Annotated in this window: 42 protein-coding genes and 1 tRNA gene (1 of these 43 only partly in view); 18 read left to right on the top strand and 25 right to left on the bottom strand. The window is 68.2% G+C overall.

Annotated features, from left to right (window positions below; translation table 11 throughout):
• The 6 genes in view from ASG95_RS03880 to ASG95_RS03855 are tightly spaced (at most 44 nt apart) and all read right to left on the bottom strand, a layout consistent with a single transcriptional unit that may run on beyond the window.
• A protein-coding gene (locus tag ASG95_RS03880; protein ID WP_057376632.1) for a hypothetical protein crosses the window boundary here: on the bottom strand, positions 1 to 529 show its 5' portion. Its footprint begins 440 nt before the window's first position; 529 of the gene's 969 nt are visible here — the first part of the coding sequence; it begins with the start codon at positions 527 to 529; its stop codon lies beyond the left edge, outside the window.
• 10 nt (positions 530 to 539) lie between these two features.
• Positions 540 to 1,202: a GNAT family N-acetyltransferase gene (locus tag ASG95_RS03875; protein WP_056922286.1), complete on the bottom strand. Its 663-nt coding sequence runs from the start codon at positions 1,200 to 1,202 to the stop codon at positions 540 to 542.
• Entirely contained in the window at positions 1,202 to 1,702 is a 501-nt protein-coding gene (locus ASG95_RS03870; RefSeq protein WP_057376631.1) for a molybdenum cofactor biosynthesis protein B, read from the bottom strand. Before ASG95_RS03870 ends, ASG95_RS03875 begins: the two co-directional genes overlap by 1 nt.
• A complete protein-coding gene (gene moaC, locus ASG95_RS03865; RefSeq protein WP_057378701.1) occupies positions 1,699 to 2,220 on the bottom strand; it encodes a cyclic pyranopterin monophosphate synthase MoaC in 522 nt (173 codons plus the stop codon). Before moaC ends, ASG95_RS03870 begins: the two co-directional genes overlap by 4 nt.
• Positions 2,221 to 2,264: 44 nt before the next feature.
• Positions 2,265 to 3,485: a gephyrin-like molybdotransferase Glp gene (gene glp, locus ASG95_RS03860; RefSeq protein WP_056922284.1), complete on the bottom strand. Its 1,221-nt coding sequence runs from the start codon at positions 3,483 to 3,485 to the stop codon at positions 2,265 to 2,267.
• Positions 3,482 to 4,879 (bottom strand): UTP--glucose-1-phosphate uridylyltransferase, encoded by a 1,398-nt coding sequence (locus ASG95_RS03855; RefSeq protein WP_057376630.1) that lies wholly within the window; start codon positions 4,877 to 4,879, stop codon positions 3,482 to 3,484. The genes glp and ASG95_RS03855 overlap by 4 nt, the downstream gene beginning before the upstream one ends.
• 29 nt (positions 4,880 to 4,908) lie before the next feature.
• Between ASG95_RS03855 and ASG95_RS03850 the strand changes: the two genes are divergently transcribed.
• Positions 4,909 to 5,466 carry a 5-formyltetrahydrofolate cyclo-ligase gene (locus ASG95_RS03850; RefSeq protein ID WP_057376629.1) on the top strand — a complete coding sequence of 186 codons (558 nt, stop codon included), beginning with the start codon at positions 4,909 to 4,911 and terminating at the stop codon, positions 5,464 to 5,466.
• Between the two features lie 89 nt (positions 5,467 to 5,555).
• Here ASG95_RS03850 and ASG95_RS03845 read toward each other — a convergent pair whose 3' ends face one another.
• On the bottom strand, positions 5,556 to 8,234 hold the full coding sequence (locus ASG95_RS03845; protein WP_057376628.1) for a penicillin acylase family protein: 2,679 nt from the start codon (positions 8,232 to 8,234) through the stop codon (positions 5,556 to 5,558).
• 47 nt (positions 8,235 to 8,281) lie between these two features.
• On the opposite strand from ASG95_RS03845, the gene ASG95_RS03840 reads away from it, so the two are divergent.
• The 5 genes from ASG95_RS03840 to mscL all read left to right on the top strand — a co-directional run bounded on the left by ASG95_RS03840 (position 8,282) and on the right by mscL (position 12,548).
• Positions 8,282 to 9,955 (top strand): potassium/proton antiporter, encoded by a 1,674-nt coding sequence (locus ASG95_RS03840; RefSeq protein ID WP_235543333.1) that lies wholly within the window; start codon positions 8,282 to 8,284, stop codon positions 9,953 to 9,955.
• Between the two features lie 93 nt (positions 9,956 to 10,048).
• Positions 10,049 to 10,357, top strand: a complete 309-nt coding sequence (locus ASG95_RS03835) for an FmdB family zinc ribbon protein (RefSeq protein WP_057376627.1) — start codon at positions 10,049 to 10,051, stop codon at positions 10,355 to 10,357.
• Between the two features lie 154 nt (positions 10,358 to 10,511).
• Entirely contained in the window at positions 10,512 to 11,345 is an 834-nt protein-coding gene (locus tag ASG95_RS03830; protein ID WP_057376626.1) for an S-methyl-5'-thioadenosine phosphorylase, read from the top strand.
• 9 nt (positions 11,346 to 11,354) lie between these two features.
• Positions 11,355 to 12,101 carry an SAF domain-containing protein gene (locus ASG95_RS03825; protein WP_057376625.1) on the top strand — a complete coding sequence of 249 codons (747 nt, stop codon included), beginning with the start codon at positions 11,355 to 11,357 and terminating at the stop codon, positions 12,099 to 12,101.
• Positions 12,102 to 12,188: 87 nt separating this feature from the next.
• The gene (gene mscL / locus ASG95_RS03820; RefSeq protein WP_057376624.1) at positions 12,189 to 12,548 is read left to right on the top strand and encodes a large conductance mechanosensitive channel protein MscL; all 360 of its coding nucleotides are present in this window, start codon (positions 12,189 to 12,191) and stop codon (positions 12,546 to 12,548) included.
• 142 nt (positions 12,549 to 12,690) lie between these two features.
• On the opposite strand, the gene ASG95_RS03815 is transcribed toward mscL, so the two are convergent.
• The 9 genes from ASG95_RS03815 to ASG95_RS03775 all read right to left on the bottom strand — a co-directional run bounded on the left by ASG95_RS03815 (position 12,691) and on the right by ASG95_RS03775 (position 27,786).
• Positions 12,691 to 17,004, bottom strand: a complete 4,314-nt coding sequence (locus ASG95_RS03815) for an AAA domain-containing protein (RefSeq protein ID WP_235543331.1) — start codon at positions 17,002 to 17,004, stop codon at positions 12,691 to 12,693.
• Between the two features lie 9 nt (positions 17,005 to 17,013).
• Positions 17,014 to 18,366, bottom strand: coding sequence for an MFS transporter (locus tag ASG95_RS03810; protein ID WP_082592311.1), 1,353 nt, complete (start codon positions 18,364 to 18,366; stop codon positions 17,014 to 17,016).
• A 150-nt stretch (positions 18,367 to 18,516) separates the two neighbouring features.
• Positions 18,517 to 19,053, bottom strand: coding sequence for a hypothetical protein (locus tag ASG95_RS03805; RefSeq protein WP_057376623.1), 537 nt, complete (start codon positions 19,051 to 19,053; stop codon positions 18,517 to 18,519).
• Positions 19,054 to 19,480: 427 nt separating this feature from the next.
• A complete protein-coding gene (locus tag ASG95_RS03800) occupies positions 19,481 to 20,239 on the bottom strand; it encodes a matrixin family metalloprotease (protein ID WP_057376622.1) in 759 nt (252 codons plus the stop codon).
• A 290-nt stretch (positions 20,240 to 20,529) separates the two neighbouring features.
• Entirely contained in the window at positions 20,530 to 21,147 is a 618-nt protein-coding gene (locus ASG95_RS21710; RefSeq protein WP_057376621.1) for a collagen-like protein, read from the bottom strand.
• A 270-nt stretch (positions 21,148 to 21,417) separates the two neighbouring features.
• Positions 21,418 to 24,582, bottom strand: coding sequence for an AAA family ATPase (locus ASG95_RS03790; protein WP_057376620.1), 3,165 nt, complete (start codon positions 24,580 to 24,582; stop codon positions 21,418 to 21,420).
• A 59-nt stretch (positions 24,583 to 24,641) separates the two neighbouring features.
• Positions 24,642 to 25,865 carry an NAD(P)/FAD-dependent oxidoreductase gene (locus tag ASG95_RS03785; protein WP_057376619.1) on the bottom strand — a complete coding sequence of 408 codons (1,224 nt, stop codon included), beginning with the start codon at positions 25,863 to 25,865 and terminating at the stop codon, positions 24,642 to 24,644.
• Positions 25,862 to 27,145, bottom strand: a complete 1,284-nt coding sequence (locus ASG95_RS03780; RefSeq protein WP_082592310.1) for an NAD(P)-binding domain-containing protein — start codon at positions 27,143 to 27,145, stop codon at positions 25,862 to 25,864. The genes ASG95_RS03785 and ASG95_RS03780 overlap by 4 nt, the downstream gene beginning before the upstream one ends.
• 62 nt (positions 27,146 to 27,207) lie before the next feature.
• Positions 27,208 to 27,786 carry an OsmC family protein gene (locus ASG95_RS03775; protein ID WP_057376618.1) on the bottom strand — a complete coding sequence of 193 codons (579 nt, stop codon included), beginning with the start codon at positions 27,784 to 27,786 and terminating at the stop codon, positions 27,208 to 27,210.
• Positions 27,787 to 28,010: 224 nt separating this feature from the next.
• On the opposite strand from ASG95_RS03775, the gene ASG95_RS03770 reads away from it, so the two are divergent.
• The gene (locus ASG95_RS03770; protein WP_157581718.1) at positions 28,011 to 28,202 is read left to right on the top strand and encodes a hypothetical protein; all 192 of its coding nucleotides are present in this window, start codon (positions 28,011 to 28,013) and stop codon (positions 28,200 to 28,202) included.
• Positions 28,203 to 28,299: 97 nt separating this feature from the next.
• Here the strand turns inward: ASG95_RS03770 and ASG95_RS03765 are convergent, their stop codons facing one another.
• On the bottom strand, positions 28,300 to 28,758 hold the full coding sequence (locus ASG95_RS03765; protein WP_057376616.1) for a cupin domain-containing protein: 459 nt from the start codon (positions 28,756 to 28,758) through the stop codon (positions 28,300 to 28,302).
• Between the two features lie 261 nt (positions 28,759 to 29,019).
• Complete coding sequence (locus ASG95_RS03760; protein ID WP_057376615.1) at positions 29,020 to 29,925, bottom strand: SDR family oxidoreductase; 906 nt, start codon at positions 29,923 to 29,925, stop codon at positions 29,020 to 29,022.
• A gap of 202 nt (positions 29,926 to 30,127) precedes the next feature.
• On the opposite strand from ASG95_RS03760, the gene ASG95_RS03755 reads away from it, so the two are divergent.
• Positions 30,128 to 30,203: transfer RNA gene (locus ASG95_RS03755), tRNA-Arg, on the top strand.
• A gap of 28 nt (positions 30,204 to 30,231) precedes the next feature.
• Here the strand turns inward: ASG95_RS03755 and ASG95_RS03750 are convergent.
• Both ASG95_RS03750 and ASG95_RS03745 read right to left on the bottom strand, forming a co-directional pair.
• Complete coding sequence (locus ASG95_RS03750) at positions 30,232 to 31,308, bottom strand: site-specific integrase (protein WP_162259359.1); 1,077 nt, start codon at positions 31,306 to 31,308, stop codon at positions 30,232 to 30,234.
• 56 nt (positions 31,309 to 31,364) lie between these two features.
• The gene (locus ASG95_RS03745; RefSeq protein WP_057376613.1) at positions 31,365 to 31,565 is read right to left on the bottom strand and encodes an AlpA family transcriptional regulator; all 201 of its coding nucleotides are present in this window, start codon (positions 31,563 to 31,565) and stop codon (positions 31,365 to 31,367) included.
• Between the two features lie 400 nt (positions 31,566 to 31,965).
• Here ASG95_RS03745 and mobF point away from each other — a divergent pair, with 400 nt between their 5' ends.
• Together mobF and ASG95_RS03735 are read left to right on the top strand one after the other, a co-directional pair.
• Positions 31,966 to 34,905 carry a MobF family relaxase gene (mobF, locus tag ASG95_RS03740; protein WP_235543323.1) on the top strand — a complete coding sequence of 980 codons (2,940 nt, stop codon included), beginning with the start codon at positions 31,966 to 31,968 and terminating at the stop codon, positions 34,903 to 34,905.
• 94 nt (positions 34,906 to 34,999) lie between these two features.
• Complete coding sequence (locus ASG95_RS03735) at positions 35,000 to 35,869, top strand: DNA adenine methylase (RefSeq protein WP_057376611.1); 870 nt, start codon at positions 35,000 to 35,002, stop codon at positions 35,867 to 35,869.
• On the opposite strand, the gene ASG95_RS03730 is transcribed toward ASG95_RS03735, so the two are convergent.
• From ASG95_RS03730 to ASG95_RS03720, 3 genes are all read right to left on the bottom strand, one after another.
• Entirely contained in the window at positions 35,866 to 37,236 is a 1,371-nt protein-coding gene (locus ASG95_RS03730; RefSeq protein WP_057376610.1) for a hypothetical protein, read from the bottom strand. The two genes, ASG95_RS03735 and ASG95_RS03730, sit on opposite strands and share 4 nt — an antisense overlap.
• On the bottom strand, positions 37,236 to 39,275 hold the full coding sequence (locus ASG95_RS03725; protein WP_057376609.1) for a helicase HerA domain-containing protein: 2,040 nt from the start codon (positions 39,273 to 39,275) through the stop codon (positions 37,236 to 37,238). The genes ASG95_RS03730 and ASG95_RS03725 overlap by 1 nt, the downstream gene beginning before the upstream one ends.
• 106 nt (positions 39,276 to 39,381) lie before the next feature.
• On the bottom strand, positions 39,382 to 42,162 hold the full coding sequence (locus tag ASG95_RS03720; RefSeq protein ID WP_057376608.1) for an ATP-dependent DNA helicase: 2,781 nt from the start codon (positions 42,160 to 42,162) through the stop codon (positions 39,382 to 39,384).
• Between the two features lie 546 nt (positions 42,163 to 42,708).
• On the opposite strand from ASG95_RS03720, the gene ASG95_RS03715 reads away from it, so the two are divergent.
• From ASG95_RS03715 to ASG95_RS03690, 7 genes are all read left to right on the top strand, one after another.
• The gene (locus tag ASG95_RS03715; protein ID WP_057376607.1) at positions 42,709 to 44,859 is read left to right on the top strand and encodes a site-specific DNA-methyltransferase; all 2,151 of its coding nucleotides are present in this window, start codon (positions 42,709 to 42,711) and stop codon (positions 44,857 to 44,859) included.
• On the top strand, positions 44,856 to 47,480 hold the full coding sequence (locus ASG95_RS03710) for a DEAD/DEAH box helicase (protein ID WP_057376606.1): 2,625 nt from the start codon (positions 44,856 to 44,858) through the stop codon (positions 47,478 to 47,480). Before ASG95_RS03715 ends, ASG95_RS03710 begins: the two co-directional genes overlap by 4 nt.
• A gap of 51 nt (positions 47,481 to 47,531) precedes the next feature.
• The gene (locus ASG95_RS22310; protein WP_157581715.1) at positions 47,532 to 48,128 is read left to right on the top strand and encodes a DUF1643 domain-containing protein; all 597 of its coding nucleotides are present in this window, start codon (positions 47,532 to 47,534) and stop codon (positions 48,126 to 48,128) included.
• 758 nt (positions 48,129 to 48,886) lie between these two features.
• The gene (locus ASG95_RS03705; protein ID WP_157581714.1) at positions 48,887 to 50,221 is read left to right on the top strand and encodes a hypothetical protein; all 1,335 of its coding nucleotides are present in this window, start codon (positions 48,887 to 48,889) and stop codon (positions 50,219 to 50,221) included.
• Positions 50,218 to 50,814, top strand: coding sequence for a hypothetical protein (locus ASG95_RS03700; RefSeq protein ID WP_157581713.1), 597 nt, complete (start codon positions 50,218 to 50,220; stop codon positions 50,812 to 50,814). The genes ASG95_RS03705 and ASG95_RS03700 overlap by 4 nt, the downstream gene beginning before the upstream one ends.
• Before the next feature lie 11 nt (positions 50,815 to 50,825).
• Complete coding sequence (locus tag ASG95_RS03695; protein WP_162259357.1) at positions 50,826 to 52,937, top strand: AAA family ATPase; 2,112 nt, start codon at positions 50,826 to 50,828, stop codon at positions 52,935 to 52,937.
• Between the two features lie 197 nt (positions 52,938 to 53,134).
• Entirely contained in the window at positions 53,135 to 53,641 is a 507-nt protein-coding gene (locus ASG95_RS03690; protein ID WP_057376602.1) for an SLATT domain-containing protein, read from the top strand.
• Between the two features lie 504 nt (positions 53,642 to 54,145).
• On the opposite strand, the gene ASG95_RS03685 is transcribed toward ASG95_RS03690, so the two are convergent.
• Positions 54,146 to 55,630: a hypothetical protein gene (locus ASG95_RS03685; protein WP_235543303.1), complete on the bottom strand. Its 1,485-nt coding sequence runs from the start codon at positions 55,628 to 55,630 to the stop codon at positions 54,146 to 54,148.
• Between the two features lie 147 nt (positions 55,631 to 55,777).
• Here ASG95_RS03685 and ASG95_RS03680 point away from each other — a divergent pair, with 147 nt between their 5' ends.
• Complete coding sequence (locus tag ASG95_RS03680; RefSeq protein ID WP_162259355.1) at positions 55,778 to 56,977, top strand: tyrosine-type recombinase/integrase; 1,200 nt, start codon at positions 55,778 to 55,780, stop codon at positions 56,975 to 56,977.
• A 447-nt stretch (positions 56,978 to 57,424) separates the two neighbouring features.
• On the opposite strand, the gene ASG95_RS21960 is transcribed toward ASG95_RS03680, so the two are convergent.
• Positions 57,425 to 57,671 (bottom strand): hypothetical protein (locus ASG95_RS21960; RefSeq protein WP_369820355.1); only part of this gene is annotated, 247 nt, incomplete at its 5' end.

Below are 57,671 nucleotides of genomic sequence, written 5' to 3'. Positions count from 1 at the left end.
TGGCCTGGCGGGCTGCCAGCCGGGCACGACGCTGGGCCTGCGCGTCGGCGCGCGACCACGCGAGGGCAGCACCGACGGCGACGACCGGGACGGCCACGGCGTACAGCGGCACGAGCGAGACGGCGACGAGGGTGCCCACCACGACGACCGTGGCGAGGGCGCCGAGCATGATGACGGCCCGGGTGCGCCGGGCCGACGGCAGGGCACGAGGCGTGGGTGCCTCGTCCTCGGCGGGTGGCGCGGTCGGGGCGGGAGACGGGGTCGGCGTGCTGGGCGTCGTCTCGGCCCGCTTCACGAGCACCTGGGGGCGCGCGGCGCGAGCCGGCGTCACGGCATACGAACGAGGCTGGGGCGTCGAGAGGTTCGACGCGGGCAGCGGGCTGCGGCGCTCGAGGACGCGCATCGACTCGGAGAACTGGTCGACCGAGCGCGCGGTGGCGAGGTGCTCGCGGCGACGGACCCAGTACTGCACGAAATAGGCAGCCCAGACCGCAATGATGACGAGGAAGACGAGACTGCTGGGCTGCACGGATACGACGTTAGGTGTCTCGAGTCGGTGCGCCGGGGACGTGGGGCGGTGTGTCGCCAATGTGACTGGTGTGATTGGTGTGCATTCGCTCGAGCAGGGATCGGCCCCGGAGGTCCTCGGTCGTCAGCGCGAACGTCCGGTGGTCGCGCCAGGCCCCGTCAATGTGCAGGTATGCCGCCCGCACCCCTTCGTCGCGGAAGCGCAGCTTCTGCACGACGCGCAGGCTGTTGACGTTCTCGGGGCGGATGTTGACCTCGATCCGGTGCAGCCCCATCGGCCCCAGGGCGTGGTCGCCGGCCAGGGCCAGCGCGGTGGGCGCGATGCCCCGACCCGCGACCGACTCGTCGACCCAGTACCCCGCCGCCACGGACAGCAGGGAGCCGTAGGAGATGCCGAAGAGCACCATCTGCCCGACGATCCGGTCGTCCAGCCGGACGACGAGCGGGAGCATCCGACCCGCCTTGGCCTCGGCGCGGTAGTGCCGGACGAGGGTGGGGAAGGAGACGTAGGTCGGCTCACGCTCGGGCGACGTCGCATCCCAGGGGCCCAGCCAGTGCCGGTTGCGGCTGCGGACCTCGACCCACTCCCCCCGGTCCCGCCGGCGCAGCGGGTCGAGCACCAGCTGCTCTCCGCCCGGGGTCTCGCCCCGGAGCACGACGGGCCAGGTGGCCATCAGTGGTCGCCGCCGCGAATCTGCGAGAGTGCGTGCGGCAAGACCGCCTCGAGCACCCCCAGCCCGTCACGGACGCCACCGGTCGACCCGGGCAGGTTGACCACCAGCGTGCTGCCGGCGATCCCGACCAACCCCCGAGACAGGGCGGCGGTCGGCACTCCGGCAGCCAGCCCGGCGCCGCGGATCGCCTCGGCCAGGCCCGGCACCTCGCGGTCGAGCACCGCGTGGGTCGCCTCGGGGGTGCGGTCGGTGGGCGAGAGCCCGGTGCCCCCGGTGGTCACCACCACGTCGGGGGTCGCAGCCAGGGCCGCCTCGAGCGCCTCGGCCACCTCCGGACCGTCGGGCACGACCAACGGGTCACCGACCTCGAAACCCCACTGCCGCAGGGTGTCCACGATCAGCGGGCCGCCACGGTCGGGGTAGACGCCCCGGGCCGCCCGCGAGGAGCAGGTGATGACGATCGCCCGGCCAGCCGAGCCGGAGGTGGCTGGCTCGCTCACGGCTCCTCCACCCAGTCACCCGACCGACCGCCGGACTTGGCGGTCACCCGCACGTCGGTGATCCGCGCGTGCTTGTCGACCGCCTTGACCATGTCGATGAGGGCGAGCGCCGCGACCGACACCGCCGTCAGGGCCTCCATCTCGATGCCGGTGCGGTCGGCGGTGCGCACCGTCGCGCGGATGTCGACACCGTCGTCGACGACCACCAGGTCGACCTCGACCGCGTGGACGGCGACCGGGTGCGCCAGCGGGATGAGCTCCGGGGTCCGCTTCACCGCCTGGATCCCGGCGATGCGGGCGACCGCGAGCGCGTCACCCTTGGGCACGGTGCCGTCGCGAAGGGCGGCGACCGCTGCGGTCGAGAGCAGCACCCGTCCCGCGGCTGAGGCCTGCCTGGCGGTGACGGCCTTGGCCGAGACGTCGACCATGTGGGCGGTGCCGTCGGGGCGCACGTGGGTGAGGCCCGGGCCCCGCTCGGCCGCGTCAGCGGCCCCTACGGGGTCGGAGGTGACTGGCAGTTCGGAGGTCACGGGCTGTTCGGGTGTCACTGGGTGTTCGGTTGTCACTGGCCCTCCCTCCCGAGCAGCGGCAGGCACATCAGCTCGTCGCCCGCGGCGACCTCGGAGACGTCGGCCGGGATCACCGCCAGCGCATCGGCCGCGGCGAGGGCGCCGAGCATGTGCGACCCCTGCCCGCCGGCCAGCCGGGCCCGGTCGTCGTCGAGCACCACGCGCACGAACTCCATCTTCCCCGGCACCGACCGGAACGGCTCGGCGGCGACGGCGGGCACGTAACCCGGCGGGTACGACGGCTCGGGGCGACCAGCCATCGCCCGCAGGGCGGGTGCGACAAAGACGTGGAACGAGACGAGGGCGCTGACCGGGTTGCCGGGGAGGGTGAACACCGGCACCTGGTCCTCGCCGAGCACGCCGAAACCCTGCGGCATACCGGGTCGCATCGCGACCTTGTCGAACTGCACCGTCCCGACGCGGGACAGCACCTCCTTGACCGTGTCGAAGGCGCCCATCGACACCCCGCCGGTCGTGATGATCACGTCGGCGCGGACGAGCTGGCCCTCGAGGGTGTCGAGCAGGGTGCGGGCGTCGTCGGGCACGCCGCCGACCCGGAACGGCGTGGCCCCCACTGCCGTCACCGCGGCGGTCAGCATCACCGAGTTGGAGTCGACGATCTGGCCGAAGCCGGGGGTGCGGCCGACCTCGACGAGCTCGTCGCCGGTCGAGACCACGACCACGCGCGGCCGGGGCACGACCCGCACCCGCGAGATGCCGGCCGCCGCGAGGAGGGCGATCTGCCCCGGGCCGAGCAGCGTGCCGCGGCGCAGCACGACGTTGCCGGCCTCGACGTCCTCCCCGACCTCGCGGACGTGCGCACCGACGCCGCGCGTCTCGCGGATCTGGACCTTCACGACGCCACCGTCAGTCGCCTCGACGGGCACGACCGCATCGGCTCCGTGCGGCATCGGCGCACCGGTCATGATCCGCATCGTCTGGCCCGTCGCCAGCGAGAGCGCCTTGGTGTTGCCGGCCGCGATGTCGTTGACGACCGGGAGCACGACAGGCGAGTCGGGGGTGGCCGTCGCCACATCAGCGGCGTGCACGGCATACCCGTCCATGGCGGAGTTGGTGAAGCCGGGCAGCGAGCCGCGCGCCTCCACGTCGACGGCAAGGACGCAGCCCTGGGCATCGAGGACGCCGAAGTCGAAGGGCCGGATCACCTTGACGGTGGCCAGGATCCGCTCGAGGTGCTGCTCGACGCTGATCACGGGACAGCCATTTCTTCGGCGCTGAGGGTGGTGCCGTCGGGGATGCTCCACGGCTCGTCGGTCTCGACCACGACGTCGCCGACGCACCGGATGCCGGCTCCGAAGGTGACGTCCCCGCGGACCGCCAACGACGTGCACTCGACGAGCGAGGGCGCCTCCTCCGGGAAGCGCGCGTCGAAGTCGTCGATCAGCGTGTAGTGCCCATCGAGGTCGACGCGGGGGTCAGGCCGATCGGTCTGCGCGACGACCTCGTGGCCGTCGCCGAAGCCGTAGAGGTCGGAGCGCAGCAGCAGGAGCTCGTTCGTGGTCTTGACCGGCCGGAACCGCCGACGCGGCACGTGCACGGCGCGCGACCCGTCGAACACCTCGATCGCCGTGCCCATGGCCGACTCGACCTGGATCACCGGAGTCGAGTCGGAGCGGCTGGGGTCGACTGACTTGCGGTTGATGATGATCGGCAGCCCCAGGACGCCGTCGCGGGCCTCGAGCTGCTCGTGCAGGGCGTCGAGGTCGACCCACAGGTTGTTGGCGTGGAAGAGCGCGTGCCGGTCGGTGTCCTCGAAGTACTGCTCGTCCTCCGGCGCCACCATCGCGCGCTCGCGCAGCACGACCCGGCCGTCGCTGCGGCGGACCGCGAGGTGACCGCCCTTGCGGTCGTTGACCGTGCGCTCGCAGACCTCCGACACGTAGGTGATCGACTCGCGGGCCATCCAGGCCGGGATCGCCGGGTCGCAGGTCGCTCCGAGGTTGTCGGAGTTCGACAGGAACGCGTAGCGGAAACCCTTGTCACGCAACGCCTGGAGCACTCCGCTCGCGGCGAGGGCGACGTAGACGTCGCCGTGACCGGGCGGACACCACTCGAGGTCGGGGTCGTCCGGCCACGAGACCGGAGTGAGGTCGTCGGCGCGGAGCTTGGGCTCGGCGTTCTGGAGGAAGTCGAGCGGCAGCCCGTCGACCGGGAGGTCGGCATAGGCGGCGAGCACTTCGAGCGACTGCTCCCGCGTGCGGAACGAGTTCATCAGGACCAGCGGCACCGGCACGCCGTGTCGCTCCCTGAGCGCGAGCACCTGCCGGGCCACGACGTCGAGGAAGGTCAGGCCGTCGCGCACCTCCAGCACCGACTTCGGCCCCGAGAGGCCCATGCTCGTGCCCAGCCCGCCGTTCAGCTTCACGACCGCGGTGTGCGCCAGCGCCTGCGCCTGCTCGTCCGCGTCGCTGGTGAGGTCCTCGAGCCGTGGCACGTCGGTCAGCGGCTCGATGTCGGACTCCGGGATGAGACCGGTGTTGCCCGCCTCGAGCTGGGCGTAGGCATCTTGGAAGACGTGTACCGCGAGGGGGTCCACCCCGCGCTGCGTCATGCGCTCGACTGCCTGCGCCAGCCCGTCCTTGCTCATGGGCGGCAGCCTAGTGGGACGATCTGGGCGTGCATCCGAACACCAAGACGGCAGTGCGACAACGTCTGCGCGAGCTGCGCCGCGAGCGCGTCCCCGGGCGCGACCGGGCCAGGGACGCGGCCGAGCTCGAGCTCGCCGCCCTCGAGGTGGTGTATGCCGCGGGGCTGGCTCCCGGCGACTGGGTCGCGGCCTACGAGGCCACTCCTCTCGAACCACCCACCGAAGCCCTGGTCGCGGCGTTCGTGGCACGCGGCATACGGGTCATGGTGCCGGTCACGCTCGAGGACTGGGACCTGGACTGGCGTGAGGTGCACTCCGTCGGGGAGGCGCCCGGCGAGCTGCTCGGGGTGGAGGCGGTCGCCCGCGCCAAGGTGGCGTTCGTGCCGGCCCACGGGGTGGACCGCGCCGGCACGCGGATCGGCCAGGGCAAGGGCTGCTACGACCGCGTGCTCCCCCGCACCGCTGCCATGGTGGTCGCCGTCGTCCACCCGTGGGAGGTGCTCGACGAGGAGCTGCCACGGGAGCCGCACGACCGGCCGGTGCACTCCGCGATCACGGCTGACAGCGGAGTAACACCCTTCGGCTGACCTTCAGGATTCGGCCAATTGCCCGCTTCCAAAGCCAGGTGTGTCGGCGACACCCGCAGGATTCGGCCAATTGCCCGGTTCCGCGGGGCTCAGCTGGTGGTGCCGCCGGGGATGAGGGTGAGCTCGTCGCCACCGGCGTCGCGGACCGCCTTCTCGGTGAACGGCCAGTCGTAGAGCTGGTTCTTCACCCAGGCATCGGTCTGGTCGCTGTAGTGCGGGCTGTACGTGTGGCCGCTGTTGCCGGTCTGGTTGACCCAGCGCGACTTGTCGAGGTTCGAGAGGTCCACGACCATCCGCATGGACGGCGCCCAGTCGACGTCGAACGCCTTGTCGGAGTCCTCGTCGTCGAGGCCGACGCTGGCGTCCCAGCCGTTGGCGTTCACGATCGCCGACCCGCCGGGCATGTTGATCGGCCCACGGTTGAACAGCTTGGTGACGATGTGCGGGGAGATGTCGTCACCGCCGAGCACCTGGTGGGTCAGGGTGAGCTGGTGCAGCTGCCCCCACTGCCAGTCGGACGGCTCCTTGCCGAGCTCCTTGGTCAGCTGGAGCCGCGCGGCCACCAGGGCCTTGCGGAGGATCTCGGACTGGCCCTCGGCCACGCCGGGCGTGCGCTTGTCGTCCCACCAGGGCGAACCCTGCTTGGTCAGCAGCACGGTCATCGCGCGCATCCACTGGTCGCCGCCGTCGGCGCGCAGGTCCTTGGGCAGCTCGTCGTTGAACGTCAGGTTGAGCAGGTTGGCCCAGACCGCGTTGTAGTAGGCGGCCGCAGCGCCGGACTCGCTGGCGCCGACCGGGTTGGTGAAGTCCCAGCTGCGCAGCAGGTCCTGGGCCTGCTTGGTGAAGTCGTCGTGGCCGAGGTCGACCTTGAGCAGCGCCTTCACCAGGGTGGGGGCGAACTGGCTGCGGGTGTCACCCTGGATCTGCGACATCATCGCGGGCGTGATCTTGGCGTCCTTCTCGACCAGCGACCGGATCCGCTGGGCCCGGTAGCCGTAGTCCCACTCGGTCGTGAGGAACGGCGTCCCACTCTCGGTCACGGCCTGGTTGGCCGCGACGATGAAGCCCTCGGGCGGGTTGTAGCTGTGCGGCATCTCGTCGAACGGCACGTAACCCTTCCAGTCCCACGACGAGACCCAGCCCGGGCGGATCCAGAAGCCCGGCGCGGCCTCCATGTAGCGGCTGCGGACCGGGATCCGGCCGGGCGCCTGGTAGCCGATGTTGCCGGCCGTGTCGGCATAGAGCAGGTTCTGTGACGGCACCGCGAAATCCTTTGCGGCCGTGCGGAACTGCTCGAAGTTCTGGGCGGTGTTGAGACCGAAGATCGCATCAGCGGTCTGGGTCACCTCGATGCCGGTCCACTGGAGGGCGACCTCGTAGGAGCCGGCACTGGGACGACCGTTGACCGGTGGTCGGTCACCGGCGCTGGCGACGTCCTCGATGGCGTCGGACAGGATCGGGCCGTGCACCGTGCTGCGGACCGTGATGGTCTGCTCGCCCCCACCGCCGATCTTGATCGTCTCCGTGCGCATCGTCAGCGGGACCTGCTTGCCGTCCCGCAGGTAGGTGTTGCCCCGCACCTGCTCGAGGAAGAAGTCACTGACGTCGGGGCCGAGGTTGGTGAAGCCCCAGGCGATCGACTGGTTGTGGCCGATGACGACGCCCGGCAGCCCGGAGAACGAGTAGCCGGCGACGTCGAACGGGCAGGAGCTGCCGACCGACCGGCAGTGCAGGCCGACCTGGTACCAGATGCCCGGGATCGAGACCCCGAGGTGCGGGTCGTTGGCCAGCAGCGGCTTGCCGGTGCTGGTGCGGTTGCCGCCCACGACCCACGAGTTTGAGCCGATGCCGTCGCCCCGACCCATCGTGACGGGGACGGCGTTCAGCGCACGCTGCACCACGGCATACGCACGCTCGGCACCGGGAGCGGTCTCGGCGGCGAGCTCGCCCCGGACCTTGGCCCCCGCCTTCGTGCCGGCGGCGCCAGCGCCGACCTTGGCCGCGGTGGCCGGGACGGCCGAGTTCGCGGAGGTGGAGGAGGACGAGGCGAGCGGCGACCAGTCCTGGCCGGAGAGGATCGGCTTGTTCGCGTTGTAGTCGTAGGCCGGGTAGAGCTCGTTGATCTGGTTGATCGACATCGAGCCGGCGAGGCGGGCCCGCATCAGCTCGGCGGTGTAGTCGCCACGCAGGTCCCAGGCCATCGCCTTGAGCCAGGCGAGGGAGTCGGCGGGGGTCCACTCCTCGACGCGGTAGTTCTTCACCTTCTGCCCCAGCACGACGTACTCGAGCGACATCTTCGCCGGGTCGCCCTGCTGCTTGATGTAGGCGTTGACGCCGTCGGCGTAGGCCTGCAGGTAGCGGCGGGTCTCGGGCTTGAGGGTCGGCAGCTCGGCCTCGGCGACCCGGCGCCAGCCGAGCGTGCGGATCACGCGGTCGGTCTCGAGGCCGCCCTCGCCGACCAGCTCGGACAGCCGGCCGGCCGTGATGTGGCGGCGCAGGTCCATCTCGAAGAACCGGTCCTGGGCGTGCACGAAGCCCTCGGCCCGGAACAGGTCGTCGCTGCTGTCGGCGTAGATCTGCGGGATCCCCCGGTCGTCGCGCAGGACGCTGACCTTGCCGGACAGGCCCGGCACCTGGATCTGGCCCTCCGTCGTCGGGAACGGACGTCGCACCCACGTGACCGCGAGAACCGCGACAATTCCGAGGACGACGACGAGCAGAGCAGCCACGGCCACAGCGATGCGGCGGGCAAGAATGGCGCGAGACACCCTGCGAGACTATCCGCACCACACCAAGGGAAAGGACGTGACCGGCCGTGCGCGCTGCGATCCTCCCGGGTGTGGCTCCCGACCTCGTGAACGGGCTCCCGTGGGCCGGGTCGTCCGACGCGTTCACGCTCCACGAGCTCACGCCGGCGCTGCTGATCGGCTCGCTGGTGCTGCTGGTCTCGGTGGCCGCCGTGCGCCTGTCCCTGAAGTCCGGGCTGCCCTCCCTGCTCATCTACCTGGGCATCGGACTGGCCATCGGCGAGGCCGGACCGTTCCTCCAGATCCGGTTCGACTCCAACGAGCTCACCCAGGTGCTCGGCTACGCCGCGCTCATCCTGATCCTCAGCGAGGGCGGTCTCAGCACGAGGTGGGACGGCATCCGCCGCTCGGTCGGCCCGGCCGCCGTCCTGTCGACCGTCGGGGTCATCGTGTCGGTGGCCGTCGTCGCACTGGCTGCGCGGTTCGTGCTGCACCTCGACTGGAACTCCGCCCTGCTGGTCGGCGCGATCCTCTCGTCGACCGACGCCGCCGCGGTGTTCTCGGTGCTACGCCGGGTCCCCCTCCCCCGCCGGATCACCGGCATGCTCGAGGCCGAGTCCGGCTTCAACGACGCCCCGGTGGTCATCCTCGTGACCGCCCTCGCCGCGCGGTCGGCCAACCCCGCGGACGCCGAGGGCTGGTTCACCCTGGCGCTGAAGGCGGTCGCCGAGCTCGGCGCCGGCGCCGCCATCGGCCTCGCCGTGGGCTGGGCGGGGGGCCAGTTCATGCGACGCGCCGCCTCCGGTTCGTCGGGTCTGTTCAGCATCGGCGTGGTGGCCCTCACGGTCCTCGCGTATGCCGCGGCGGCCAGCGTGCACGCCAGCGGCTTCATCGCCTGCTACCTCGCGGCGCTGGTACTGGGCAACCTCAAGCTGCCGCACGGACCGGCCGTCCTCGGCCTCTCCACCGCGCTCGGGTGGTTGGCCCAGATCGGGCTGTTCGTGCTGCTCGGGCTGCTGGCCTCGCCGAGCAAGATGGGCAGCCAGATCCTGCCGGCCATCGTGATCGGGTTGGTGCTGCTGCTGTTCGCCCGACCCCTGTCGGTGCTGGTGTCGGTCTCGCCCTTTCGGCTCGGCTGGCGCGACCAGGTCTTCCTGTCCTGGGCCGGCCTGCGGGGTGCCGTGCCGGTCGTGCTCGCCACGGTGCCGCTCACGGTGGGTGCCCGCAACGTCAGCTGGATCTTCGAGCTGGTCTTCGTCCTCGTCGTGATCTTCACGCTCGTGCAGGCGCCCACCCTGCCCTGGGTGGCCGGGCGCCTGGGCATCGTCGAGGACTACCGCAGCCTCGACCTCGCGGTGGAGGCCACGCCCCTGGAGGAGCTCCAGGCCGAGCTGATGCAGGTCACCGTGGGTCCGGCGTCGAAGCTGCACGGCGTGGAGGTGTTCGAGCTCCGCCTGCCCGAGGGGGCGAACGTCACCCTGGTCGTGCGTGGCGGCAAGGGCTTCGTGCCCGGCAACAACACCGTGCTCCGGCGCGGCGACCAGCTGCTCATCGTCTCCACGGCCGAGGTGAGGACCCTCGCGGAGAAGCGGGTCAGGTCGGTCAGCCAGCAGGGTCGACTGGCGGGCTGGCGCGACCAGGCCCCCCGGGTCAGGGTCCGCGGCGGTCGGCTGCGCGACGCCGGCGCCCGGCTGCGGGAGGTCGGCAGCAGTCGCCGCGAGGGCGGCAGCGGGAAGAAGTAGCCCTCGCGCGGCCTTATAGTTGGCAGTCGAACCCTTACAGTGCCAGCCCGCACAGACCGTGCGCGCCGGCCAGGACGCCCCTTTGGAGGAACAGTGCCGACGTACTCCTACGCCTGCACCGAGTGCGACCACCGCTTCGACGCGGTGCAGTCATTCAGCGACGACTCCCTGACGGTCTGCCCCGAGTGCCAGGGCCGGCTGCGCAAGGTCTTCAACGCCGTCGGCGTCGTGTTCAAGGGTGGCGGCTTCTACCGCACCGACTCGCGCAGCGGCTCGTCCTCCTCCGTGCCGGCCGCCAGCTCGAGCGACTCCAGCTCGTCCAGCTCGTCCAGCTCGTCCTCGGGCTCCGGCTCGTCCTCCTCGGCTTCGACCGCGGCCAAGGCCGACGGCTCGGCCGCCTGAGGCCAGCCCCACCGCAGCCTCGCGGGCTGCCGGCCGCGACCACGCGGCATACCGTCACCGCCCGCCCCGTCCACAGGGCGGGCGTCGTCGTCACGGTGTCCACAGGCCCGCCAGCGGGAGGTGCCGCCGGGAGGCCGCTGCGTAGGCTGCTGGCATGACCTCGACCCCTCGCGCCGACCTCGGCCTCATCGGCGGTTCCGGCTTCTACGAGTTCTTCGAGGCGGCGGAGCGGGTGAGCGTGACCACGCCGTTCGGCGACCCGAGCGACGACCTGGTCATGGGTGAGGTCGACGGTCGGCGGGTGGCGTTCATCGCCCGGCACGGCCAGGGCCACCGGTTCCCTCCCCACCGGGTCAACTACCGCGCGAACCTCTGGGCGCTGCGCTCGGTCGGGGTCCGCCAGGTGCTCGCGCCGTGCGCCGTCGGCTCGCTCAAGCCCGAGCTCGGACCGGGCACGATCGTGGTGCCCGACCAGGTGGTCGACCGCACCTGGGGACGGGAGCACACCGTGTATGCCGCGGAGGGACCGGTCGTGCACGTCGGGTTCGCCGACCCCTACTGTCCGCGCGGACGAGCGGTCGCGCTCCAGTCCGCGACCGCCGCGGACAAGCCGGTCGCCGACGGTGGGACGCTCGTCGTCGTCAACGGGCCCCGGTTCTCCTCCAAGGCCGAGTCGGCCTGGCACCAACAGGCCGGGTGGACGATCGTCGGCATGACGGGCATGCCCGAGGCGTCCATCGCCCGCGAGCTCGCGATGTGCTTCACGACGGTCGCCCTCGTGACCGACCACGACGCCGGGGTCGACGGCGGTGCGGCGGTCACCCACGAAGAGGTGCTCGCCGTCTTCGCCAAGAACGTCGACGGACTCAAGGAGGTGCTGCGGTCCGCGCTCGGGTCGATGCCGGCCGAGGAGCCCGACGACACCGCCGCCTGCCCCTGTCGTCGCGCCCTCGACGGCATCACCCTGCCGTTCGAGCTGCCGGGCTAGGCGAGGTCGATGCCGGTGGCCCTCGACCGACCCGCACCTGCCGACGCCCAGCCTGCGGGTGGGCTGCTCGGGGTGGCCGGGTGGCTGCGTGGCCCGGGTCGGCGCAGGCAGTGGCGCCGACGGGTGGTCCGACGTGCCCTGGCCGTGGTGTGCGCGGTGGCAGCGGCCGCCGGGGTGGTGGAGATCGCGCGGTCCGCCGACCGGCAGCCCATGGAACGGGTCGTCGTCGCGGTGCGCCCACTCGCCGTCGGGGAGATCGCGACCCCGTCAGCCCTGCGTGAGGTCTGGTGGCCCGCCGACCTCGTGCCGGAGGCCAGCGTCCACGAGCTCGGCTCGGTGCTGGGTCGGCCCCTCTCGGTGCCGCTCGGCCGGGGTGAACCCCTCACGCGGACGCGCGTCGCTCGCGACGGGCTGCTGCTCGGCCAGCCCGTCGACATGGTGGCGGTGCACGTCTCGGTGCCTGATCCGGGCCTGCTGGCGATGGTGTCGGCCGGTGACCGGGTCGACCTCTGGGGGCCGGACGGTCCCGTGGCGCGCTCGGTGCTCGTGTTGAGTGTGGACGATTCGTGGGTGACCGACTTCGGGGCGGTCATCCAGGGCCAAGGGTCGTCGAGCGGCTACGACGTCGACGGCGCCGGGTTGGTCGTCTCCGCAGGTCACGACGTCGTGGGCCGCATCCTCTCGGTCCCTGACGACGCGCTCGGCCGCGCCCAGCTCGCCGTGGTGCTCACCCGCGACCGACCCCGGGTGGGCTGAACCCACGCGTCACACCCGTGCCGTGGGCCCCACGGTCGCTAGCGTGGAGCGCGTCAGATCGACAACTAGGGAAAGGTCGCGACACCCATGAAGGGTTTCAAGGACTTCGTCATGCGGGGCAATCTCGTGGAGCTTGCCGTCGCCTTCATCATCGCGGGTGCGTTCGGCACCGTGGTCAAGACCTTCACCGACCTCTTGATGGGGATCATCGGCAAGGCCGGCGGGAAGCCCGACTTCAGCACCTACAAGCCCGGGGGTCTCCCGGTCGGCATCTTCCTCACGGCGCTGGTGTCGTTCCTCATCCTGGCCTTCGTCGTCTACTTCTTCGTGGTGAAGCCCTACGAGGTGGCCAAAGCGCGCTACTCCAAGGTCGAGGAGGACGCCGCCCCGGACGAGAACATCGTCCTGCTGCGGGAGATCCGCGACTCGCTGCGCAGCCGCGCCTGAGCAGCACCACCAGACCACGCAAAGGCGCCGGCCCCTCAGGGGTCCGGCGCCTTCGTGTCCCCTGCCCGCCCCCTGCCCACTTCGGGTCGAGGCAAACCCCCCGAAGTTCACCGGCGGGTTGGAGCTCGACCGGGAGGGTCGCTCAGTCGGAGCCCCAGTGCGGTGGACGCTGCTCGCGCAGGTAGCGGTCGTACGCCGACTCGTCAGGTCGCTCGCCCCAGCCGGTGTCGGTGTCGTCCTTGGTCTGTTCCGTCTGGATGTCGAGGGTCAGGGGCTCGGGCTGGTCCGACGTGGCCGGGGCGATGACCCGCTTGCCCTTGCGACCGCGGACCCGACGCTGCCGGGCGGTGTCGTCTGTCGTCGGCACGAACTCGTCGGCCGACGGGGCGGGCGCCTCCCCGGACTCGTCCATCGGCAGCATCCCCTCGCCACCCCCCGGCGTTGCTGACTCCTCGCCAGCCCCGTGTGTTGCCGACTCCTCGGCGGGCTGCTCGGGAGCGGTCGGCTCTGGAGCGGTCGGCTCTGGAGCGGTCGGCTCTGGGGCGGTCGGCTCGGCGGCGACGGGCACGGCGGCCGCGCGGCCAGCGACGGCCTGCTGCACGGCGGCGTGCACCCGGGCGACGTCACGGGCCGGGTCGCGGAAGAGGTCGGTGGACCAGACGCGGACGTGCATCCAGCCGAGCCGGCCGAGCTGTTCGCCCCGCAGCCGGTCGCGGTCCCGGCTGCTGCGCATCGCGGCATAGACCGGGCCGTCGGTCTCCACGGCGACGAGGACGGTGCCCCTGTGGTCGGGGTCCTCGACCGCGAGGTCGATCGGCTGGCCCGCCGACCCGTAGGCCTCGTGCACGACGAGACCGGTGTCGCGGAGCCGACGGGCGAACTCGGCCCGCAGCGGGTCCGCAGCCGCCAACCTCGTTCCCCATGGACGATGACCCGCAGGAGTGGAGGCGGGGCTGGGGGTCTCGGCGGTGGGCGCGACCGGGAAGGTGCCGTCCGCGGCATACGCCAGGAAGTCCCGGAGCATGATCGCGCCGCGCGCCTTGAGGCGAGCGGGGTCGAGGTCACTGGCGAGCAGCGACGAGACGACCGTCATCCGCCGACGGGAGCGGGTGATGGCGACGTTGAGGCGACGTTCGCCGCCCTCGAGGTTGAGCGGACCGAACCGGTGCAGCACCCGGCCGTGCGGGGTCTTGCCGTAGCCGACCGACAGGATGATGGCGTCGCGCTCGTCACCCTGGACGCGTTCGAGGTTCTTGACGAAGAACCGCTCGGGCCGGTCCTCGTCGAAGAAGTCCCCCACCCCGGCGGCAGCATCGGTGGCGAGGGCCCGTCGCAACGCATCGTCGAGCCGGGTCGCGTGCTTGATGCCGAGCGCGATGACGCCCAGCGACTCGTGGGGCCGCGTCCGGGCGTGCTCGAGGACGAGCTCGACCACCCGCGAGACCTCGGCCTCGGTGGACTCGATGGCCTCCTCGCCGGGCGTGACCACCCCGGAGCCCTCGACCGACTCGAGGCGCACGACCGCGTCGGTGCCGGTGCCGGGGAAGGTGACGAGCGACCCGTCGTACATCTCCTGGTTGGCGAAGGCGACCAGCCGCTCGTCGAGCGAGCGGTAGTGCCAGGACAGCCGGCGGGTCGGCAGCGCGGCGGTGAGCACGTCGAGCACCGACTCGAACCCCTCGGTGAGGGCGTCGGACTCGGGCGCGGCGTCCTCGTCGACCGCCGCGGTGAAGAAGCTGGTCGGCGGCAGCTGCCGCTCGTCGCCGGCCACGACGACCTGGTGGGCGCGCGAGATGGCGGACACGGCCTGCGCGGGCGGGATCTGCGAGGCCTCGTCGAAGATCACCACGTCGAACCAGCGCCCGGGCGGCAGCACCGAGGCGACCACCAGCGGCGACATCGCCCAGGCGGGCTTGGCGGCGGTGAGGGTCTCGGCGGCCTTGGGCAGCAGCTCGCGCAGGGGGCGGTGGCGACGCGCCTTGCCGGCCTCCGCGCGCACCAGCGCCTCCTGGTCGGGGTGGTCGGCCAGCACCTCGCGCAGCCGTCGCCCGGCCCCGGCCCGCACCCGGTCGGCGCTGACGCGCAGGTGGGCGTGGTCGGCGGCGACGTACTCGCGGGCGACGCGTTGCAGCTGCGCGCCGTCGTGGGCGCCGTAGCGCGGGTCGCGCACGGTGAGGTCCTCGGACAGCGAGGTCCACCAGACGAAGTCGAGCTCGGCGGCGACGTCGTCCGGCTCGACGCCGCGTCGGGCGAGGTCGTCGAGCAGCGCTCCCATCCCGGACTCACGCAGGGCGTCGAGGGTCCCGAGGACCTGCGGTACCACGGTGAGGCGGTCGGGTCGGGCGTCGAGCTCGGCCATCCGCTCACGCAGCTCGCCGAGAGTGGCCCCGAACAGGTCGCCGCCCCCGTGGGTGGTGGCGAGTCGCTCGCCCAGCCAGGTGAGGTCGGCCGACAGTGCTTCGTATGCCGCGCGCGCCCGGTCGAGGTCGACCGGGATCTCGGGGCGGCCGCCCGCGCCGGCCATCTGCTGCCAGGCGAGGCGCTGGGTCTGCGCATCGAGCAGGGCCGCGTGCAGGTCGGCCGGCGGCGGTCCGGGGCGCAGGAGCGAGCGGGCCTGTCGGCGCAGCCGCCAGCGCGAGTACCAGCCCAGCGCAACGCCGTCCGCCGCACGCTGTGCCTTGGTGCCGGTCGCTGCGACGAGCTCGCCGAGGGGGATGTCGAAGATCTCCGGGCGGAACACCTCGAGGGTGTCGCGGACCCGGCCGACCGAGTCGAGCACGTCGCCCCAGTCACCGGTGCGGTCGGCCTGCGGCAGCCGCACGTCGGAGAACACCTCGTGCATGGTCTGCTCGACGTCCTGGAGCCCGCCCTGGCTGAGACGGCTGGTGATGTCGCGGGCGCGCACGGCTTCCTCGGAGGTGGCGATGCGGGCGCAGAACCACGGGTCGGTGCCCTCCTGCGTCGACCAGGCGCCCAGGCTCGCGGCCTCGGTCAGCTGTCGCCCGAGCTCCTGGACGCGCTGGCGGTCCAGCCCGGCGAGCTGCTCGCCGCGCACCCGGACCCGGGACGTGGGCGGGTGGGGGAGGCTGCCGAGGGTGGAGATGGCCTCCTGCGCCTGGTGCGCGGAGACGCCCCAGGGCTGGCGCACCTCGTGGAGGGCGGCGGCGTGCTGCACCAGGGTGGCTCGCCGGTCGACGAGGGCCTGCTCGATCTCGGTGGTGTCGGGGTCCTGCACCTGGCTGCCCCGCTCGAGCGCGGCGCCGAACTGCTGCGCCAGACGGCGCCGGTTGCTCGCGCCGTCGTAGGCGTCGAGGACCAGGTCGCCGAGGCCCACGCCCTCGAGCCGCGACAGCACGGCGTCGATCGCGGCCCGCTTCTCGGCGACGAAGAGCACCCGCTTGCCCTCGCCCGCGAGGCTGGCGATGAGGTTGGCGATGGTCTGCGACTTGCCGGTGCCGGGCGGGCCCTTGATGACGAGGTGGGCGCCTGACCGGACCGCGTCGATCGCGGCCTGCTGGGTCGAGTCGGCGTCGAGGATGAGCAGCTCGTGCGCCGGGTCGGAGTCGGCCGGCGACTCGGGCACCGAGGTGCGCACCGAGCGCAACGCTCCGGGGTCGCCCGCGAGGGCGGCGATGACGTCGTGGTCGGCGAGCGAATCCCCTTGTGCCGCAAGGTCGGCCACCATCGGCAGCTTGGCGTAGGAGAAGGTGCCGACGACGAGTCGCGGCATGACGCTGAAGTCGGGGACCGACTCGCACAGGCGCGCCAGCTCGACGTAGACGGGGTGCGGGTCGAAGGCGCCGCTGGCGTTGGCCAGCTCCTCGAGCGCGGCGGTGTCGAGGTCGAGACCCTGCTCGGAGCGCAGGTAGTGCTCGAGGACCGGGTTGAGCTCCACGTCGTTGCCGAGGTCGAGGTCGAAGTCCTCCCGGGCGGCGCCGGTGGGCTTGAGGACGCAGGACCGCAGCAGCACCGGAGCCGCGGGTGCTCGCGACGCACCGCGGACGGTCCAGCTGGCCATGCCGATCGCGATGAATCCGGCCGCGATGCCGCGCTCCTCGGAGAGCTCGAGGGTCTTGGCGCGGATGACCCGGGCCCGGCGGCGGGCCTCGTCGAGGGCGGCCGGCTCGCGGACCAGGTCGGACAGGCGGGTCGGCCGGCCGGCGAGCAGCATGGCCAGGCCACCGGGGTGAGCGGTGGTGAGGTCGAGGGTGCCGCTGGGCAGGTCGCGGTACCAGAGCAGGGTGTTGCGACCACCGAGGTCGACGAGGTGGCGCTGCCAGGCCTTGACCGCCTCGGCGACCCGGGCACCGCGCGGGTCTGCGTCGCGCGCGTCCGTGGCGGGAGCGTCGGTGGCGCGCGTGTCCGTGCCGGGAACGTCAGGCGCGGTCGGGTCGGGGGTGCTTGCGTCAGGGGTCGCCGTCGGCACTGGTGGGGTCTGGTCGGTCGGCGGGGTCACCCAAGCAGGCTAACCAACCTGGTCGCCCTCCCGGTCAGGCAACACGGTGTCGGGCAGCACGGGGTCTGGTGTGACCGAGGTGTGCCCCCTGACAGCGTCGGTCGGGGTGCTGCCGTCGACGCGGATCAGCAGGGACGCCAGGGCGACGATCGCGGCGAGGACGGCCGAGCAGGCCCCGAGCACGGAGTAGCCGAGCTGCCCGACGACGACGCCCGCGAGCGCTCCCCCACCGCCCGCCGCGAGGCCCATGACCAGGTCGGCGGCGCCCTGCGCACCGGCCCGCTCGGCCAGCGGCACCGACTTCACCACCAGCGTCGAGCCGCTGACCAGCGTGAACGACCAGCCGAGACCCAGCAGGAAGAGCCCGATCGCGAGCCCGGCCGACCACCCGATCGGCGCTTGGGCGGCGAGCACGCCGGCCACCACGAGGATCATCGCGCCGGCCAGCCCGCACGACCGTCCGCCCCACCGGTCGACCGCGAGGCCGGTGAGCGGGGAGAACGCGAACATCCCCAGCACGTGGATGCTGATGACCAGGCCGATGACCCGCAGGCTCGCGCCACCGTGGTGCATGTGCAGCGGGGTCATCACCATGACGCTGACCATCACCGTGTGACCCAGCGCCATCGTCACGAGGCCGAGGAGCGCACCGGGGTGTGCCAGCAGGGTGCGCCACCCGCGCACGATCGACCCGTGCTGCCGCTCCAGCGGCTCGGTCGCGACGGCGGCGGCGCGCTCCCGCGCGAGCAGGAGGGGGTCCGGCCGCAGCATCAGGAACAGCACGGCCGCCCCGAGGACGAGCCCGAGCAGCGAGAACACATAGGGCCCGGTCAGCGGCGGGATACCCAGCCACTCGGCGATCGGCTCCCCCGGGCCGGCGAGGTTGGGCCCGAAGACCGCGCCGATCGTGGTCGCCCACACCACGGTCGAGAGGTCGCGCCCGCGGTGCGCTTCGTCGGCGAGGTCGGCCGCGGCATACCGGGCCTGGCTGTTGGCGGCGTTGGAGCCGCCGAAGAGGGCAGCCCCGGCGAGGAGCAGCGGGAAGTTGCGGACCGCGCCGGCGACGATCATCGTCACCGCGCCGGTGATGCCGAGCGCGTAGCCCAGGAGCAGCCCCCAGCGACGACCGCGGGCGGCCATCACGTGGGCCATCGGGATCGCGATGAGCGCACCACCCAGCACCTGGAAGGTGCCTCCCAGCCCGGCGAGGTCGGCGGAGCCGCCGACGTCCTCGGCGAGCAGCGCCCCCACCCCGGCACCGGCGGAGACCCCCACACCGACGAGCACCTGGGTGACGATCAGGGTCGACACGGTCTGCCGCTGCACCGTCCGGAAGTAGTGGGGCGCGTGGTCGGCAGGCATCCGGCCAGTATGCCGCGTGGCCCGGACCCCGGAACCGGCCCGGCCCGCAGGATGCGGACCGGGCCGGGGGACCCGCCGGCTGGGACCTGCCAGCCCGCCGGCGGGTGGCTCAGCCGGCCCCGGTGACCGTGATGGAGACGGTCGGGGTGGTCACGAGTTGCCGTTGCCCTGGCCCTGGGTGGCGAGGCCACCGAAGGCGAGCGGGAAGGAGACGTCATTGCAGGCGTCCTGCGACGTCGCCGTGTCGAGCATCATCACCGTCAGCGGGATGGTGATCGAGGAGTTGCGCGGCACGACGTAGGTGACGGCACCGGGCTTGGTCGCCTCGTAGGCGCTGACGACGAGGTTCGTCGAGCCGGCGCACGCGGAGTTCGCGTCCTTGGGCGTCGCGTTGAGCTCGAGGATCCGGTAGGCGACCTGGTCGGGGTTGGTGACCTTGACCGACAGGGTCCTCATCTGACCGGGGCGCAGCTCGTCGACGGCGCCGACGGCAGCGAACGGGGCGTGCCCCGAGGCGTCTGCGGTGGCGGTGCTGCCAGTGCCCTGCACGACCTTGAGCGCGCCGTCCCGCGGGGCGACGGGGTCGTCACGGGTGAGCCACACGCCACACCCGCCCATCAGGGCGAGGACCACGACGACGCCGATCACGACCGCGAGGTTGCGGCGCTGGCGTGGTGTGGTGGCCATGGGGGTCATCTCCCGGTTCGGGAATGCGGTCGAACGTGGCAGGTGGTGCCTGTCGTACGGGTCGTGCCCAGGTTCTCGAGCTGGATGGTGCCTGAATACTTGCCGTTGTCACTGGGGCGCCACATCACCTGTCAAGTCACCCAAGAAGGTCTTTAGTGGGGCAAGAAACCACCCGATTGGTTCTAGATTTGGTCAAGAGCCTGCGGACATCGAGGTGAATGGTGTAGGCGTTCTGTCCAATTTGAGGCAGTACCGGACGATTTGCGGCTGAGGCGTCTCGGCCACCCGGGACGTGCCCCGGATCGGTCCGGACCCGACGAAGCCCGCACGCCGGACTGGCGAACGGGCTTCGGGTGGACCGTCCTGTTGGAAGCGGAACTACCGGATCTCCGGCAGTTCCGCTTCCAACAGAACGAGCAGGGGCGGGTTAGTTGAGGTCCGGCAGGGGCATGTAGGCCGTGTTGATGCAGCCGGCCGGCTTGCCCACCTTGGTCAGGCCGGTGCGGTCGCCGGTGTAGAAGAACTGCGGCGAGGTGGTGCGCAGGCTGGGGTACATCTGCTGGTGGGTGTCGTCCACGTGCTGCAGACCCACGGCGTGGCCGAGCTCGTGGGACAGCAGGTTCTGGCGCCGCAGTCCCGTGCCCGTGCCGCTCTTGAGCTGGCTGAGCATCTGCGGGGTGTCGATGACGACGAACCCACGCTGCGCCGCGACGGTGTAGGTGGTCTTGCCGCTGACCGTGCGCGCGACCCAGCCGTAGTAGAGCCCGCCCTGCCCCAGGGTGGACCCGGAGAGCGGGTAGTCGGTCTTGGTCGGCGACGTGAACGCCACGACCAGCTCGGCGGTCTGCCTGGGCATCGACCCGACCCGCGGGACCTCGGTGGTGCTGCCCTTGTAGACGAACCGGAAGCCGGTGCTGTTCTGCACCTGGACCAGGGCCTTCTGCGTGTCCGCCAGGACAGCCGCTCGCTGGGCGAGCGGCACGGCGCCGACGTTCACCTTGTAGGTGATGCCCAGCTGGCAGCCGTTCCACCGCACGACCTGCTTGGTCCCGTTGGGGAGGCTGGCGTAGCTGAGCTTGTACGTCGCGACGGCGCCGTCGGCGACGAGCGGCGTGGTCGCCATCGGGACCACCGTGAGTGCGAGTGGCACCAGGGTGGCGCCGACGACGGCGAGTGGCTTGGGCATGCGGGTTCCTCTGGCTCGGGGGCGGCCGGGGTTCGAACCTGGAGGGTATGTCGCGTCTGGTCACCTTCGTCACGGGTTTGGTCCGTGACTCGTCCCTTCGGGTGATCCTGGTCTGCCCGGGTGGACGTGGGGCCGTTTGCCTCCAGTTGTGCCTCGTTGACTTCTACCCACTGGACGGCGCGAAACGGGCTCTCCTTACGCAGCAGTCACGCGCCCACGGCATACCCCTGCAGGACGGCGATCGGCTCCCGGTTGCCGTGCGCCCGGGAGCCGATCGGTCGGGGGATGGTTCAGCCGACTGCGGTCACGACGAAGCTGACGTAACGGGCCTCGTTGCCGTCGGCGCTGTGCACGTCGAGCACGACACTGCCGTCACCGGTGAGGGGTCCGCAGAGGTTCTGGTCGATGACCATCTCGCCACCGGGCACGAGCGCCTGCACCATCGGGATCGGGCACCCGTTGCCGACGCCCGCCCCGGCGGGGAAGGTCCCGGCCGGGATGACGATCCGCCACCGGCCCGCACCCGTGTCGGTCACGGTGAAGCTCGCGGTGCCCGACCAGATCGCGAGGGTGTCCCCCCTGAACTCCCCGGCGAAGGTCTTGGGGGCGTCCTGGCCAGCGGGCCCCTGGGGTCCTGTCGGTCCCGCCGGTCCGGTGGCCCCCGTCGGACCGACCGGCCCCTGTGGCCCGACGGGTCCGGTCAGGTTCCAGACCAGGGTCTTCTCGTGGGTGCGGCACTTGGTGCCCTCCGCGACGACGCGGGTGTTGCCGTTCGTCGTGTTGTAACAGGCGTGGATCGTGCCGTCAGCACTCGGGATGAGGCCGGCGGCGTACGCCGTGCCTCCCGACACTCCGAGACCGACGACGGCGGCGACAGCAACGATGGTGGTGCGCTTGGTGATGGGCATGGGTGATCTCTCTCCGTGGCATGACATGAGGAATGGCAGGAGTGAGAAGGGGCCCCGGACAGACACCCCCCGGACTGCGGCCCCGCTCAGAAGGGGATCGGGCTCGGCGCCCCGCCCGATCCGTCGACGAGTCCCCAGCATGATCCGAAGCCTGCGGATGCGTGGGTCATTTGTCGTTTCTTGACGTTCGATGCCGTTCCCGTGGGCGATTGGCGTGGATCATGCCGTTTCCCACCGACGTCGTCGCGGGCGCGGGGGGCCGGAAGGGGCTCAGCTGCCGCGAGGACGAGACGCAAGAGGCAGTGAGCCCTGGGCGGCGCACCGCGCGGCGTCGAGCACCTGGCCGGCACTGCCGAACAGGTCGGCCGCCTCGGCGAACAGGCTCGCGGCGTCGTCGGGCTCGCCGACCGCAATGGCGAGGTGGGCCTTCGCCTCGAGCACGGCCGCCGGCCACGCCGTGCCCTCCCACCTGGCGGCCGACTGCTCGGCGGCTGCGAGGTGGCGCTCAGCCGCGGGGAGGTCGCCGGCATCCGCACAGGCGATGGTGGCGGGGACCTCGAAGGTCACGGCGCAGAACGGGCACCGGTCGGTGTCGCCCAGGCTCGCTTCGGCGCGTTCGACCGCGGCACGGGCTGCGGTGGGGCCCGGGGCGGCGAGCACCAGCGAGCCATGGATCCGCTGGAGCAGGTGCATCCTGATGATGGACCAGCGCGCCAGCGGGAGCGCCTGGTGGAGCAGTCTGCTGGCCTCGTCGCGGTCGCCTTGCGCGAGGCGCACCTCGGCGAGCCGTTGGAGCGCATGGGCCTCCCCCGCCGGGGCATCGGAGTCGCGGTGGAGGTCCACCGCCTCCTGCAGCTCGCGCTCGGCGAGGTCGAGGTCGCCCATCAGCAGCGCCGCCTCCCCGATCAGGGCCGTCGTGAAGGCCACCCCGCGCAGCGCTCCGAACTGCTGGGAGCGCAGGCGCAGGGTCCTGGCCAGCTCGATGACCTCCGGGTAGGGGACGCCCCCGTAGAGGAGGTACTCGGCGACGCACAGGTGGGCGTCGAAGAGGGCGGTGGTGAGTCCTGCGTCGGTGACCGTGCGGCGGAGGTGGGAGCGGAAGCGCTCGAACCACTCCCCCCGCTGGTGGGCGATCATGCCCTGCAGGGCGATCAGGTCGACGTAACGCCACGGGTCCTTGTCGGTCAGGAGCGACTGCCGCGCTCCCACAGCGTGGTCCCACGCTCCGTCGATGTCGCCACTGAAGTAGGCGAGGTTGCCCCGGGCCAGCATGATCGGCCCGTCCGCCTCGTCATCCAGCAGCTCGAGTCCGGCGAGGGCCGAGCGGGCCGTGTCGAGGTCGCTGGCGAAGCAGGCCGCGCGGGCCAGCCGGGCGCGGACGAGCCGGTGCTCCATCCCTGTCGTCAGGGGCACCGCGGCCCGGTAGCTCTCCACCGACGCAGGGTCGCCCAGTGCCGTGAGCAGATCACCGCGGCGGGCCAGGAGGTGGCCGCGCACCTCGCCCGTCGCGAAGTCCAGGACCCCGTCGACCAGGATGAGGGCGTCGCGGTAGGCACCGAGGGCACCAGAGGTCTCCACGGCCGGGAGCACGTAGGGGATGGCCTGGCGCGGCTGGCCTGCGGCGAGGTACTGGTGCGCGATGCGGGCGGGCGGGGCACCGAGCCGCGCCAGCTCCCGAGCCACCTCGACCCGGGCTGCGCTCCGCGCGGTGGGCGGCAGGCTCTCCAACACCGCCTCGCGCACCAAGGCGTGGCGGAACTGGTAGCCGGTCTCGGACCACTCCACCACGAGACAGGCCTGCGCGATCTCGAGGTGCTCGTAGGCCTCTGCCTCACTCACCCCCGCCACCGCGAGGAACTCGTCGGTGGTGAACGACAGCCCGAGCAAGGCGGCGCGCTGCAGGGCCCGCAGGGCGTCGGGTGGGACGTTGGAGATCGTCGCCGGCTCCCGTCCGGTCGCCGCTGCCGCACCGAGCTCGAGGGCAGTGAAGGGGAGCCCGCCGCTGACCGCCCAGATGTGGTGCTGGGTGGGCTCGTCCAGGTCGGGGAAGCGTTCGGCGAGCAGGCGCCGGGTGGCCGACTCGGTGAGCGGGCCGAGGTCGATGCGAGACCCCATGCCGCGTGCGACCAGGCTGGTGTGGACCTCCTCCAGCGCCGGGTTGTGGGTGGGCCGGTGCGCCAGCACCAGCAACACCTGGTCGGTGGCCGCGCAGCGTGCGAGGTAGTGGAGTAGTCGCAGTGATGCCTCGTCGGCCTCGTGCACGTCGTCGACGACCAGCAGCAGGCCGCGGCCGGCGGCCCCGAGCCGCAGCAGCTCGGCGGCAGCGACGAAGAGCCGCTGGTGGGCGCTCTCCCCCGACCAGCTCACTTGGCGCTCGGACAGGGCTCGGTCCAGCTCCTGGCGGTAGCGGTCGTCGAGCCCGTCGAGCAGCGCCGGGTGCCGGCGGCTCAGGTCGCCGAGCGCCTCGAGCACCGGGGCGTAGGGCCACGGCCCTTCGACCGCCGACGCCGTGCCGCGACCGGTGCGCCAGCCGGCCCGCTGGGCCAGCACGTCCGCGAGGTCGAGCACGCTCGACTTGCCGACTCCCGGCGGTCCGGAGATCAGCACGGCCCCGCCGCGCCCTCCTTGCGCCGCGGCGATCCGCTCGCGGAGGGCATCGCCCACTGCCCGGCGCCCGACCAGCCGACGCGGTTCGGTGGCTGCGGTCTCGGTCGGGGCCGATCCGGTGGGGGTGGACTCGGCCCCCATGGCCATCAGCTCGGCGCGCAGCGACTCGGCCTCGACTCCTGGCGCCGTGCCGAGCTCGCGCCGCAGGACCAGCTCGAGCCGCTCGAGCTGACGCAGCGCCGCCCTGACGTCACCGCGATCGGCGTGGGCCCGCGCGAGGGTCAGGTGCGCCTGCTCGTCGGCGGGGTCGGCCGCCACCAGCTCCTCCCAGCGCCCGCTGACCCGCAGGAGCTCGCGGTGGAGCAGGGCCAGCGACTCCCGGTGCTCCTCGGCCCACGGCTCGTAGAGGTCGCCGGGCAGCAGCACCCCGCCGTAGAGCTCGAGGGCAGCGGTCGCCGCGCCCGCCCCACCGTCAGATCCCGCGAGCGCTGCCTCGGCAGCCGCGCGGAAGTCGACGGCGTCGATGGCGACGTCGCTGTCCGGCAGGAGCTCGACGAAGTCGTGGCGCAGCACGACGCCCTGCCCGGCCTCTCCCAACGCCCGTCGCGCGTAGTGGGCAGCCTGGTGGAGTCGTGGCCCGGCCTGCTCCGGCGACAGGTCGGGCCAGAGCAGGTCGATGACCTGCTCCCGGTGCAGCCGGCGACCCGCGGTCAGGGCGAGCACCTTGACCAGCGCGCTGGCATTGCGGCGGCTCCACTGCTGGTCGGTGACCACGGAGCCGCCGACTGATACCGCGAAACCCCCGAGGAGGCTGATGCGCGCATCCATGGCCGGTGCCGATCTGTGCCGTCTGCCGTCTGTGGCGTCTTCCAGAAAGGTCTTCAACGCTAGCGACCGGTGCCGGGCATGTCAGCCGAGACAAGCTCGCCCAAACCGGTGGCAACCGGGCGCGCCAGCCGCGGCGGCAGGGACTGGAGCAGCCCCACCTCGTCACTCATGGCTGAGCTGACCTCGCGCAGCAGCTGCTGGATCTCCGTGGAGTCCCAGCCGTACCCGGCGATCCGGTCGCTCACCTCGAACAGCTGCGCCGACAACTGGTCGCGCTTGGCCTGGTAGCCGGCCAGGGCGATGGCCTCGGGCTGCTCGCCGGCCCACGTCGCCAGCAGGGCGTCGGCGAGCAGCTCGGCGTCGCGCAGCGCGTCGGTCATCCCGTGCGTGGTGATCGGGTCGCGGAAGTAGCCGGCGTCACCCACCAGTGCCCACCCGGCGCCGTGCGACCGGCGGATGTGCCCGCGCTGCCCCGACCAGCCGCGCAGCCGACCCACCCGCGTCGCGGACTCCAACCGATCCCTCAGCAGCGGTGCAGCCCTCCCGAACAGCTCGGGGAACGCAGCGTCAGCGCCGTTGCGCCGGGCCAGCCGGAGCAGCTCGGGGGTGGTGCCGACGAAGACACAGGTCTGCCCGTCGTTGGTCGGGATCAGCCCCGCCGCGGTGGCGGTGCCGTAGGCCCATTCGTACCCCTCGGTCGGGAGACCGTCGAAGTAGCCGTAGAGCACGGCGCCGCCCGCGGCCGAGGCCCGCTCGACCGGCGCCCCCACCGCGGCGGCGACGGTGGACCTGATCCCGTCCGCACCGATCGTGGTCTTCGCGTATGCCGTGAACCTGCCGGTGGCCGCGTCGACCCCGCGCACGCCCGTGACCCTCCCACCGGGGTCGGTGAGCAGGTCGGTCACGGAGACGCCGTGCCGCACCTCGACCCCGGCTGCCGCGGCAGCGTCGACGAGGATCCGGTCGAGGACGTGCCGGCGCGGTGCATACAGCGCCGGCACGCCCTGGCTCGCCCGGATGGAGATGCGAACCGGCCTGGAGCCCGGGTAGTGGAACAGGGTCCGCGTCACCGGCGGCGTGCCAGCCGCGGCGACCTGGTCGAGCAGACCCCAGCGCGACAGCTGCAGCACCCCGGCCCGCATGAGGCCATGCGTCGACAGGGTGTCGGAGCCGTAGGGGGTGCGCTCGAGGAGCAGCACCCTGGCCCCGGCCCTGGCCAGCAGCATCGCGGTGGACGCGCCGGCCACCCGGGCGCCGACGACGACTGCGTCGTAGGTGGTCATGACGTCTTCCCTTCACAACGCTCGTCCGATGCGGCGACGACCGCTCGGTCCGCGCCCACGAGGTCGGCCACGACCATCGCGGCGTCGTGCCGCGCGCCGTCGACCATCCCCGAGTTGCGGCGGTGCTGGAACCGCTGGCCGACGACGTAGACCCCCGGGGCCTCGGTCCGGCCGCGCTGCTGCCGGATCGACCCGTCGGCTGCGGTGATCGGCAGCTGCAGCCACGGGTGGCCCTGCTGGTAGCCGGTCGCGAGCAGGACCGTCCGGATCCCCGCAGCCGCGAGGTCCAAGGTCGACGGCGCGCCATGCACCGCAACGGTTTTCGGCCGCTCGGCCGCCCAGACCTCACGCGTCAGCCCGCTCTGGTCGATGTGCCGGTCGACGGTGTCGAGGAACCGGTGCATCCGGTTGTCGGCGCTGCTGACCGAGTCGACCAGGTCGTCGGCGAAGCTCACCCGTTGGCCTTCAGCTCCCACCAGGTGACCGGCCAGCCGGACTCCCCTGGCCTGCAACGTGCGCAGGTCGAGGTTTCGGGACTGGGTGTGGTGGCTGCGTCGGCCGATCAGCTGCAGCGACGGCTCGCGTCGGGCCGCGTCGGCGTCGCGCACCTCGTCGATGGTGCGGGCCGTGCGACCGGTGCGCTCGAGCCACCAGTAGATGTCCATGCCGCGGTACTCGCGGGGCATGCGGTTGTGCCGACCCACGGCCACCACGACCTCGCGGCCGGCCGCAGCCAGCTCGTCGGCGATCTGCACGCCGGAGGCCGAGGCCCCCACGACCAGCACTCCGCCCTCGGCGACCTGTCGGGGGTTGCGGTAGTCGGCCGAGGTGGTCAGGTGGACGTCAGCGCCGAGCCCCTCCAAGGCCGCCGGGATCCGCGGTTGGCCGCCGGGTCCGGTCGCGATGACGACGTGGCGAGCGAGCCAGGTCGCACAGTCGGTGACGACGCGGTAGCGGTCACCCACTGCACTCACCTCCTCCACGCGCACACCGGACAGGACCGGGGCACTGAAGCTCGCGGCATACCTCTCGAGGTAGCGGACGAACTGGGAGGCGCTCATGAAGCCGTCGGCGTCGGGGCCGATGTGGGACCACTCGGGCAGGCGGGCCATCCAGTTGGGGGTGAGCAGGTGCAGGGAGTCCCAACGGGCGGTGCGCCAGCTCTCGGCGACGCGACCGCGGTCGAGGACCACGTGGTCGCGGCCTTCGAGGGTCAGCAGTCGGCTGACGGCGAGGCCTGCGTGGCCGGCACCGATGACGACGGTGTCGATGGCGGGCATGGTGTTGCTCCTTCTGGTGCGCCCCGTCCGGGATCGCCGGACGGGGACGCGCCCGGTTTCGCTCAGCCGGTCACGACGGAGACGGAGACGGGTGTGGGGTTGGTGAGCACGTCGTAGACGGCGGAGCGGCGGCGCGACTGCTCGACGATGCCGCGCAGGGTCTCGTCGTCGGCGTCGCCCTCGATGTCGAACTCGACGCGGATGCCCTGGTAGCCGTTGCGGACCGAGCCGTCGGACAGGCCGAGGATGCCGAGCAGGTCGATGTCGCCCTCCACGGTCGAGGTGACCTTGGTGAGCTTCACCCCCCTGGCCGAGGCGATGTTGGCGATGCCGGCGGTGAGGCAGGCGGCGAGGGCGTGCAGCAGGTACTCGACCGGCGTCGGCGCGTGGTCGGCGCCGGTGAGGACGACCGGGTGGTCGGCGTCGAGCACCGTCTCGTGGGTGTGCGTCAGCTCCTGGCCGGCGCCGTAGAAGCCGTGGATGCGCGACCGGCTGTGGGTGCCGGTCTGCCAGGTGTTCTCGGCGCGGAACTGGAACTTGGCGATCTCGTTCTGTCCCTTGACGGCGTCGAGGGTGGCGAAAAGGGTTGCCACGTCCACACCGTTGATGGATGCGGGGGTTGCGTATGCCGTGTTGCTCATGGTGGAGCTCTCCTTCGGAAGTGCCGGTGGTCCCGGCGGATGTGGTTGATGGAGAGGACCGTAGGAACGGCACCTTTCGCCGACCTTTCGCCTGCTGGCCGGCCGCTGGGGCGGCGCGAAAGGTGTGCGGCGGCGACGCGGAAGGTCTGCGGAAGGTCGCTTGGTCAACCTGCTCGGCAGGCACCAAGGAGATCGGCTCCTTGGCCCTGACCAAGGAGATCGACATGAGTGAGTTGACGACGATGACGATGGCCGTGCACAAGGTGGCGACGCTGGAGTCCCAGCACCCAGTCCACGCAATGGCGTACGACCTCGCACTCGAGAAGCGGCAGGCACGCCGTGCCCGCTGGTCGCAGTTCCGATCGCGGCTGACCGTGTCAGCCAGGCGTGAAGCCGCCCTCAGCTCTGGATGCTGAGATGCGCCGCACGGGGCGGGCGCGTCACGGGAGACACCCCGGCGACGCGCCCGCCTTTGCCATGCCGTGCCCCTCCCTGAGGGGCACACTCTGTTGGTCAGCAGCCCGGGTCGGGCAGGTCCTCACGCAGGACGGTCGTGCCCGCAGGGAACAGCTGCGTGATGCGCAGGACGGCGTCGGTGGCGCCGGGGTTGGTTACGAGGTGTCCGGGGACCTCGGTGAACGCCTGGCCCGCGGTGAAGGTCTGCGGCGCCGAGCAGTCCGCGAACTGCCGGGTGACCGAGCCCGACTCGACGACGGCCAACACGATGCCCGGGTGGGCGTGCCAGCCCGAGGACGAGCCCGGCGGGTAGGTCAGCGTGAACGTCCGCACCGTCGTGTCAGAGCCCACCTTGAGCTCGATGTGGTCCTTCTTCGCCTTCGACGGCCCGTCCAGGGTGCCCAGGACGAGCTGGGATGCCGCGGGTCCGGGAACGCTCGGAGGGGTGGCTTGGGCGCCCGTCGACACCGAGAGCGCTGCGGCTCCCAGCAGGACGACGGAGGCGACAACGGTCATGACTGTGGTCTTTGGCTTCATCAGAGGTCCCTTCACTGGTGGAGACAGACGCCGCCGGGTCTGGCCGCCTCCAGCGCGGAATCTCCTCCCTTCCCCCACCACGCGTGACGACTCACGGTCAACGGCGCTGATCGCAAGCATGCCGAGGCAAGGTGGCGCCAACACCCCCTCTTCGTCCTACGCCAAACGTGGACTCGGGTCCTACGCCAAACGTGGAGGGCTCGGCCTCGGCGTCGAGCCGCACGGGACAGAGACCTGGCGCTACCCGGCTGCGAGGGCGGCGGCCTGCTGGTTGATCCAGTCGCTGGTGGAGCGCGGCGTGATGCCGCGCTCGCGCAACGGTGCGTCGTCCCAGGTGATCTCGAACTCGTCCATCATGACTCCGAGTCCGATGATGCTCGCCATCGCGTCGCCACGGCCGGTCAGCTGCAGGACCTTGGTCAGGAGCCGCGCCACCGGGAGTGGGGCGCGCATGACCTTGATCGACCTGCCGGTGGCGTGCTCGGCGACAGCCACACACTCGTTGCGGCTGAGGGCTTCCGGGCCTCCGAACTCGATCAGCTCGGGTGGGTTCCGCTCGGTGGCGACCGCTGCCACCAGGGCCGCGACGTCCTCGGTGGCGACCCACCGGTGCCTGGTGTTCCCCCGGCCGAAGGTGGCGACGCGGCCGGCTTTGAGGTCGAAGCGCCCCACGGCTGCGACATGCACCTCCTGGAATGCGTCGGGCCGCACGATCACTCGTCGCATCGGTGACCTCGCGAGCCGGCGCTCGGTGGCGGCCTTGGCCCGCGACATCGGCGTGGCCGGCCCCTCCCCAACGCCTGCGTAGGAGAGGTAGACGAACCGCTGGACCTTGTTGGCTTCGGCGGCGTCGATGAGCGCCGCCATCCCCTGCTCCTCGACCGCGCGGATGGTGGGCCCCTTGACCCCGGCCAACCGTCGACCGATGGTCGTTGCGCTGGCGACGACGATGTCGACTTCATGGCACGCCGCGCGGAGGGAGGCCGGATCGGTCAGGTCGCCCTGGACGAGCTCTGCCCCAGCGGCGCGAAGGGCAGACCCGTCCGAGCCAGCCCGCACCAGACAGCGGACCCGATGTCCGGCGTCGAGGAGGCGTCGCACGACGCGGCCGCCAAGGTCACCGGTCCCACCCACCACGAGGATCATCGCGGCCTCCCAGGATCGCGGGCGAGGTCACCCGGTCCTGCTCAGGATCGTCCTGTGCGGCGATCGAGGTCAATGGCGCGGACGGTCCGGGGTTCGTGACCGGCAGACGAGCAAGGGCGGGCTTGGGCTACCCTTCCTGTCGCAGGGCTTCCAGTGCTCTCGGTCGCGGCGACCGTGACAGTGAGGGTCCAAGCCTTGCCCCGCCCTCGTAGCTCAGGGGATAGAGCACCGCTCTCCTAAAGCGGGTGTCGGCAGTTCGAATCTGCCCGAGGGCACCACCACGTTTTCGCAGGTCAGAGGCCATTTTCAGGCCTCGCCCTCGCTCTCCGACTCTGACGATTTCGGCCGCTGGGTGCCCGCTGGGTTCCCAAGAGCCTTGTTGACCCGGTCCAGGGCAGCCCGGTCCGCGTCCGTCCCCATCAGGTGCCCATAGGTATCCAGCGTCAGCTTCGCCGTCGAGTGACCGAGCCAGGACGACACCGTCTTGATGTCCACCCCGGCCGCGATCCACAGGGATGCGGCCGTGTGGCGCAGGTCGTGCGGACGCCTCCCAAGCCCCGTCGTGTTCCAGTGAATCTGCCGCCGCCAGTTCTGAGCGTGGAGGTACCCGCCTTCTGGCGCGGGAAAGAGCAAGTCGTTCGGCTCCTTTCCCTCCGCCGCCTTCATCACCACTGGTAAGACCAGCTCCGAGAGTGGCACCATCCGGGATCGGCCGCTCTTCGTCGTGGCCCTCTCGATGACCGCACCGGTCAGCCCGGACTGCGGAATGGACCGCTTGACCACGATCCCGGGATAGGGAACCGACACCACGTCTCGGACCCGCAACCCCCGCAGCTCACCGAACCGCAGGCCGGTCAGAGCCAGGACCAACGTGATGTCGGCACCTCCGGGCGACAGCTTGGCCTGACTGTCGACCACATCAAGTAGTGCAGCGACCGTGAACGGGTCGACCTCGACGACCTTCCCCGTCCTCGAGTCGGGGTGCGGGAGTGGGACGAGTTCCGCGGGCGACACCTGTAGCCGACGCGTCTTGACGGCGTACCTGAACAGCCCGCGCAGAGTCGTCCGAACCCGAGCTGCCGTCCGCACCGAGCGCGAGACCGCCAGGTCGACGAGGAAGCGCTCGACCAAAGGAGGCGTGACCGAGGAGATCGGGAACTTCCCGAAGGCCGGCACGATATGGACGCGGAGAGCGCTCTCGTCCGACTCCCACGCCCGCACCGACACCTGCCCCTTTCGCGACTCCCGAAACTCGTCGGCCAGCTCGCGAACGGTGATCCGACCGGCGGCGGGAGCGACGAACTCGCCAGAGTGCAGCAGCCGCTTCTGTTCGACTTCCCAACGGACCGCATCGCCGCGACGATCAAAGGTCCGGTCAGCCACGACGCGGCTTCGGTACTTCACCTGCACGCGCCACTTTCCGTTGGGGCGCTTGATGATCACGCTGGTTCCTTCTGGGACTCCAACCACGCTAGGAGGTCCTTCGGTGTCCAGAAGCAGCGCTTGCCGATCCTGATCGCCGGGGCAAACCGCCCGTGGTACCGCAGGTGGTTGAGCGTTCCCACGCTGATGTGGCACCACGACGCCGCCTCATCCGGAGACAGCAGGATCGGAGCGCGGACGTCGTCCTCTTCGTTCATGGTGTTCCTCCCTTCATACCCTTGGGCTACAACCTCATTTGATCCCGGTGGTTTCTGCATGGCCATCCTTCGTTGCTGTTGTGTGGACAACGGCGCTGCGGGGGCACCATGAGCGCGAGGCCATCGGCGGAGGGTTGTCAGACCCCGCCGCCCGGCTTAAGGCCACCTGCGGCCGTTCTACCGCGACCTGACGCCCCCACTCCCCCATGCCGCCACGCCCCTAACGTCCCCGTACTCCTCCTACTCCTCCACGCCCGCACAACCCCCAGCCGACTCGAACCGCGCGGCCTCCGCCTACCGCACCCAATACGCACAACCTGACTGCTCCACACGTCTGGCACCAAGGTGGTCGGGGTGGTCGCCGGTGGTGCCCCCGCGGCGACGTTGTCCGACTGTGACGATGTCGATCCGCCGGATGACGCTGGGTGCGGGCTACCGCTATCTGATGTCCTCGGTCGCGCGCGCCGACGAGGCCACCAGAGCGGCCGGGCTGACGGGGTACTACGCCGCGACAGGGACCCCGCCGGGGTGGTTCTTGGGCAGTGGCCTGGCCGGCCTCGCGGGCGGCGTGGGCGTCGAGCCCGGCTCGCCCGTGAGCGAAGAACAACTCTGGCGGATGCTCGGGATGCTTCGGGATCCCGTCACGGGTGAGCATCTCGGGCGTCCCCCGATCGGTGCCGGCATGGTGTTCGTCGACCACCTCGGACGGGTCCGCAAGGCCCCCAAGAGTGTGGCCGGGTTCGACCTAACGTTCTCGGTCCCGAAGAGCGTCTCCGTGGCGTGGGCGCTCGCTGACGAACCCACCCGGGCGCGGATCCACGCGGCCCACCGGCGGGCGTTGCAGGCGGTCATCGCGTACGGGGAGGTGCACGTGTTCGCCACCCGCACCGGGCACGCCGGAGCGATCTCAGAAGACGTGCGCGGCGTCATCGCGACCGCGTTCGACCACTGGGACTCCCGCGTTGGCGACCCGCAACTGCACACCCACGTGGTGGTCCTCAACCGGGTCCAGTCCGCGGTCGATGGCAGGTGGCGAACCCTCGACTCCAAGGCTTTGTTCCGTGCCGCGGTGGGCATGTCCGAGCTGTACAACGGGCTACTCGCTGACGAGATCACCCGGAACTTGGGGTGGGGCTGGGCGCCCGAGGGTCGGGCGCGTTCGGCGGAGCCGAAGTGGGAAGTCGACGGGGTCGACAAGGAGCTGCGAGAGGAGTTCTCGCAGCGTTCGAGCGCGATCGAGCAGGCAAAGGAGGAACTGGTCGACGCGTTTGTGGCCTCCCAAGGACGACAGCCCACCGCCCGGGAGGTCATCGGCATGCGGCAGCAAGCGACTCTGACCACCCGCGAGGCCAAGCAGGTCAAACCGCTGGTCGAGCTCATCGACGGGTGGCGTGCCCGTGCCCGAGACTTCGTCGGTCTTGACCAACCAGCCTGGGTCGCCGCGCTGGCCGGGCGACACACCCACCGACTGGTCACAGCCCACGACTTGGAGGCGGGGATCCTCGCCGATGCCGCGACGCTGGTAGTGGCCAAGGTTGCGGACAAGCGGGCCACGTTTACCCGGGCGAACCTCCTCGCCGAGGCACACCGGCAGTTGCACGCGGTCCGTTTCGCCGCCTCGGCCGACCGCATCAGAGTGGCGGAACGCACCGCCACCTTGGCGGCGGAACGGGCGGTCATGCTCACTCCGGCCGAGGTCCTGGACACCCCCGAGCACCTGCAGCGCGCAGACGGGTCGAGCATGCTGCGCCCGCGCAACAGCGAGGTCTACGCCACCCAAGACCTGCTGGACGCCGAGGCTCGCCTGCTCGCCGCCGGACAGGCTACGGACGCCCCCGCCGTGACCACGGCGGTAGCGGCCCGACTTGGACGGATGGTCGCGCCCGGCAAAGAGCACGCGCTGTCCGCGGAGCAGGCCCATGCGGTCGCAACTGTGGTCACTTCGGGACGCCGCCTCGATGTGCTCGTAGGCGCCGCTGGCACGGGGAAGTCGACCACCATGGCCGGGGTGCGGGCGGCCTGGGAGGCCGACCACGGACCTGGGTCAGTGGTCGGGCTGGCGCCCTCCGCGGCAGCCGCAGAGGTACTCGCCGACGCCGTCGGCGTCCCTACCGAGAACACGGCGAAATGGATCAGTGAGCACCGTTCCCTGCCCCAACGGGAGGCGCGGCTGCGGGAGTACGCAGCGCGCCTGGCCGGCGCGTACCCATCCCAGGCCACCCGACAGCTGCAGATGACCGCGCAAGCGGAACTGGCCGCCTACCGCCGCTGGGCCCTTCGCCCAGGGCAGCTGATCATCGTCGACGAAGCTTCCATGGCCGCCACCACGGACCTCGACCACATCACCACCGCGGCCACAAATGCGGGCGCGAAGGTGTTGCTCGTCGGAGACTGGGCGCAGCTGTCGCCGGTGCAGGCCGGCGGTGCGTTCAAGCTGCTGGCCGACGCGGCCGGCCCGGCCGTCGCGACCCTGCACGACGTGCGCCGGTTCCGCCACGAGTGGGAACGCGACGCGACACTGCGGCTCCGTGTCGGCGACGAGATGGTCGCGGAGGAGTACGCCGCGCACGGCCGACTCGAGTCCGGGGTGCGCGCCGACATGCTGGATCTGCTGTTCGAGGGATGGCAGACCGACCAGCGGGCCGGGCGGGCCTCGCTCATGGTCGCCGCGGACGCGGACACCGTCGTCGAGCTCAACGCCCGTGCGCGGGCGTGGCGGGTACGGGCCGGGCACGTTGCGCAGGACGGGGTGCTGTGCGGCGACGGGACCGTCGTAGGGGTGGGCGACGTGGTCGTGACCCGGCTCAACATGCGCGCCCTGACCACTGGCCGCGGATGGGTCAAGAACGGCGACGACTGGGTCGTCACCGCCACCGGACCTGACGGGTCGCTACGGGTGATCCGGCCCGGCGGGCGAGCCACCGCTGTGCTTCCAGCGGACTACGTACGCGGGCACCTCGAGCTCGGGTACGCGTCCACCGCCCACCGGGCGCAGGGCCGGACAGTGGACACCGCCCACGCCTACGTCACCGCGACCACGCTGCGGGAACCGTTGTATGTGATGGCGTCCCGGGGCCGGGAGACGAACCGGCTCTACATCGACACCGCCCAAGAACCGGACTCGGCGACCGCGCATCGTGAGCCCGAGAGGGTCGAGCCAGTCGAGGTCCTGCAGAAGGCCATCGCCACCAGCAGCGCCGACCTTGCTGCCCATGAAGTCCAGCGCCAGGAACAAGCTCGGGCGCAGCGGGCGCGGAATCTAGGCGTCGGGGTGCGTCCGGGGTATTCAGCCTCCGCGGCCAACCAGCCGGCGGCGCCTTGGACGCGGTCGATGGCATGACGGTCGTCGATTCGGCTGATCGGTCGTCGGGCCGTCCGACCCCATCTGTAGGCTGTGGCGGCCCGGTGAGACTCTTCGGCGTTGGAGGTGCTGCGTGATCGACGTTGTCGCGCGCAGGCGATCCAATCCGAGCCCGCTTCGGTATCCGGGTGGCAAGGCGTCGCTCGCTGACTTCTTCGAGACCGTGATCGACTCGCTCGGGCTGGACAAGCCGACGTATGTCGAGCCGTACGCAGGGGGCGCCGGAGCCGGCCTCGACCTCCTATACCGCGGGGTCGTCAGTCGCATCGTGATCAACGACCTCGACAAGTCGATCTACGCCGTGTGGGCCTCGATGCTCAACGAGACGGACGCCTTTCTCGAGCGCCTGGAGTCCACGCCGCTCACAGTCGACGAGTGGAAGCGGCAGCGTGAGGTATACCGGGCTCGTGACGACAACAGGATCGAGCCTCTCGACCTCGGGTTCGCCACCTTCTACCTCAACAGGACCAATCGATCGGGTGTGCTGCGAGGCGGCATTATCGGCGGTCTGGAACAGTCTGGGACCTACACGATGGACGCCCGGTTCAATCGTGACGGACTCCGCGCCAGGATCGAGCGACTAGCTGAGTATCGCTCCAAGGTGCTGATCAGCCACCAGGATGGTGTCGTTCGGCTGAGGCATTGGCTCCCGAAGGAGAATGTCTTCGCGTACGTGGATCCGCCGTACTTTGCCAAGGGGAGCTTCCTCTACCTGAACTCCTTCAACAATCGGCAGCACGAAGACCTTGCCACGTTGCTCAACGCGAAAGCGGACGCCAACTGGGTGCTGACCTACGACTTGGCCGAGGAGATCAAGGCCCTCTATCGGGCCCGCACAACGCAGCATTTCAGCCTGCATTACTCGGCACACCGTCGTGAGGTAGCCAGCGAGCTCATGGTTATCTCGAACACGGTTGCTTCAGCGTTCAAGGCGGTGGACTAACTCCCTTTAGCTAGCCCGAGTCGCTGGGTGGCTACCAATCGCAGCACGTCGGTGCCGACCCCGATCGGGAAGGCCGCCTTCCCGTGGGCGGCCGCGACGGGGATGATTCCGTCGACGTACATGGACGAGCCTGTGCGGTCGATCACGTCGAGGATGGCTGGCAGTGTGGGGTAGTCATCTGGGTCAGGTTTGCCACCGTTGGAGTCGTATGGATCTCCCGTCGCTGGCATGACGGTCGGGACCACGACCCTCCCGTCGAGGGCGCGATAGATGAACTTCCGACCCCAGTACGTTTCCTTGCCGTAAGCGCGTTCGTTGGTCGCATTGGTGACTCGCTTGAGGACCTCTTCGTCGCAGACCATGAGCTGCCCCGGTTCCAGGACGCCGTGCCGTGCCAGTTGACGCGCGAAATCCACCATTGCCCCGGTCTTCTCGAGCCCGCAGATGTAGGGCGCGAGGCCGGGTGTGTCGGCGTTCATCTGCTGGAAGTAGGCCAGGGCGCGTGCCCTGAGCTTGGCCGGTGGGCCGTACATCGCGAGCGGGCCGTCGACGATGAATAGGGTCGTCGGAAGCAACTCTTGGCGGGACTGCTCCCACAGGAGGGTCGCGAGGCCCACCAGGACGAGCAGTTCGACGACCGACATCAGCCGCCCCAGCGCAGACTGGTTGGCGCCCTCCTCGCCAACCTCTTCATGGATGCGTAAAACGTCGGTTGGGAACAGCCAGACCCCGCAGGCGTCGCACTCGAACCCGGCGACCGGGACGGGGACGTCCTTGTTGCAGTTGTCCGTGGGGCAGTTGACGGGGACCGTCGTCGCAGGCGCCCCAGGCCGTCCGTGGATCAGCAGCAGAAGGTCGAGCAGGGAGACGTCGAGTCGGTTGACCTCGATCTTCTTGGTACGGAAGAGATGGTCGATCGACTCGCGCCAAGATGTTGCGATGTCCACACCTTCCCGGGTGTACGCGCCACTCACCGGAAGGTCCAAAGTGACTAGAGCGGTGTTGACCGCCCGCTCGATCTCGTAGGGATCGACGAACCGCTCGGCCCGCTGGGTCTCCATCACGGTCAAGTCGACGAACGCGGCTGCGGCCTGCGCGAACCCGTAGAGCACCGACGGGAGGCCGTCTCGGATTCGCTCGACGACGTAGGACCCGTCGATGGCCAGCGCGGCGGTGAGTCGGCCGACATGGTCCGGGAAGACGAAGTCGACGCGCGGACGGACCTTACTGCGGAGTTCGTCGGCGTCCCGCAGTTCCTCCGCTGGCACATGGAACGTGCGTGCGTCCGCGATGGCGCGGACGGCGGCAGTGGAGTGGCCGAGCCGAGACGCGATCTCGTGAGAGCCTGAGACGGTTTCGTAGGGCATCAGGGACCTGGTTGCGGTGTGAGAGGCGGGTCGCCGGCGGCGGCGCGGGCCTCGTTGACGAGCGCGACGTTGTAGCGGTCGATCTGGACCGGCACGATGTAGGGGGACGACAGCGTCTTGAGCCGAACGTAACCGCGGTCCTCGGACGCGATGATGGCGTCCTTGAAGGACCCGAAGTCGTAGAACTTGGCGAGTTCGTTGACCTCGGTCGTGTTGTTCAGGTGGGCCACGACCCAGTTGGCGGTGTTCGCCTTCACCTGATGGGCGACCCCTGACACCTCCTGCGTGGCGTAGGTCATTCCGAGATTGAGCTTGCTCGCCTCCTTGGCGAGCTTCACCCACACGTCGAGGTCGTCCTTGTAACGGTCTGACGAGAAGAGGTTGTGTGCCTCTTCGAGCATGACCTGAATGTGCGGCGGTTCGCTGCCTGACGTGAACACCTCCGTCTGGCGCGACAAGAGGCGGCGCGTGATGTCCTCGCTGAGCGCCTTGGTGACCGACTCGGCGCCGACGTGAAGGTCCACGATGACAATGCGTCCCTGAACGAGTTCGTCATAGATCTCGATCGCTGGGTCGTTCTGGGTCAGCGGGCTGTGAAAGGGGCGCAGGGGATTGAGGTTGCGCCAACCGCGCACGCTTCTGCCACCGCTTTGGGTCGTGAAGATCGGCTCTACGCTCTTCCACCGAATGTCTTTGGTGAAGTCTGTAGCGTCCTGGTCCCCGCCCTCCCGCAACTGGATGACCTTTTCGACGACTGCTTCCAGGTCGGCAGCACCCACCGTCGCGAAGTTCACGGTTTGGCCTGCTTGAGTGAATGGGATACGGCCGAGCTCAGCTGACACCTTTTGCTGGAGCGCGCCGCTCATGTTGATGCGCGCTCGGAAGTTCTGCGGCACCGTGAAGCCAGCACGCATGAGCGCGCCGTAGAGCACCATCCGGGCCCGCTGGGCGTGAGTGCTTGCGGATCGGTCGCCGGCCACATCGGCATACGAGGTACCCGCAAAGTCCTTGACGTAGCCGGATCCTTCGGCGCTCAGGGCCTCAGAGATCAGGCCCTGGACGGCATCGATCTGGTTCTCCGAGAAGAAGTTGATGTTGAGGGGCTTCACGTGTGGCTGGGAGCCATCGGCGCCGAACTTGAAGATGCGGACGTGGTTTGCGCCGATGGCCGCGATCTCTGTGCCGTCCTGGGTGTTGGGATTCGCGTACTCGCCCTGCGGATCGAAGATCAACTGCCCTATCGGGTTCCCGGCGGCGGCCCGCTGGCGCTCGGAGATCACGAACGTCCGGGCGATGATCGTCTTGGCTGTATTGGACTTCCCCATTCGGGTCATCCCGAGCAGGGCGGTCTTGTTGCCGATGAAGTCGTGGATGTTGACCTCGACCGCGGCGTCGGCCTGGTTGGACGTCTTGGCCCGGCGGCGTGTGGCGGAGTAGCGGACCGCGCCGATCCGCACTCGCTCCTGTGGGCGGCCGGTCGGCTTCAGGTATGACGCGACGGTCGAAAGCCCCTCGCCGACGGGCTTCAGCACGCGATAGGTGGATGTGGCGTAGAAGTTGTCGACGTCTGCCCCGAACTCGAGCACCTTGCGACCGTCGACGTCGTCCTCGTAGAAGGTGCCGAGCACGCGGCAGCGCAGGCCGGTGAAGGAGACGCGGTTTCGAGTGAAGGGGTCGAGGTCGACGTCGAGCACGGAGGAGGGCGCGGGGTTGTCGTTGCTGGATAAGGCGGACCGTAACGACTCCTCGCGGACCGCGTGCAGGTCGGTCTCCATCGAGAGTGGCGCTGTGCCCTCGACGCGCAGAAGAAGCACTTCGTCGTCGTCGACCTCGGGCGTGTTGATGTCCTGGGCCGTCGCCAGCAGGAATGAGAACTGCGGTATGCCGCCGGCGTCGAACTTCCACTTGTCGTGCGTCAGCACGATGGCCTCGCCGTAGTCGATGCGGTAGATCGCCCCGACACGGGTGGATCGATCGTCGGCCAGCAGCTGCGAGTGCAGCAACGAGCCGGCGCCGACGCCGGGGAAGAGGTCAGTCATGGTCAGCCCCCACTTGTTGTACCGGATTCCGCGTCTGAGATTGACACAGCCGTCTGACAACCGCAGTTGAACGACGGCGGCCGGCAGCGGCCGATCGCCGTAGCGCCTACGTCGAGGGCCGCTCTCGGCACAACCCCACCAGGTCGCACGTGCCGCACGCGCCCTTGTTCCACACCGGCAGGCGCGGCAGGTCGTTTCGCCGCAGGGACTCACCTGCGTCGTGGATCTTGGTGCGCACGGCGTCGAGCAGTGGCGCATCAATCGGCTCGCGCGTGGTCTTGCCATTCTCGTCGAGGTTGAGCACTTCGATCACATCTGCCGACGACCCAGTGAGTTCCTGGTAACCGACCGCGTAGACGTGCAACTGGTCCCTGGTCACGCTCTCGGCCTGGGCGCGTTCGCTCGACTTGAAGTCGACAATTGCTGTCTCGCCCGTGTCGAGTCGCCGAATTAGGTCGATGCGTCCGTCGACCGTGATACCCGGCGCCACGTGGACGCGAATCTGCTTTTCAGAAAACTCGGTCTGGGCGATCTCCGTGCCATGCGTGTCAAAGTAGCGCTCGATGGCCTTCACGCCGGCACTACGCAGCTGCTCGCGCAGCGTCGGGTAGGCGAATGGCGTGTGCAGGTGCCGGTCGATCAACGATCCGGCGGCGCCCTTGGTGACGATGTCGCCTTCGAGGGCGCGCTTGTGTATTTCGGACAGGGCGTCGTGGAGTCCTTTCCCATAGCCCAGGGCCTCGTGGATGGGCGCGTTGAAGCCGTAGAGGAACCGCAGCTTGAACTGGTACGAGCATTCGAAAAGGTACTTGAGCTCGGAGAATGACAGGGTGACCTGCGGTGTCTCCTGCAAGGCATGCGGCGCCAGTCGGTCCCCGACGATGGCGCTGGCGGTGGTCGAGACCCACTGCTGGGCAGCGAGGTGGTCCCAGAACTCCGAGCGCCGTCGTTGCTGCTGATTGGACTGGATCGGGGCCCACGTGGCGTAGAGGTACTTCTGTGCCCTTGTCACGGCGACATAGAAAAGGCGGGTCTCGTCCTCGATCGTTCCCCGGTAGCGGTCGGGGTCGTCGATGGCGGTGTCGGGGATGACGTGCCGCAGGGTGACGCCCCCCATCACGCGCGCGGGGAACCGGTTCCGGCGCAGCGCGGGGAGGAACACGGCCGGCCACTGCAGGCCCTTGGCCTGGTGGACGGTCGCTATCGTCACAGCGTCTGGCGTCGCATAGCCGATATCAGCGTCTGCGTCTGCGTAGTAGCCGGGCGCCTGGAACCGGAGCCACTGCTCGAAACCGGTGTACTTCGCCTGCGGGTCGGTTGTGAAGTAGATCTGTTCGTAGTCGGAGATCACCTGACTGAACTTGCCAAGCTGGTAGAAGACGAGCTCGCCGCGTACGGGGTCACCGGGGAGGTTGTCCTCGCGCATTTCGAGCGCCTCGAGGAAGTCCAGGTAGAGGCGTTGGATGTTGTAAACAGCGCGTCGCTGACCAGAGTCGAAGTCGCGGCCCCGCTCGAGGACGCCGACCCCTTTCGCCCAGTCGGCGCCAGCCGGGACGAGGTCGGCATCGTCCCACAGCGCCTTTAGGGTGGCCGCGTCCATGGCCTGGACCATGAATTGGAAAATGCCGACGACGGCACGGATCTCGGGGCTGTCGAACAGCTTGTTAAGCCCCTTGACGATGAAAGGTATGCCGCGCTTGCGCAGCTCCTCGACGAGCGGCCCGGAGTCATTGGCTACGGACCGGAAGAGGACGGCGAAGTCGGACCATGAGAGTCCGCGCGCGGCGGCGTCGGGCCGGTCGGTGAATGCCATGCCCCGCATCGCCTCGATTCGGTCCGCGATCCAGGCGGCCTCCGCGTCCGGGTCGTCAAACTCGAGGGCGAGCAGGTCGCCACGCTGCCACTGCTGGTGACCGGCGGCGACCATCGCCTTCGGCAGCCGCAGCCCGGTCGCGATGCGCTCCGCCACGGAGCGACCCACCTCGACGACGCCCCGGCTAGAGCGGAAGTTGTCGTCGAGGGTCACCTGCGTGACGCCGCTGTGCCGGTCCGCGAACGTCACGATGTTGGAGACCTGGCTGCCGCGCCACTGGTAGATGGTCTGGTCGTCGTCGCCGACGACGCACAGGTTGGCGCCGAACCGGACGAGACCGCTCACGAGCCGCTCCTGGAGCGGGTTGACATCCTGGTACTCGTCGACCACGACGTACTTGATGTCGTCCTTGACGTGCTCCTGGACGCGCACGTAATCGTCGTCCTCGTACGGGTCGCCCTCCAGGTAGTGGACGGCGAGATTGATCATCTGGGTGTAATCGAAGAGGGCGTGCTCGTCGATGAGGGCCATGTACTTGTCGAACGACTCGACGACGCCGCTCGGGACCTGCGCGAAGTCGATCACGTCCTCGCGCAGCACGCTGAGCACCTGCATGTAGAGCTTGGAGTTCTGGTAGCGCCGCAAGGTCCCCTGCTTGGCCGACGTCGGACACGAGGTGAGCCCCGACTTCCCGCTGTAGCGGTCGATGAACAGCTGGTTGGTGATCTCGGTCAGGACCGAGTACTTGAACGTGTTCGGGACCAGACGCTGGAGCAGGTCGAGGGCGTAGCCGTGCATCGTGCCCACGTACATTTCAGCCAAACCGGTGACGTCTCCGAGGTCATCCTGGACAAGTCCGAGGATGCGTTCCTTCAGCTCGGCGGCTGCCTTCTCGGTGAAGGTGAAGGCAACCACGTTGCGCGGCTCGACCCCGGGCTGGGCAAGGATCTTCGCGATCCGCTGCGAGATGACCTGGGTCTTCCCGGACCCCGCACAGGCGATGATCTGCAAGGGCTCATGGAGGGTCGATATCGCCTGGACCTGTGCTTGCGTGTACGGGGTCACAGCATGCATCAGTCCTCTTCGAGGAATCCGTACTCGCGCCCAGCAGAACCTCCGGTCACCGCCAAAGTGCCAGCAGCCCGGGCACCTGCACGCCACGACTGATGTTCCGCAGACCCGGGGTCCGCGACATGCACGCGGAAGTAGCGACCGCCAGCCGGCACGAACTTCAAGACCGTTCCGGGATAGTCGAGTCCTCCGTTGGCGGCTGTTGGGAGGTTCAGGCGGTAGATGGTTACACCGTAGGTCGTGCGCTTGGCAGCTAGTCCACAGTTGTGCCACCTCTGCCCGGTTACGTCGATTGAAAGTTCTACTGCTGAACCCACTCGAGGTAGTGCTACGCCGAAGAATGCGGCCAAGTCATCGTCGAACTCAATCTGGTTGCGACTCCCTCCAGACATGTCGCCGGCTTCGATCCAAAGCGTGCGCAATTCTCCCCACCCCATGCCGTGTGATTGACTCCGGCGTCCGCGAATTGGAGCACCTCCCCGGATACGCTACCGCCATGCCAGCCGATGGTTTGGCGAATCTACAATCATCCGTGACGTAAGGAACCCTGTGTCCCGACTGAGCGACCTGCTTCGTCAACTCCGCAGCGAGAACGTACTCCTGGCCGACGAGATCGATCGCGAAGTCGCCGCCCTCGCGGACCGTCGGGCCTTTGGGCTCAACTTCGAGCGCCACGTGCCGGAAGCGGTCGAACTTCCCGGTCGACGAGTCCGCAAAGGTGACAAGGTGCGGGTGCTGCCGCCTCGTGGGCAGACGCCCACAACCGGTAGCGAGAAGCTCTGGCAAGTGATGTCCATCGACCGAATCAGTGGCACCGCCGCCCTTGAGGCGCTCGGTCGCGACGTCAGCAGGCAGGTCACGCTCGAGGAGCTAGTGGTGGTCGCTGAGTTTCGTGACCCCATCTACCCTGGCCTTTCGTCGACTGGCAAGGTCGAGAGGGGTGGGGACAAGCCGTTCCACGCCGTCATCAATGCCGAGAATTATCACGCTCTTCAGACCCTGCTCTTCACTCACCGGGGCCGGGTCGACTGCATTTACATCGACCCGCCCTACAACACTGGTGCAAAAGACTGGAAGTACAATAACGACTATGTCGAGGGCGACGACCTATACCGCCATTCGAAGTGGCTCGCGTTTATGGAGCGGCGACTTTTGTTGGCGAAAGAACTACTCAATCCCGAAGACTCGGTTCTCATAGTCGCGATCGATGAAAAGGAGTATCTGCGGCTGGGCCTGCTCCTTGAACAGACCTTTCCGGAATCGAAGATTCAGATGATCACGACCGTGATCAAACCAGGCGGCACATCACGCACAAAGGAGTTTTCGCGCGTTGAGGAGTATCTCTACTTCGTATTCATCGGCGAGAGCGAACTTGTGCGCAGCGCTGACAGTATGCTCAGCGGGATCGCTGCCGGTGAAAGTACGTCCAGGGGTCTTGCCGAGTCCGATCTGTGGGAAGGCATGATTCGACGCGGAATAGGGGTAGTCCGAGCCCAGCGAGAAGGGCAGTTTTACCCAATCTTCATCGATGCGGACCGAGGCGCGATTGTGTCCGCCGGTGAACCTGTCGGCAGGGGCGTCGACCGCCGCACGGTAATCGCGCCGAGCGGATTGACCCCTGTGTGGCCAATCAAGGACGACATGACCGAGGGATTCTGGCAGCTCAATCCCGGAGGCCTCGCAAAGGCCCGCGTACGCGGCACGGTCCGCGTCGGTTCGTTCAACGCGAAGACTGGACAATGGCGGATTCAGTACATGAAGGCCAAGAAGGCGAAGGCAGTCGAAGACGGGCTGGTGGCAACCCTCGGCAAGGACGAGAACGGCGTCGTGATCTTGGACCTCGAAAGCAGCCAGTTGTCTGCACTGTCGACCCCTCGTACGGTGTGGAACAAGACATCGCATGATGCGAGCACAGGCGGCGCGGGACTGCTGAACCGTTTGCTTCCTCAACGGAAGTTCCCTTTCGCGAAGTCCCTATTCGCAGTCGAAGACGCCATTCGATTCTTCGTGTCAAATAAGCCGGAAGCGGTGATCGTGGACTTCTTTGCCGGGTCAGGGACGACCACGCACGCCGTAATGCGCCTCAACCGGCAAGATGGCGGGAGGCGCGCGTCCATCGTGGTAACGAATAATGAAGTCTCTGCCGCCGAGCAGATCACACTTCGCGCCAAGGGGCTCAGACCAGGCGACCCTGAATGGGAGGCAAAGGGAATTTGCGATCTCATCACGAAGCCCAGGATTCAAGCCGCCGTCACGGGCCTAACGCCGTCTGGCGAGCTGATAAAAGGCGACTACAGGTCCCCAGACGAGTTCCCAATAGCCGACGGCCTGCTCGAGAACGTCGAGTTCTTCACTCTCACGTATGAGGCCCCGCTACGCGTCGCCAGTAATCGCGAGTTCCTGAAGATAGCGCCGCTGCTGTGGATCCGTGCAGGGTCGACTGGGCGCCGGATCGATGACATCTCATCGGGTTGGGACGTCGCAGACAAGTACGGCGTGCTCGCCGACCTCGACCACACCGAAGCCTTCCTCAAAGCCGTCGTAGCGAACCACGCAGTCGCCGTCGCCTACATCGTCACGGACGAGGACCGGCTCTTCGAGTCCGTCGCCCAAGAGCTGCCCGATCACGTCGAGCCGGTGCGGCTTTACGAGGCCTATCTGCGCAACTTCGAGATCGAGTCCGGGAGGGGTTCGCTGTGAAGTTCACACTCAAGGACTACCAGGCCGACGCCGCCGCCGACGTCCTCAAGAACCTCGCCTCTGCGCGCACCCTCTACAAGAAGAGCGCGATTCCGGTCCCGTCGTCCTTCTCCTTGACAGCCACCACCGGCGCCGGCAAGACCGTGATGGCAGCGGCTGCCATCGAGGCTCTCTTCTGGGGCAACGAGGCCTTCGACTTCGAGCCTGACCCTGGGGCGGTCGTCATCTGGTTCTCCGACGACCCAGCTCTCAACGAGCAGACACGAAACCGGCTGATGGAGGCTTCCGAGAAGTTCACCTACGCCAACCTGGTTCGGATCGAGCCGCCGTTCGCCAAGCCGCGGCTAGACCCCGGCAAGGTCTACTTTCTGAACACCCAGAAGCTGAGCAGGTCGTCCAAGCTCACCCGAGGGCACGCCGAGCCCAGCGACGACTTGACCCCCCAGCTCACGGGGCTGAAGGAGATCGCAACCCCGGACCTGCAGGGCTGGACGATTTGGGAAACGCTCGCCAACACCATCGACGACCCCAACCTGACCCTCTACCTCGTGCTCGACGAGGCACACCGAGGGTTCAACACGAAGGCCACGTCCGACAAGCCGACCATCGTCCGCAAGCTCGTGAACGGTACGAAGGTCCGCCCGGCCATCCCGGTCGTGTGGGGGATCTCGGCCACCATCGAACACTTCGACAACGCCATGAAGGACGCGGAGGCGACGCGAAATCGCCAGCCCCTCGCCTCCGTAGTGGTCGACCCCGCACGTGTACAGGAGTCTGGGCTCGTCAAGGACACCCTCGTCCTCGACATCCCTGACGAGGCCGGCAATTTCGACTCCGTCCTCGTCCGCCGCGCCGCTCGCAAACTGCGCGAGTCGACTGAGCGGTGGGCGGCATACACAGTGTCACAGGGACTCCACGAAACGGTGAAGCCGCTCCTCGTACTCCAAACCCCTAACACACCGGATCCCGACGACGTCGGCCTGGCGCTCGACACGATCTTCGCGGAGTATCCCGAGCTTTCGGCCGACGCTATCCGTCACGTACTCGGCGACCACACGGTCCAGAAGTTCGGCGCCTGGGCCGTCGAATGGATCGAGCCACAGCGTGTCCAGGAGGAGGACCACGTGCGCATTCTCGTGGCCAAGGACGCCATCTCCACCGGGTGGGACTGCCCGCGCGCCGAGGTGCTCGTGTCCTTCCGCCCCGCCAAAGACAACACGCACATAACCCAGCTCCTGGGGCGCATGGTCCGCAGCCCGCTGGCGCGCCGCGTCCCGGGCGACGAGCGACTCAACGCGGTTGACTGCATCCTGCCGTTCTTCGACAGGACGACCGCGGTGAAAGTCGTGCGTTTCCTCACCGGGGACCTCGAGTCAATGCCGGGCGCGGAAAAGAAGCTCGTGATCGACGGACGGGAACTGGCCAGGAACCCGAACGTCCCGCAGGCGGTGTGGGACCTGTGGGAGATGCTGCCGACGCAGACTCTGCCTCAGCGCGGCGCCAAGCCCGTCAAGCGACTGGTCGCCTTGGCCCAGGCCCTCTCCGCCGATGGACTTCGTTCCGGCGCTTTGAGGGAGGCCGAGGAGGAGATCCATGCGAGCCTCGACGCCTTCGCCGTCAGGTACTCAAAGCAGCTCGTAGAGGCTGTGCAGGAGGTCTGGGACGTCCACGTCAAGGAGATCTCAGGGCGGTATGGCAAGACCAGCCTGTCCTACAGCGAGTTCGTTGAGCGAGCCGACGACCGCGCCATCCGCAGCGGCTTCGAGGCCGCCAAGAAGGCATTTGGCGCAGACATCGCGCAGTCCTACGTCAACCATGTCGCCGGGCCGGACGACCCTGTCTCGGACGACGACGGCCTGCGTGAGGCTTACGTTCGGGCCGCCGCTCTCGCGACCGTCAAGGAAGTCCGCGAGAGGGTGGATGCCGACGCGCTCGAGCTGACAGCAAGGTGGTTCGCGGAACATCGCGTCGCCATCAAGGGCCTCCCCGATGTCCGACAGCAGGAGTACGAGGACATCCGGGCACTGGCGACCGAGCCCCAGATTGGTGCGCTCCGGCCTCCTCGCACCCGCATCGAGGGCTTCACCATCGCGCAGGATGACGGTCAGTTCGCCGCAGCGCCCCTTGCGCCACTTCACCTCATGTCCGACGACGACGGTCATTTCCCCCTCACCGGTCTGAACGAGTGGGAGCGGAAGGTCGTCCTCGCCGAGATCAGCCGGCCCGACTCGCGCGGCTGGTACCGCAACCCATCCCGCGCAGCCTTCGACTCCCTCGGCATCGCCTACCGGGACCCTGCGGGGAACTGGCACTCGATGCACCCCGACTTCGTCTTCTTCAACGAGGTCGACGGCAAGGTGGTCGCGTCGATCGTCGACCCGCACGGCCATCACCTCGAGGACGCCGCCATCAAGCTCAAGGCGCTCGCCGAGTTCGCCGAAGAGTTTGGAGATCGCTTCCATCGCATCGAAGCGCTCGCCGAGATCCCGACGGGCATGCGCGTCCTTGACATGCAGGTACGACCGCTCCGCGAAGCCATCATCGCGGGCCGTAAGTCGCCGGTCGACTTCTACAAATCCGACCTCTCCGTCGAGTACACCCACAGCTCGGTCCACCGATGACGCCCTCGACACCGGTCCCGGTAGTCGTTGCTCTGCTACACGGCCTCCGAAATGTCCGTGGCGTTTACTGACGGCCCACGCGGGAATCTGTCCGACAGTCTCGGGGGCGAGTCGAGGCAAGTAACCGGGGTCTTGCTTGCCGTTCTCTGCAATCCACCGACCGGGCCGAGAATGGGGTCCACAAGCGTCGCAAACCTGGGCGTCCTGCGTGACATGCTCGGCTATCACGAGGTTCAGATAGCCAATCTTGTGCCCGTTGCGACTCGGTCCACGAGCGACCTGGCCGGAGAGTGGGACTCCATCACTCGTACCGATGTAGCCCGACGGATCGAAGCCGCGGCTCGCTTGGCTGATGGGGTCGTTGTGGGTTGGGGGGTGGGACAGCCCGCTGGCTGGCCGCGCGCCCGTTGGACTGACCTAACGAACGCAGCGACATCTGCCATACATGTGGCGGGCCACGAGTTCATGCTGCATGTTGGAGCCCACCCAAGGCACCCTTCCCGCTGGCGCCAGTTCACTGGGCCCACCCACAAGAGGTTTTCTGGACCTGACTTTGGATCCAGACTCCTGCAGGCGCTCGAGCAGACACAACTCGGCCCCGCCACAACTCCTCTTGTTCCGATAAGTGGTGCGCGACACCACCCTTGATCCACCGGGCGCCCTGCCGGCGTCACAGTGCTGCTCGGAGGAGACGATGGGATTGGGGTGCAGCAGTTTCGTCGCCCACCTCGATCGTCGACGAGATCCTTTCGCGATCGGCTTCCTTGTGACGCAACGACGAGTGTCCCGCGCGACGCCCGTGCAGCAGGTACCCGAGAGGTGGCCACAGTGCCCGAAACAGCCCGAGCCACTAAGCACGTCCGACGGCCTGAGTCGTTGTGGTACATGGGGATCCGGTATCGGGTCCACCCCTGGGCTCGCGCCTAAAGCGGGTGCCGCCGGTTCGAATCCGGCCGAGGGCACTTCAGCCGACACCATTGGTTACCAATGGGAGCCGTCTGGGCCTTCAGGTGCTGAGGAGGCGATCGCGGGGCGGGAAAGCGGGTGTCAACGTCGACGGCGGCCCAGGCGCGAAGGTCTCGCCCAGCCAACTCGTCCACACGCATGGTCGTAGCAATCGCCGTGATGACCCGCAACATGATCAAGCTCGAGTGGGTCACTGCCACAGAAGTCGCACAGATCGGCCGATGCCGGAGGGTGCGTCCTTACGCCCACTATGGGGCATGCCTACTGCTCACGTACGAGTTCGTGTCGCTCAGAGCACCTGGCGACAAGCGCTGGATAGGGTGAAGAGTCTGCCCGAAATGAAGCATTAGGGCCCAAAGGTGCCGAGGCTCTGAGAACGTACCGTCATGACCACGCTACCCAGCGAGCTCTTACACGCCGCGGCTCAACGGAGCGCGCGTGTGGCACTTGTGCTCGGTGCCGGCTGTTCACTCGAGGCGCCGACGAATCTACAACTGGCAAGCGCCTATTCCGAAGACGCCCACAGAAAGCTGGTTCTGGATGGGGTGCTCGACGGCACTGAGTGCGGCGATCCGACGGATTTGTCGGCGCTCGCCTCGGCTGTAGTGGCAAAGACAGGAAGCCAGGCGCCTTTGGTGAGGTGTTTCCCGCTTGGCGCCTTCAGGCTCGCTAGACCCAACAAAGGGTATCTGATCGCTGCGGCGCTACTGCGAGAACAGGCACTCGATACGGTCCTGACGCTCAACTTCGATCTCGGAATGACCAACGCCCTTACCGCCTTGAGCGCCCTAGACGTAACAGTGATCCCTGGTCCAGCCGCGACGGACCAAGTCGGGGCACGCACGGTCATCTATCTCCATCGGAGCGTCGAGGAGCTGGACCTGGAGCGGTGGATCCTGACTGTCGAGGACCTGCGTGATAGCTGGCACGACGGGTGGGAAGACGTGGTTGCGAGACGCACGATGTCATGCCCCGTGGTCGTCTTCGCTGGCCTAGGATCTCCAGCAGCGGTACTCACCGAGACCGTGGGTCGCATTAGAGGCGAACTCTTGCCAGGGCAACACCACGTATTCGTTGTTGATCCCTCGGCCACGACGAAATTTGAATCTGCCCTCAACCTCGATGCGGCGGCGCACATTCAAACTGGCTGGTCGTCGTTCATGGAACTGTTGGGCGCCCGCGTGGCTGCAGAGCTTCTTCACCTACTACGGGCGGCCGGACACGATCTCTGCAAAGACAACGGCTGGGACCCACACGACGACGAATTCGATCATCTCTGCACCAGACTTGCCTCAGTTGGCCTAGTAGGTTTGGGGCAGCTCAGAGCTCGCTGGCTCCTTTCGCAGGAGGCATACTCACCGGATGACGACCATCGTCGTAGACTGCTCGCCGATCTCCTCCTTGGCGTGGCTTTGCTAGAGCGCGAGGCATCTCAGACGGCCCACTTCACCGAAGACGGGCTTGTGGAGTTCTTGAACGCCGACGGCGATGTGACCGCCGTGGTGGCCCTAGCTTCCGGTTCGGGAACCCTTCGCTGGTCGGCACTGGAGGCGCGCTTGCCGACCGCAACTGAGCGCCGGAGTGTGCGCGCACAGCCAAATCTAGTGCTGGTCAGCGGAGTGGTTGGGCCTGCTGCCCCGAGCGCTGGACCTCCGGCTGATCTCATCGTTGGCGAGGCGGACAACGACATCGTCAATGGCTGGTTCACGCCACCGGTGGTTGACATCGATGGGATCCGCGCCGACTACTCCGCGATTTCCGAGTACTTCCAGTGAGCGCCCTCAACGAACCTCTCAACAGCACGCAGCTGTCGGCAGCTGCCGTTGAAGTGCTACTCGGCGGAGGTTACGTAGAAGCAACGCTGGGCACATCGCATGGCGCCGGGAACCAGCGCGTCTTTGAGGATGCATACGGAATCGTTGCCCTGACCGTCTTTGAGACCTGGAGCCAGTTGAAGGCAAACTGGCACATTGAGCAGGGTGCGTTGGTGGACTTGATGGCGGACAACGTTCGTCGCGGCGAGCCGAAGGCGTGGGAAGGATACCTCGTCCTCCTGACTCCGGGGCTCCTGGCGCCTGACGATCAAGTGGTCCTAAACGATCTTCGCAACGACACGAATCGAGTGCGCAAGATCATCGCGACTGGGGACGAGTTGGAAGAACTCAGCCAAGTTGGGGACGCACTCCTGCCTCTACTACCTCTCAAGGTCGACGTCTCAGCGCCGAGCCATGGGACCTTGCTAGACCGACTCCCTAGTGTCTTGGCCAAGGGCGGAGTCGATCCGCTCTTGGCCCAGCTCGTGGTGTCCTCATTCAACGAGAACGAGTCCATCGTCGAGAAGTTGCATAACTACCGGGAGCCGTCATGAGACTAAAGTCGATGAGTGCGTCCGGGTTCCGTGGATTTCCCCAGCCCGTGACGTTTGATCTCGATGCTGACGCCATCGTCGTGTGTGGCGTCAATGGATCCGGTAAGACGACGTTCTTCGACGCAATCCTATGGGCTCTCCTGGGGCGCCTAGATCGGCTGGGGGATGATCCCTCGACCGTCGTCAGCCGCTATTCCGACACTGGCGGCGCACGAGTCGAAGTTGTTGTGGAGGACGAGCAAGGTCAGCGCGTTTCGATCACACGGCGACGCGACGAGAAGACCTACGTCAGCGTGCAGCGAGGAAATGATGAACCTCAAACGGGCGGCGCCGCAGAATTGGCCATCATCGAACTCTTGTGGCCCGACGCGCAGTCGGCCGCCGACCCGATGGTTGCGCTCAGTCGTTCCCTAACAAGGGCAACGTATTTGCAGCAGGACTCCGTTCGGGAGTTTATCGACGCCGACGACGAGCAAGCGCGCTTCCAAGTAGTAGGCGAACTCGTCGGGGTGGGGCGGATTGCGGAACTTCAGCGCCAGTTGGAGGCCGGACGGAATGCCTGGACTCGTGCGACCACATCTCTGGAGAAGGAACTTGAACCGCTGCATGCGCAGCAGAACGCGATCGGAGCACGCCTGCGACGATTGGAGTCGCCAGAAGGCGCCTTCGATGAGCCCCAACTGACGGTCTGGCTGCGAGATGTTCAAGCCGTCCTTGGTCCGGCCGCGGCGCAAGTGTGGACATCTCGCGACCGCGACCTAGTGAAGATCGAACGAGGCATCGCTGCGCTGTCGGCGCTCGAGCAGACGCTGAACCGACGCTTGGCGTTATTCAAGCAACTACGGGAGCTACTCGATTCTCGTCCGGATGCTGCCCCCGATGTGTCGAAGCTCGAGGCGGAACTGCAGTTGGCAGAGGAGCGGCGCAACGGACTTGCCGCTCGTCTGTCGGATGCCCAGCAAGCGGCGGCCACGCAACGTCGCCTCGACGTAGCGCTGCGAGAGAAGAGCGAAAGCTTGCGAGCCATGGCTCGACTCGCACTAGAACACCTCGACGACAGGTGTCCGGTGTGCGGTCAAGCGTACGAGAGGGATCGGACAGCGACTCGTTTGCGGAGGCTGATCGATTCGGAGTCGGTCGAATCCAACGACGACGGTCAGCTACCTGGAGTGTCGGATATCGCCCGCGACCTAGAGTCGGCCGAACGTTGGGCCTCGGATGTGGAAGCGAGACTTCGGGCAGGCAGAGGGGCCGCCGCGCGGATGAGTGACTGGGAGGCGCAACGCATTTCGTTGATCGACGACTTGGGTCTTGACCAAAGCCTTGCGCGCGATGAGGTGCTAAGCGGTCAGGCTCGAGCGGGCGACTCTGCGGCCCGAGCGAAGCAACTTCGCAGCGAGGGCGAACGCCTAACGCTCCAGGTTGCCAGAGCAACGGAGGCGTTGCAGCGACAAGAACTCGCGGAGCAGCTTTCGGCCGTTACCCATTCGATCGAGCAGGCCGAGGCGCGCATCGAGTCGCGACAGCGGACGGGTGACTTGGTGGGCCAGATAATCAACGCCCTGCGTTCCGCGAATGATGAGCTTGTTACCCAACAATTGCGGGAGATCGAGCCACTACTCCAAAGGATCTTTGCCACCGTAGATCCCCATCCCACGTTCCGTGCAGTCAACTTCTTGACGCGTACGGTTCGAGGACGCGGGCGGCTGTGGACGACCCTCGGCGATTCAACTGGTGGAGTGCACGTTCAGGAACCTGCGACCGTGCTGTCCAGCTCACAACTGAACGTCCTAGCTGTTTCTGTGTTCTTGGCGCTCAACTTGTCGATACCGACCCTGCCTCTCCAGGTTGTCGCGCTCGATGACCCTCTGCAGAGTCTCGACAATGTCAACCTCCTGGGGCTAACTGACCTGTTGCGACGCATACGCGGCACGCGACAGGTGATCGTGTCGACTCACGATGACCGGCTGGCAGGGCTGTTGGCTCGCAAGCTGCGACCCATCTCGCCGGAATCACGGACCATACGGATTGACTTGAAAGGTTGGACGTCGCACGGGCCGGCACTCGAGATCTCCGAGATACCGCGGGATGCGAGGGCCCTGCGATTGATCGCCAGCGCGTGACTATGTTGAATCCTGGGCGGTGACATCACGGATAGTGGTTTCACGAAAGGCGAAGGGCCGTATGGCAGTTAGTTGGCTGCGTCGCCTCCGGTGGAAAGAGTCCATGGGCGACTGGCCCGACAGGTTTCCGACGAGGGGTCTCGGAGTTAGGGGCATCGAACTTTGACCAGACAATGGGGGCTAGGAGCGGTTAAACCATGAAGAAGGACAAGTTTGTCAACAGGCAGATCGGTGAGCAGCCGACGGTTCCGCTCGTGTCTGGGCTGTCGGAGTTGGAACTTGCGTCCCTGGTGCGCGGCCGCCTGTACGGCGATAAGGACTATGCCCGGTCGCGCCGGACTGAGTGGCGTGCGAAAGCCACCACGGCATGGGCGGCCTCGACGCTGGCCTCGGCTGTGGCGACGGTCATCCTGGGCTTGGCTGAACTGGGAACGTGGGCGTCCATCGGGTTCGTCTTATCTGCCCTCGTGACGACCCTCAACGCCGTGGAGCCATTCTTCAACTGGCGGTCACGTTGGGTAGGAGCGGAGGAGGCGCTGCACAACTGGCACAGGATCGAGGAGTCCCTTGCGCTATATGTCGCGCGGACGCCTGCAGATCAGGTGTCTACCGAGCACATCCTTGAGTTCGACGACGCTCGCCAGCGAATCTGGGACGACTTCTCCGGGGAGTGGCTTGCTGCGCGGCGCAACAAGCCTTCCTAGCGCAAGCGCTGACCCTTTCTAGGCGCGCCAAGCCTGGGCGTCGCAGCGATTGGCGGGAGCGCTTCGGCTTTCACACCCTGGGAGCAGCTACCCAGCAGTGCGTCTGGTCGCAACCTCGCTGAGGAAGGGCAGTTGGCAGATCAGGTGCGACCTCTTTGTATCCGCCGGCTACTTCGCTGTTCACGAGTTCGGCAAGCCCATCGTTGGCGGGAAGGCCATGAACCTGAGTTACGTGAGAGTGCCGCCAACTCTCGTCCCGAGTCTGGGCAGAGCTATGTCGCCCCGTGTGCGTCCGGAGCTCAAGCGCTTACGCCGAACTTGAGCCGCGTCACACCGCCGCTTCCCGGTGCGATCAGCTCGTTGTTGTTCACACGAGCGGATGTTCGACCTGCGGCTAGGAGAGACGGGCAAACGCCTAAGGTTGGTGCCGGCGCGCGACCGTGTCGTCCCCTGGCCATCGGGAAGGGCTACCCGGCATCGGGGGCTAGCGCTGCGAAGGGGACGTCATCTCGAGTCGCGCACCAGGTTGGCGATCTCGCTCTGAATCCACTTGAAGTCCCGGTGGGCTGCCAATGCGTTGAAGGCAGCCGCTGGTGCCTCGGCGTCGTTGAGCAGGGCTAGTACAAGACAGAGGTGTACCGAGCGGCCGAAGAAGAAGTGAGTCCGCGCTGCACCATCAACGGCTGGGTCGTGGTGCGCTACCTCGTTGCGCAGGTTCTTAACCTTGTTTGACCATTGGTCGACGTCGCCAACCAAGTCAGCGAAAGGGGGGCCCGCGGTCGCGGCCGTTCGTCGAAGTCTGGTGAGATAACTGCCGCTGTTCCCAAGTTTGCGGTCATAGGCCTCAACGGCTGAAGCGGCTGCGAAGAACGCCTCGCCGACAAATGACCCTTTCGAGTAATGGGGACGCATCGCTCTGGCAAGTGCTGATCGGTGCGCAGCGGTAGCGAGGAGCCATCGTTCGATGCCGGCTACGCCACCGAGGTGGGGTAGGGCGAACCGCGGCACGAATGGGGGTTTGAGCCCTTCGTCGGCCTGCAGGGTCCACGGCGCGAACAGTTCCATCGATACCGGGACCGGCCCGGAGTCCGGCACGATGAGTTCCGTGACATCGGCTCGGGCGACTGTGACTTGGGTGAAGGCTGCGACCCGTCCCAGACCCACTGACACCAGGTCTTGAATTGCGGACGCTTCGGCCATCAGCACTTCGAGCGGGACGAGCTTTTCGGACTGGATCGTGACAGGGAAGTCTTGGGACAAGGTCTTGTGGGTGAACCCGTCGCCCGTCCAACCGGTCGATTGCGCGAGAGTAAGCGCCAGGACGCCGGGTCCTCGGAACGCTTTCGGCCGCATAGGTTCCACAGTCAGGCTGTGCTGGTCAAGCTCACCCGAGGTCCGGTCTTCTGCAAACGTCGAGGTCTGGTCGATGGCCCCACGGCGTACCCAGTACTGCATCCCCGCGAGTCTGACCGTGAGTGCGTTGAACTCGAAAGCCTCGTTCTCCTCGAAAAGCGCACCCCGAAGTGCTTGGCCCACGTGGACGATCTGCTGGGAGTTTTCGCCGCGGAGTGGATCGTAGCTTTGACGGAAGCAGTTCTCGAGCGTATAGATGTCACTGCCGCTTTGCCCAAGGAGGCGGGAGTACGTGTTGCCGTCGGGTTGGCGGATCCTCACGCCTGGCTTGACTTCCACGTCGTTTGTCACGCGCCTAAAGGCTCCGATCATCTTCAGTGTCAGGTTCCCTTCGCTATCGCATACGAGAGTTCCCGAGAGGCGATCGTCTGGGTTGCTTGGCAGCCACCATCTGCCCGGTGCTTCGAATGCCTCCACGACTATTCCTCCATGCGTCCCTGCCTCGACGGTCAAAGCAGCAGTCTTCCCTAGTCCGAGCCGCACAATCGCTTCTACACCAACGGGTGATTGGCACGGGATCTGACGTGCTTTCACGCAGGGTGCCTCCCTCGTCGCACTCGCTTCACATCGCCGCATCGGCCGTGGGTAAGCCGGGGCTACCGTCGTTGGGTCCGAGCGCCTGATCGCGTTGGCGGCGGGCGGGGTCGGGCCGTTCGTGCTGTCGCCGCATGAGGTGAAGCCATGCCTGACTCAACAGTTCTCTTGCCCTTTCAGCCCGCATCGATGTCCACCGCGCAACTCGCCGCGGTCTCGTACCTGGCCCGCTACTCCGGACACACCCACGCGTTGTACGAATACCAGCTCAGAGAGTGGTTCTCGTGGTGCGAAGAGTACGGCCTCGACCCCTTGGTGGCCGTCCAACGGGCGCATGTGGAGCTGTACATTCGCCAGCTCGGAGACCGCGGGCTGATGGACTCCTCTGTGGTCACGATGATGCACGGCGTGCGGGGCTTCTTCCGGTTCGCCCACATCGACGGTCTGATTCCGTCCGACCCGGCTGTCTATGCGAGGCTGCCAAAGGTGCATCGTGACGAGTCCTGCACTCAGGGACTGGACCGGCTCGAGCTGATCCGGTTCCTTCAAGTAGCGCAGACGATTAGCATCCACCACGGTGCGCTGGCCTACCTGCTCGGCATCAACGCCCTCCGCGCCTCAGAAGCAGCTGCCGTCCGGATCGAGGACTACGCCGAGACCCTGCGCGGACACCGAGTGCTGCACCTGGTCGGTAAGGGCAACAAGCCCGCCACCATGCCAATCACCGTCCCGGTGCTACGCGTCTTGGAAGCTTGCCGTGGCGAACGGACCAGCGGCCGGCTCATCCTGCGCCCGCTTACGGGCAATCCCGTCGACCGAAGGGACGTCTATCGGATGGTCGCCCGCATCGCCAAGGCTGCCGGCATCCCCCGACACATCAGCCCGCACTCCCTGCGACACGCCGCCATCACCAATGCCTTGGACGCCGGCGTCCCACTACGCGACGCGCAGATCCTTGCCCGTCACGCGGACCCAAGGACAACAGAGCACTATGACCGCGCCCGCGGCAACCTGGACCGGCACGGGGTTCACTTCCTCACCGCCTATGTCGCCGGCGTCGAGCCTTCTAACAGCCAGTCAGTCGGCGTCAGCCACACCGTCGTTGGCTTGCCAATAGACAGTGTGCGATCGGGGGTACGGTCGGCGCCGCGTTCTGGGCTCAAACTCATGCTCGAATCGCTCGATCACTCGAGGACGATCAGCAGCGATCAGAAGGTGCGGGTCGACTTGACCCAGGGCGCGCCTGAGTCGTGCTCGAACCGGCTCAATCGCATCATCGAGCAACCCCTCCATCGCCTCAACCAGGGTTTCGAAGCGCGCCGCGACCAATCGGGGAAGAGAACTAGTCACGGTCCCGGCAATGACATCGCGGACGTCGAGCGTCAGTGAATCCAGTACGCCGAAGGGGTACGTCACTGAAAGATCTGACTGCGAATGCGCGATTGTGCCATTGCGGAAGGACCTCACTTGGTCGTGAACATCGAGCAACCCGTCAGGAATGCTGATGTAGTCCGTGAGACGGCCTCGGACGTTCGAGGGCAGGACCGTTCGGCAATAGGCCACGACGGCAAATCCAAGCAGGAACTCCCTCACGTCGTCGTCGGTGGCGTCCATTGCGAGGCCCAACGCCTGACTTGCCTGGGACAAGTCCGCGCCGAAACTCGACATCTCAACAAACAAGCGCGCATCCGGCGAGTTCGGCACGGCCACCACCAAGAGGGAACGCTCCGCGTCGCCGTCATGCATGGGCCAAGTATGGATCCCGGTTCACCCCTCGGCCGGCCACTTCCTCCAGCGAGTCATTCCGCCGCGAGATGACCACAGGCAGGAGCCGATCTATGAGCCGCCCGCGTGAGTGGTCGAATGTGCCTCTCCTCTTGAGAGTTCGGCTCGCCACCATGCGCCGCCCTCGATTCGCTCGACCCGGCGCAAGATGAGGTCGCCGTGGGCAAAGTCCTCAAGCTCCACACGGGACAGCGGCCACGGCGGTCCCTTGACCTCGGCCCGTTCGTCCCGGGTGGTCGCAAGGACCAGCAGCGTGCCTTCTGGTGCCACTAGTGAGCCGATCTTCTGCGCAGCTTCG

The sequence above is a fragment of the Phycicoccus sp. Soil803 genome (assembly GCF_001429685.1).
Lineage (GTDB): Bacteria > Actinomycetota > Actinomycetes > Actinomycetales > Dermatophilaceae > Pedococcus.
Note: the sequence above shows the minus strand (reverse complement) of the source record. Positions and strands in the feature narration are given on the sequence as shown.

What these genes read in the sequence shown, in the direction of transcription:
- ASG95_RS03875 (WP_056922286.1), bottom strand. Translation starts at nt 1,202, where the DNA reads ATGGCCACCTGGCCCGTCGTGCTCCGGGGCGAGACCCCGGGCGGAGAG.
- ASG95_RS03855 (WP_057376630.1), bottom strand. Translation starts at nt 4,879, where the DNA reads ATGAGCAAGGACGGGCTGGCGCAGGCAGTCGAGCGCATGACGCAGCGC.
- ASG95_RS03830 (WP_057376626.1), top strand. Translation starts at nt 10,512, where the DNA reads ATGACCTCGACCCCTCGCGCCGACCTCGGCCTCATCGGCGGTTCCGGC.
- ASG95_RS03825 (WP_057376625.1), top strand. Translation starts at nt 11,355, where the DNA reads ATGCCGGTGGCCCTCGACCGACCCGCACCTGCCGACGCCCAGCCTGCG.
- mscL (WP_057376624.1), top strand. Translation starts at nt 12,189, where the DNA reads ATGAAGGGTTTCAAGGACTTCGTCATGCGGGGCAATCTCGTGGAGCTT.
- ASG95_RS03810 (WP_082592311.1), bottom strand. Translation starts at nt 18,366, where the DNA reads ATGCCTGCCGACCACGCGCCCCACTACTTCCGGACGGTGCAGCGGCAG.
- ASG95_RS03805 (WP_057376623.1), bottom strand. Translation starts at nt 19,053, where the DNA reads ATGGCCACCACACCACGCCAGCGCCGCAACCTCGCGGTCGTGATCGGC.
- ASG95_RS03800 (WP_057376622.1), bottom strand. Translation starts at nt 20,239, where the DNA reads ATGCCCAAGCCACTCGCCGTCGTCGGCGCCACCCTGGTGCCACTCGCA.
- ASG95_RS21710 (WP_057376621.1), bottom strand. Translation starts at nt 21,147, where the DNA reads ATGCCCATCACCAAGCGCACCACCATCGTTGCTGTCGCCGCCGTCGTC.
- ASG95_RS03790 (WP_057376620.1), bottom strand. Translation starts at nt 24,582, where the DNA reads ATGGATGCGCGCATCAGCCTCCTCGGGGGTTTCGCGGTATCAGTCGGC.
- ASG95_RS03785 (WP_057376619.1), bottom strand. Translation starts at nt 25,865, where the DNA reads ATGACCACCTACGACGCAGTCGTCGTCGGCGCCCGGGTGGCCGGCGCG.
- ASG95_RS03780 (WP_082592310.1), bottom strand. Translation starts at nt 27,145, where the DNA reads ATGCCCGCCATCGACACCGTCGTCATCGGTGCCGGCCACGCAGGCCTC.
- ASG95_RS03775 (WP_057376618.1), bottom strand. Translation starts at nt 27,786, where the DNA reads ATGAGCAACACGGCATACGCAACCCCCGCATCCATCAACGGTGTGGAC.
- ASG95_RS03770 (WP_157581718.1), top strand. Translation starts at nt 28,011, where the DNA reads ATGAGTGAGTTGACGACGATGACGATGGCCGTGCACAAGGTGGCGACG.
- ASG95_RS03765 (WP_057376616.1), bottom strand. Translation starts at nt 28,758, where the DNA reads ATGACCGTTGTCGCCTCCGTCGTCCTGCTGGGAGCCGCAGCGCTCTCG.
- ASG95_RS03760 (WP_057376615.1), bottom strand. Translation starts at nt 29,925, where the DNA reads ATGATCCTCGTGGTGGGTGGGACCGGTGACCTTGGCGGCCGCGTCGTG.
- ASG95_RS03745 (WP_057376613.1), bottom strand. Translation starts at nt 31,565, where the DNA reads ATGAACGAAGAGGACGACGTCCGCGCTCCGATCCTGCTGTCTCCGGAT.
- mobF (WP_235543323.1), top strand. Translation starts at nt 31,966, where the DNA reads ATGTCGATCCGCCGGATGACGCTGGGTGCGGGCTACCGCTATCTGATG.
- ASG95_RS03730 (WP_057376610.1), bottom strand. Translation starts at nt 37,236, where the DNA reads ATGCCCTACGAAACCGTCTCAGGCTCTCACGAGATCGCGTCTCGGCTC.
- ASG95_RS03725 (WP_057376609.1), bottom strand. Translation starts at nt 39,275, where the DNA reads ATGACTGACCTCTTCCCCGGCGTCGGCGCCGGCTCGTTGCTGCACTCG.
- ASG95_RS03720 (WP_057376608.1), bottom strand. Translation starts at nt 42,162, where the DNA reads ATGCATGCTGTGACCCCGTACACGCAAGCACAGGTCCAGGCGATATCG.
- ASG95_RS22310 (WP_157581715.1), top strand. Translation starts at nt 47,532, where the DNA reads ATGTCCGTGGCGTTTACTGACGGCCCACGCGGGAATCTGTCCGACAGT.
- ASG95_RS03695 (WP_162259357.1), top strand. Translation starts at nt 50,826, where the DNA reads ATGAGTGCGTCCGGGTTCCGTGGATTTCCCCAGCCCGTGACGTTTGAT.
- ASG95_RS03690 (WP_057376602.1), top strand. Translation starts at nt 53,135, where the DNA reads ATGAAGAAGGACAAGTTTGTCAACAGGCAGATCGGTGAGCAGCCGACG.
- ASG95_RS03685 (WP_235543303.1), bottom strand. Translation starts at nt 55,630, where the DNA reads ATGCGGCGATGTGAAGCGAGTGCGACGAGGGAGGCACCCTGCGTGAAA.
- ASG95_RS03680 (WP_162259355.1), top strand. Translation starts at nt 55,778, where the DNA reads ATGTCCACCGCGCAACTCGCCGCGGTCTCGTACCTGGCCCGCTACTCC.